General features: G+C 47.1%; 54 protein-coding genes (2 of these 54 running past the window's edge). 26 read left to right on the top strand and 28 right to left on the bottom strand.

The annotated features are described in order from the left end of the window. Positions 1 to 97, bottom strand: partial view of a DUF3450 domain-containing protein gene (locus CWI81_RS09935; RefSeq protein ID WP_126785167.1) — the start only. 674 nt of this gene lie to the left of the window's left edge; the window shows 97 of its 771 coding nt (coding positions 1–97); its start codon is at positions 95 to 97; the stop codon falls past the left edge of the window. A 198-nt stretch (positions 98 to 295) separates the two neighbouring features. Between CWI81_RS09935 and CWI81_RS09930 the strand changes: the two genes are divergently transcribed. Next, positions 296 to 2041 (top strand): sensor histidine kinase, encoded by a 1746-nt coding sequence (locus CWI81_RS09930; protein WP_126785166.1) that lies wholly within the window; start codon positions 296 to 298, stop codon positions 2039 to 2041. A gap of 30 nt (positions 2042 to 2071) precedes the next feature. Further along, positions 2072 to 2977: a recombination-associated protein RdgC gene (gene rdgC, locus CWI81_RS09925; protein WP_126785165.1), complete on the top strand. Its 906-nt coding sequence runs from the start codon at positions 2072 to 2074 to the stop codon at positions 2975 to 2977. On the opposite strand, the gene CWI81_RS09920 is transcribed toward rdgC, so the two are convergent. Further along, on the bottom strand, positions 2970 to 3821 hold the full coding sequence (locus CWI81_RS09920) for an HDOD domain-containing protein (RefSeq protein ID WP_126785164.1): 852 nt from the start codon (positions 3819 to 3821) through the stop codon (positions 2970 to 2972). The genes rdgC and CWI81_RS09920 overlap by 8 nt on opposite strands. A gap of 100 nt (positions 3822 to 3921) precedes the next feature. Between CWI81_RS09920 and CWI81_RS09915 the strand changes: the two genes are divergently transcribed. From CWI81_RS09915 to srmB, 3 genes are read left to right on the top strand one after another with little or no spacing between them, the layout of a single operon-like run. Next, positions 3922 to 5610: a dipeptidyl-peptidase 3 family protein gene (locus tag CWI81_RS09915; RefSeq protein ID WP_126785163.1), complete on the top strand. Its 1689-nt coding sequence runs from the start codon at positions 3922 to 3924 to the stop codon at positions 5608 to 5610. 56 nt (positions 5611 to 5666) lie between these two features. Next, on the top strand, positions 5667 to 6515 hold the full coding sequence (locus tag CWI81_RS09910) for a universal stress protein (protein WP_126785162.1): 849 nt from the start codon (positions 5667 to 5669) through the stop codon (positions 6513 to 6515). A gap of 22 nt (positions 6516 to 6537) precedes the next feature. Beyond that, positions 6538 to 7758 carry an ATP-dependent RNA helicase SrmB gene (gene srmB, locus CWI81_RS09905; RefSeq protein ID WP_126785161.1) on the top strand — a complete coding sequence of 407 codons (1221 nt, stop codon included), beginning with the start codon at positions 6538 to 6540 and terminating at the stop codon, positions 7756 to 7758. 5 nt (positions 7759 to 7763) lie between these two features. Here srmB and CWI81_RS09900 read toward each other — a convergent pair whose 3' ends face one another. The 4 genes from CWI81_RS09900 to pomA form a co-directional block, all read right to left on the bottom strand. Further along, positions 7764 to 8126, bottom strand: coding sequence for a VanZ family protein (locus CWI81_RS09900; protein ID WP_241970418.1), 363 nt, complete (start codon positions 8124 to 8126; stop codon positions 7764 to 7766). 11 nt (positions 8127 to 8137) lie between these two features. Beyond that, the gene (thiI, locus tag CWI81_RS09895; RefSeq protein WP_126785340.1) at positions 8138 to 9604 is read right to left on the bottom strand and encodes a tRNA uracil 4-sulfurtransferase ThiI; all 1467 of its coding nucleotides are present in this window, start codon (positions 9602 to 9604) and stop codon (positions 8138 to 8140) included. A 101-nt stretch (positions 9605 to 9705) separates the two neighbouring features. Further along, positions 9706 to 10638: a flagellar motor protein MotB gene (locus tag CWI81_RS09890; RefSeq protein ID WP_126785160.1), complete on the bottom strand. Its 933-nt coding sequence runs from the start codon at positions 10636 to 10638 to the stop codon at positions 9706 to 9708. A 5-nt stretch (positions 10639 to 10643) separates the two neighbouring features. Further along, complete coding sequence (gene pomA, locus CWI81_RS09885; protein ID WP_126785159.1) at positions 10644 to 11411, bottom strand: flagellar motor protein PomA; 768 nt, start codon at positions 11409 to 11411, stop codon at positions 10644 to 10646. A gap of 194 nt (positions 11412 to 11605) precedes the next feature. Between pomA and CWI81_RS09880 the strand changes: the two genes are divergently transcribed. The 3 genes from CWI81_RS09880 to dxs are packed head-to-tail and all read left to right on the top strand — an operon-like array spanning position 11606 to position 14593. Beyond that, complete coding sequence (locus tag CWI81_RS09880; RefSeq protein WP_126785158.1) at positions 11606 to 11845, top strand: exodeoxyribonuclease VII small subunit; 240 nt, start codon at positions 11606 to 11608, stop codon at positions 11843 to 11845. Further along, positions 11842 to 12729 carry a (2E,6E)-farnesyl diphosphate synthase gene (gene ispA / locus CWI81_RS09875; protein ID WP_126785157.1) on the top strand — a complete coding sequence of 296 codons (888 nt, stop codon included), beginning with the start codon at positions 11842 to 11844 and terminating at the stop codon, positions 12727 to 12729. Before CWI81_RS09880 ends, ispA begins: the two co-directional genes overlap by 4 nt. 13 nt (positions 12730 to 12742) lie before the next feature. Then, positions 12743 to 14593 (top strand): 1-deoxy-D-xylulose-5-phosphate synthase, encoded by a 1851-nt coding sequence (dxs, locus tag CWI81_RS09870; RefSeq protein WP_126785156.1) that lies wholly within the window; start codon positions 12743 to 12745, stop codon positions 14591 to 14593. On the opposite strand, the gene CWI81_RS09865 is transcribed toward dxs, so the two are convergent. The 12 genes from CWI81_RS09865 to CWI81_RS09810 form a co-directional block, all read right to left on the bottom strand. Next, positions 14579 to 15052 carry a phosphatidylglycerophosphatase A family protein gene (locus tag CWI81_RS09865; protein WP_126785155.1) on the bottom strand — a complete coding sequence of 158 codons (474 nt, stop codon included), beginning with the start codon at positions 15050 to 15052 and terminating at the stop codon, positions 14579 to 14581. The genes dxs and CWI81_RS09865 overlap by 15 nt on opposite strands. Before the next feature lie 2 nt (positions 15053 to 15054). Continuing rightward, the gene (gene thiL, locus CWI81_RS09860; RefSeq protein ID WP_126785154.1) at positions 15055 to 16050 is read right to left on the bottom strand and encodes a thiamine-phosphate kinase; all 996 of its coding nucleotides are present in this window, start codon (positions 16048 to 16050) and stop codon (positions 15055 to 15057) included. A gap of 40 nt (positions 16051 to 16090) precedes the next feature. Then, complete coding sequence (gene nusB / locus CWI81_RS09855) at positions 16091 to 16510, bottom strand: transcription antitermination factor NusB (RefSeq protein ID WP_126785153.1); 420 nt, start codon at positions 16508 to 16510, stop codon at positions 16091 to 16093. Positions 16511 to 16520: 10 nt separating this feature from the next. Continuing rightward, entirely contained in the window at positions 16521 to 16985 is a 465-nt protein-coding gene (gene ribH / locus CWI81_RS09850) for a 6,7-dimethyl-8-ribityllumazine synthase (RefSeq protein WP_126785152.1), read from the bottom strand. A 79-nt stretch (positions 16986 to 17064) separates the two neighbouring features. Beyond that, complete coding sequence (locus tag CWI81_RS09845) at positions 17065 to 17712, bottom strand: GNAT family N-acetyltransferase (protein WP_126785151.1); 648 nt, start codon at positions 17710 to 17712, stop codon at positions 17065 to 17067. After that, positions 17712 to 18320: a lysophospholipid acyltransferase family protein gene (locus CWI81_RS09840; RefSeq protein WP_126785150.1), complete on the bottom strand. Its 609-nt coding sequence runs from the start codon at positions 18318 to 18320 to the stop codon at positions 17712 to 17714. The genes CWI81_RS09845 and CWI81_RS09840 overlap by 1 nt, the downstream gene beginning before the upstream one ends. Further along, positions 18317 to 19207 (bottom strand): DUF3014 domain-containing protein, encoded by an 891-nt coding sequence (locus CWI81_RS09835; protein ID WP_126785149.1) that lies wholly within the window; start codon positions 19205 to 19207, stop codon positions 18317 to 18319. Before CWI81_RS09835 ends, CWI81_RS09840 begins: the two co-directional genes overlap by 4 nt. A gap of 39 nt (positions 19208 to 19246) precedes the next feature. Then, complete coding sequence (gene yaaA, locus CWI81_RS09830; protein WP_126785148.1) at positions 19247 to 20029, bottom strand: peroxide stress protein YaaA; 783 nt, start codon at positions 20027 to 20029, stop codon at positions 19247 to 19249. 37 nt (positions 20030 to 20066) lie between these two features. Next, complete coding sequence (gene secF, locus CWI81_RS09825; RefSeq protein WP_126785147.1) at positions 20067 to 21011, bottom strand: protein translocase subunit SecF; 945 nt, start codon at positions 21009 to 21011, stop codon at positions 20067 to 20069. Between the two features lie 8 nt (positions 21012 to 21019). Further along, positions 21020 to 22864, bottom strand: a complete 1845-nt coding sequence (gene secD, locus CWI81_RS09820; protein WP_126785146.1) for a protein translocase subunit SecD — start codon at positions 22862 to 22864, stop codon at positions 21020 to 21022. Between the two features lie 28 nt (positions 22865 to 22892). Continuing rightward, entirely contained in the window at positions 22893 to 23225 is a 333-nt protein-coding gene (yajC, locus tag CWI81_RS09815) for a preprotein translocase subunit YajC (RefSeq protein ID WP_126785145.1), read from the bottom strand. Positions 23226 to 23357: 132 nt separating this feature from the next. Beyond that, the gene (locus CWI81_RS09810; protein WP_241970417.1) at positions 23358 to 24860 is read right to left on the bottom strand and encodes a sigma-54-dependent transcriptional regulator; all 1503 of its coding nucleotides are present in this window, start codon (positions 24858 to 24860) and stop codon (positions 23358 to 23360) included. Positions 24861 to 25035: 175 nt separating this feature from the next. Between CWI81_RS09810 and CWI81_RS09805 the strand changes: the two genes are divergently transcribed. Both CWI81_RS09805 and CWI81_RS09800 read left to right on the top strand, forming a co-directional pair. Beyond that, positions 25036 to 25653, top strand: coding sequence for a trimeric intracellular cation channel family protein (locus tag CWI81_RS09805; RefSeq protein ID WP_126785144.1), 618 nt, complete (start codon positions 25036 to 25038; stop codon positions 25651 to 25653). Between the two features lie 2 nt (positions 25654 to 25655). Beyond that, positions 25656 to 29003 carry a PAS domain-containing hybrid sensor histidine kinase/response regulator gene (locus CWI81_RS09800; protein WP_126785143.1) on the top strand — a complete coding sequence of 1116 codons (3348 nt, stop codon included), beginning with the start codon at positions 25656 to 25658 and terminating at the stop codon, positions 29001 to 29003. Here the strand turns inward: CWI81_RS09800 and CWI81_RS09795 are convergent. Both CWI81_RS09795 and CWI81_RS09790 read right to left on the bottom strand, forming a co-directional pair. Then, a complete protein-coding gene (locus tag CWI81_RS09795; RefSeq protein WP_126785338.1) occupies positions 28977 to 29624 on the bottom strand; it encodes a response regulator transcription factor in 648 nt (215 codons plus the stop codon). The two genes, CWI81_RS09800 and CWI81_RS09795, sit on opposite strands and share 27 nt — an antisense overlap. Before the next feature lie 116 nt (positions 29625 to 29740). After that, positions 29741 to 31954 carry a TonB-dependent receptor gene (locus CWI81_RS09790; protein WP_126785142.1) on the bottom strand — a complete coding sequence of 738 codons (2214 nt, stop codon included), beginning with the start codon at positions 31952 to 31954 and terminating at the stop codon, positions 29741 to 29743. A gap of 222 nt (positions 31955 to 32176) precedes the next feature. Between CWI81_RS09790 and CWI81_RS09785 the strand changes: the two genes are divergently transcribed. From CWI81_RS09785 to CWI81_RS09775, 3 genes are read left to right on the top strand one after another with little or no spacing between them, the layout of a single operon-like run. After that, entirely contained in the window at positions 32177 to 33469 is a 1293-nt protein-coding gene (locus CWI81_RS09785; RefSeq protein WP_126785141.1) for a GntP family permease, read from the top strand. Between the two features lie 11 nt (positions 33470 to 33480). Further along, the gene (locus CWI81_RS09780; RefSeq protein WP_241970416.1) at positions 33481 to 35118 is read left to right on the top strand and encodes a long-chain fatty acid--CoA ligase; all 1638 of its coding nucleotides are present in this window, start codon (positions 33481 to 33483) and stop codon (positions 35116 to 35118) included. A gap of 1 nt (position 35119) precedes the next feature. Beyond that, positions 35120 to 36304 carry an E22 family MetX-like putative esterase gene (locus tag CWI81_RS09775; RefSeq protein ID WP_126785140.1) on the top strand — a complete coding sequence of 395 codons (1185 nt, stop codon included), beginning with the start codon at positions 35120 to 35122 and terminating at the stop codon, positions 36302 to 36304. Between the two features lie 10 nt (positions 36305 to 36314). Here the strand turns inward: CWI81_RS09775 and CWI81_RS09770 are convergent, their stop codons facing one another. Together CWI81_RS09770 and CWI81_RS09765 are read right to left on the bottom strand one after the other, a co-directional pair. After that, complete coding sequence (locus tag CWI81_RS09770) at positions 36315 to 38069, bottom strand: TIGR03545 family protein (RefSeq protein WP_126785139.1); 1755 nt, start codon at positions 38067 to 38069, stop codon at positions 36315 to 36317. Positions 38070 to 38071: 2 nt separating this feature from the next. Then, complete coding sequence (locus tag CWI81_RS09765) at positions 38072 to 38578, bottom strand: TIGR03546 family protein (protein ID WP_126785138.1); 507 nt, start codon at positions 38576 to 38578, stop codon at positions 38072 to 38074. A gap of 78 nt (positions 38579 to 38656) precedes the next feature. Here CWI81_RS09765 and CWI81_RS09760 point away from each other — a divergent pair, with 78 nt between their 5' ends. Both CWI81_RS09760 and CWI81_RS09755 read left to right on the top strand, forming a co-directional pair. Next, positions 38657 to 40117 carry a RimK family protein gene (locus tag CWI81_RS09760; protein ID WP_126785137.1) on the top strand — a complete coding sequence of 487 codons (1461 nt, stop codon included), beginning with the start codon at positions 38657 to 38659 and terminating at the stop codon, positions 40115 to 40117. Next, positions 40107 to 40574, top strand: coding sequence for a GNAT family N-acetyltransferase (locus tag CWI81_RS09755; RefSeq protein ID WP_126785136.1), 468 nt, complete (start codon positions 40107 to 40109; stop codon positions 40572 to 40574). Before CWI81_RS09760 ends, CWI81_RS09755 begins: the two co-directional genes overlap by 11 nt. Here the strand turns inward: CWI81_RS09755 and glpQ are convergent. Further along, a complete protein-coding gene (glpQ, locus tag CWI81_RS09750) occupies positions 40549 to 41574 on the bottom strand; it encodes a glycerophosphodiester phosphodiesterase (RefSeq protein ID WP_241970415.1) in 1026 nt (341 codons plus the stop codon). The two genes, CWI81_RS09755 and glpQ, sit on opposite strands and share 26 nt — an antisense overlap. 13 nt (positions 41575 to 41587) lie before the next feature. Further along, positions 41588 to 42640 (bottom strand): cysteine synthase A, encoded by a 1053-nt coding sequence (locus CWI81_RS09745; protein ID WP_126785135.1) that lies wholly within the window; start codon positions 42638 to 42640, stop codon positions 41588 to 41590. Positions 42641 to 42876: 236 nt separating this feature from the next. Here CWI81_RS09745 and CWI81_RS09740 point away from each other — a divergent pair, with 236 nt between their 5' ends. The 3 genes from CWI81_RS09740 (at position 42877) to cfa (ending at position 45606) form a co-directional block, all read left to right on the top strand. Then, entirely contained in the window at positions 42877 to 43215 is a 339-nt protein-coding gene (locus CWI81_RS09740; protein WP_126785134.1) for a P-II family nitrogen regulator, read from the top strand. A 13-nt stretch (positions 43216 to 43228) separates the two neighbouring features. Beyond that, positions 43229 to 44404, top strand: coding sequence for an ammonium transporter family protein (locus CWI81_RS09735; protein ID WP_126785133.1), 1176 nt, complete (start codon positions 43229 to 43231; stop codon positions 44402 to 44404). A gap of 86 nt (positions 44405 to 44490) precedes the next feature. Continuing rightward, on the top strand, positions 44491 to 45606 hold the full coding sequence (cfa, locus tag CWI81_RS09730) for a cyclopropane fatty acyl phospholipid synthase (RefSeq protein WP_126785132.1): 1116 nt from the start codon (positions 44491 to 44493) through the stop codon (positions 45604 to 45606). A 1-nt stretch (position 45607) separates the two neighbouring features. On the opposite strand, the gene CWI81_RS09725 is transcribed toward cfa, so the two are convergent. Then, positions 45608 to 46651: an AI-2E family transporter gene (locus CWI81_RS09725; protein WP_126785131.1), complete on the bottom strand. Its 1044-nt coding sequence runs from the start codon at positions 46649 to 46651 to the stop codon at positions 45608 to 45610. A gap of 109 nt (positions 46652 to 46760) precedes the next feature. Here CWI81_RS09725 and CWI81_RS09720 point away from each other — a divergent pair, with 109 nt between their 5' ends. The 3 genes from CWI81_RS09720 to CWI81_RS09710 are packed head-to-tail and all read left to right on the top strand — an operon-like array spanning position 46761 to position 51014. Continuing rightward, entirely contained in the window at positions 46761 to 48449 is a 1689-nt protein-coding gene (locus CWI81_RS09720) for an EAL domain-containing protein (RefSeq protein ID WP_126785130.1), read from the top strand. Further along, positions 48446 to 50659, top strand: coding sequence for a bifunctional diguanylate cyclase/phosphodiesterase (locus tag CWI81_RS09715; RefSeq protein ID WP_198678671.1), 2214 nt, complete (start codon positions 48446 to 48448; stop codon positions 50657 to 50659). The genes CWI81_RS09720 and CWI81_RS09715 overlap by 4 nt, the downstream gene beginning before the upstream one ends. Positions 50660 to 50717: 58 nt before the next feature. Continuing rightward, complete coding sequence (locus CWI81_RS09710) at positions 50718 to 51014, top strand: ArsR/SmtB family transcription factor (protein WP_126785128.1); 297 nt, start codon at positions 50718 to 50720, stop codon at positions 51012 to 51014. Positions 51015 to 51165: 151 nt separating this feature from the next. Here CWI81_RS09710 and CWI81_RS09700 read toward each other — a convergent pair whose 3' ends face one another. Further along, a complete protein-coding gene (locus CWI81_RS09700) occupies positions 51166 to 51744 on the bottom strand; it encodes a gamma-glutamylcyclotransferase (RefSeq protein WP_126785126.1) in 579 nt (192 codons plus the stop codon). 133 nt (positions 51745 to 51877) lie between these two features. Between CWI81_RS09700 and CWI81_RS09695 the strand changes: the two genes are divergently transcribed. The 4 genes from CWI81_RS09695 to yghU are packed head-to-tail and all read left to right on the top strand — an operon-like array spanning position 51878 to position 55302. After that, entirely contained in the window at positions 51878 to 52372 is a 495-nt protein-coding gene (locus tag CWI81_RS09695) for an Mpo1 family 2-hydroxy fatty acid dioxygenase (protein WP_126785125.1), read from the top strand. A 4-nt stretch (positions 52373 to 52376) separates the two neighbouring features. Continuing rightward, positions 52377 to 53213, top strand: coding sequence for an alpha/beta hydrolase (locus CWI81_RS09690; protein ID WP_126785124.1), 837 nt, complete (start codon positions 52377 to 52379; stop codon positions 53211 to 53213). Continuing rightward, complete coding sequence (gene kynU / locus CWI81_RS09685) at positions 53197 to 54441, top strand: kynureninase (protein WP_126785123.1); 1245 nt, start codon at positions 53197 to 53199, stop codon at positions 54439 to 54441. The genes CWI81_RS09690 and kynU overlap by 17 nt, the downstream gene beginning before the upstream one ends. A gap of 24 nt (positions 54442 to 54465) precedes the next feature. Next, positions 54466 to 55302, top strand: coding sequence for a glutathione-dependent disulfide-bond oxidoreductase (gene yghU, locus CWI81_RS09680; protein ID WP_126785122.1), 837 nt, complete (start codon positions 54466 to 54468; stop codon positions 55300 to 55302). Here the strand turns inward: yghU and CWI81_RS09675 are convergent. Both CWI81_RS09675 and CWI81_RS09670 read right to left on the bottom strand, forming a co-directional pair. Then, on the bottom strand, positions 55299 to 56051 hold the full coding sequence (locus CWI81_RS09675) for a sulfite exporter TauE/SafE family protein (RefSeq protein WP_241970414.1): 753 nt from the start codon (positions 56049 to 56051) through the stop codon (positions 55299 to 55301). The two genes, yghU and CWI81_RS09675, sit on opposite strands and share 4 nt — an antisense overlap. A gap of 105 nt (positions 56052 to 56156) precedes the next feature. Then, positions 56157 to 56789, bottom strand: coding sequence for a peroxiredoxin (locus tag CWI81_RS09670; protein ID WP_126785121.1), 633 nt, complete (start codon positions 56787 to 56789; stop codon positions 56157 to 56159). Between the two features lie 418 nt (positions 56790 to 57207). Here CWI81_RS09670 and CWI81_RS09665 point away from each other — a divergent pair, with 418 nt between their 5' ends. Next, positions 57208 to 57671: the 5' portion of an MBL fold metallo-hydrolase gene (locus CWI81_RS09665; protein ID WP_126785120.1), read on the top strand. It continues 415 nt past the right edge of the window; only the first 464 of its 879 coding nucleotides appear in the window; its start codon is at positions 57208 to 57210; the stop codon falls past the right edge of the window.

Genomic DNA, 57671 nt, shown 5'->3' with positions numbered 1-57671 from the left:
TTTCGACAACCGGATCCAGGCTTTTATCTTGTGCCTGAGCCGGCCATGATAAACACGACGCTAGTGCTAATGCGGTACCTGTTGCTAACAACCTCATGACGTAACCTTCTGGTCTGGGAGGGACAATTAACGTCCTCTAAATTAGAGATGCTGCAACTTTAGTGATTTTTCATGACAGCTTAATGACGGCTTTATGTCAGCTTTGTGACACGGGTTATTATTGCGTTGTGACACAGAATGAATTAGCTTAGAGCTATCGTTTTAACGCACCTTAGCTGGCAATTACTGCGCACTTATGGCCAATAAAAGTATTTCCACATCGCTGTTAACCCGCGTGCTTTCCGTCTACTTTTTGTTGACGTTAATGGTGACCGCGATCCAGATAGGCGCTGAATATTTCGACACCAAGCGCGCGCTCATCTCCGAGCTACAAAACCAACAAAGTACTTTTAGCGGGTCATTAACTCGTTCGCTGTGGGAGTTCAATAATCCACAGATAGATACTATTGCCGATGGCTTAATCAGTATTCCCGCTATCGCCGGTGTATTAATTCGCGACGACAGCGGTAACATTGTCGTGCAGTTAGGCGAAACACTGTCGGTAGAAGACCTGCCTGAACAAGCCGCCGATGGTTATATGCTGCCCGAGCAGAATGGTATATTTGGCTACTTTGACACACTGATTTTCGAATTTTCAGGGCATTCGACCCGCGTTGGCGATGTGACGTTATTTTCGACCCGGGATATAGCGATCGACCGGATCAAACTGAGCCTGGCCTTTATTGTCGGTAACGCCTTCATAAAAAGCACCTTTTTACTGATTCTGTTTTCTCTGGCGTTTAGTCGCATGCTTAATCGGCCACTTAACGATTTAACACGTCAGATTCGCAGTTTCCGACTGGATAATTTAGACGCTTCGCGGGTACGCCTGCATGATCAGCACAATAACGAGCTGGTACTCATTGAGCAGGCGTACAATCAGCTCATTGATAACATCGAAGAATATCAAGACGACCTGCAACGTACCCAACACAAGTTGAAACTGGCTAACCGCCAGCTGGATGAACAAAACGCCATCCTTGAACAGGAAGTAGCCCGTAAAACATCACGCTTAAGTCAGGTCATGCTGGATCTCGAGCAGCGCAAGAACGAACTGGAGTTAAGACAGGAGAAACTGGAGCGTGAAATAAGTCAGCGCCGTACTATGGAAAGCACTCTGCGGCAATCCAATCAGCGCTTAGAGGCATCGCTGCAGCACCTGAAAGAAACTCAACAGCAACTGGTTGAGTCGGAGAAAATGGCTTCGTTAGGGGGATTGGTTGCGGGTATTACTCATGACGTTAATACACCGATCGGCATTAGTGTTACTGCCAGTTCTTTTCTTATCGAAAAGCTTGATGAGCTGGATAACGCGCTAGAGAATAAACAGCTGACGCAGGCACAACTCAAAAAATTCATCAGCGAAGGCCGAGAAAGCCTGACATTATTAGACAGTAATCTGCAACGCGCTTCGGAATTAATTAGTAGCTTTAAGCAGGTTGCTGTCGATCAGGCCTCTGATGCGATCCGCGATATTAATCTCAAGCGTTACATTGAAGATCTGGTTCAATCGCTTCAACCGCAACTTAAAAAGACGCAGCACCAGGTTCATGTTGACTGCCCACAGGATCTTTATATTCGCTGTCCGGCCGGTGCTATTTCACAAATTTTTACGAATCTGATACTTAATTCTTTATTGCACGGTTTCGAGGGCATAACTGCTGGTAATATGTGGATTAGAGTATCAGTCAGTCACGATGGCGAGTCGGACCGGCTACATATCACTTACCGCGACGATGGCGTTGGCATCAGCCAGCAACAGTTAGATCGCTTATTCGACCCCTTCTTCACCACCAAACGAGATGAGGGCGGTAGCGGTTTAGGTACCCATATTGTACGAAACCTCGTCACTCAGACATTACAAGGCGACATTGACGCTCGCAGTGAACCCGGAGAAGGTTTAACCTACGAGTTTTCATTCCCGGTTATTATCCTAACCTAGTATTCCGAATAACAAGAGAGACCCCTAATTATGTGGTTTAGAAACCTGCGCTTCTATCGCTTTAGCGATGAATTTACTTTGCCTGAAGACTTTGAAGCCAAATTAAATGAACATTTATTTCGCGCCTGTGGTCGACAGGAGCAATCAACCTTTGGCTGGTACTCTCCTTTTGGGGCAGACAGCGAGGTACTTAGCCATCGCTTAAACGAATGCTACCTGATCTGTGCCCGCCGCGAAGAAAAAGTACTGCCTGCTGCAGTTATAAATGCCGAACTGGATGAAAAGGTACGGCAAATCCAGGATGCTGAAGGCCGTCCGGTTAACCGCAAAGAAAAACAAACGCTGAAAGAAGATTTAGTCCATCAATTATTGCCTCAGGCATTCAGTCGCTTTCGTTTAAGCTGGGGTTATCTCGACTTAAAGCGGCAGTTAATTGTGGTTAATGAATCGGCATCTAATAAAGCAGAGGACTTTTTAGGGTTGTTACGTTCTACATTAGGTTCATTACCGGTACAACCGGTTGGCACCGCAGAAGCGGCTGAGGTCTTTATGACCGACTGGTTAATTGGCAATTCGTTACCCGGTGCCTTTGAGCTCGGTGATGAGGCAGAGCTGCGCTCACCACAACAGGACGGTGGCATTTTACGTTGTAAAAATGAAGACCTTACCCGCGACGATATTCAAGCCCACGTGGATGGCGGCAAGCAGGTCACCCGGTTAGGATTAATTTGGCAAGAACAAATTGAGTTTGTGTTGGAAACTGACCTGGCGTTAAAGCGCGTTAAAGCAACAGACATGTTGATGGAACAACAAGACGACTTAGTCGACCCGACTCCTGACCAGAAGCTCGACGCAGATTTTATGCTCATCTCGGCTCAAGTCGGTGAGTTGTACGACGACTTAATTCGGGCTTTTAGCAGCGACTCTTCTAACTAAGTAATTCCAGCATTTCGCGATAAGCTTGCTGCGTGGATTCGTCCTGCCAGAAACCACTGGCCGGGATGATTTCACGTTGCTCATATTCGGCAATCGTCATCGCATTTTTGTTGGGTTGCGCATTACTTGTTAACAAACTAGCTAAATGCACAATGTCGCAATAGTTAACTACTATTGCGTCATCCAGCAGTTTTACACGACCACAGCCAAAATAATACGGTACCCGAATTAAGTTTGGGGTAAATTCCCAATGCTTGAGTACGTTGACACCAAGCTGACCACCAAACTGAGACATTGTCCCTTTAATAAAAGAGGGGTTAGCAAAACTATCGTCATGTTCATCGGCCATTTTTAGAATTGGGGCCAAACCAATTTGTGAGATCATGCCGGCAAGCAATGCCACGTCTTGATGCAATCGATTCCCCAGACCTCTATTTTGCAGGTGCCGTGTAATAACGACCGCAGCGGCGGCTATTTCACGAGTTTCTTTAATATAGCTTTCGGCAAATTGCTTAACAATATCGTTTTTTGGCCAAAATACCTGCTCGACTGCCATTGCCAGAGCCAATGTTCTTATTCGTCTTAAGCCAATTCGGGTCAATGCCTGCATCAAGCTTTCGGCTTTACTGCGGCTGCCTAAGTAGGCGCTGTTGGCTAGCCGAACAAGTCGCGCAGATAACGCCGCATCGTGCTGAATAATGCGCGCTAATTCTTGTAAGTTACAGTTGGGGTTTAGCGTTGCATCGCGCACTCGCTCCGCCGTCTCTGGCAATCCCGGCAGTTGTAACTCATCCCGTTTTAAACGGTCGTCAATTAACAGGTAAAGCGCGTTCGGCGCGGTCATGCAAGCATCCTTTTATTAGTCACTATCTCTTGCGCCTGCTTATGGTTAGCAGTATTTTATAGGTTATTATATTCGCTACTATAACCAAAAAAGCACCCTTATGTTAAAACAATTATTCACTTTGACCCCACTGATTTTTGCTATCGCTGCCTGCAGTGATAATAACGGTGACACCACTGCCGATAGCTCATCTTCAACTCAGGCCGATACGTCTGAACATTCCATAAACTACCAGTTAGTTGATGGCGCGGAAAGTCGTTTTGATATCTACACGGACTATGAGCTCACCAGCGACCTTAGCCACTTATCCGCCGATCAAAAACAAATGATTGGATTACTGATTGATGCCTCCAAAATTATGGACGAGTTGTTTTGGCAACAAGCGTTCCCTCGCGACCGCCAAGAGTTTTTAGCGGCCCTACCGAGCCAAGCAGTTAACTTTGGTAATATTAACTATGGCCCCTGGGACAGGTTAGATGGCAACAAACCCTTTGTGCAGGAGTTTAGCGAAAAACCGGCGGGCGCCAACTTCTATCCAGCGGATATGAGTAAACAAGAATTCGAACGCTTCGATAATGCGGATAAAACCAGTCTTTATACTTTGTTGCGCCGTGACAACAATGGCCAGCTGATAACAGTAAATTACTCGGATGCCTACCAGCAACAACTTACTGAAGCTGCTGATATTCTGCGGCAGGCAGCTGATCTGGCTGAGAGTCAGTCTTTTGCTAACTACCTAAGACTGCGCGCCGACGCATTTTTAAGTAATGAGTACCAACCTTCAGACCTTGCCTGGATGGACATGACCGATAACGACATTGATGTCGTGATTGGGCCAATAGAAAACTACGAAGATCAGCTATTTGGCTACAAAACGGCGTTCGAGTCTTACGTACTTATTAAGGATAAAGCGTGGAGCGAACGGTTAGCCAAATACGCGCAATTTTTACCCGAGTTACAACGCGGATTACCGGTCGAGGATAAGTATAAAGCGGAAATACCTGGGTCCAACGCGCAACTAAACGCGTACGATGCAATATATTACGCTGGACACTCTAATGCCGGCAGTAAAACAATTGCGATTAACCTGCCCAATGATGAGCAAGTGCAACTGGAAAAAGGCACCCGCCGGTTACAGTTAAAAAATGCGATGCGGGCAAAGTTTGACAAAATTCTGCGCCCTATCGCCGAAGAGCTGATTGTGCCGGAGCAACGAGATAATATTACCTTTGATGCATTCTTTGCCAATACCATGTTTCATGAAGTTGCTCACGGGCTGGGTATAAAAAATACCATCAACGATAAGGGAACCGTGCGCTCGGCGCTAAAAGAACACGCTTCAGCGCTGGAAGAAGGCAAGGCTGACATTCTCGGCCTGTACATGATCACGCAGTTGTTCGAAAAACAACAAATTAATAGAGGTGAGCTAGAAGACTATTACACGACCTTTATGGCAAGTATTTTTCGTTCCGTACGGTTTGGTGCCTCCAGCGCCCATGGCAAAGCTAACATGATCCGTTTCAATTATTTTGCCAACCAGGGCGCGTTTACCCGCAACGCCGAGGGACAATATGCCATCAGCATGGGCAGAATGCGGCAGGCGATGAACAGTCTCTCTGAACAAATTTTAACCTTGCAGGGCGACGGCGACTACCAGGCAGTTAACGAGTTAGTTGCTCGTTTAGGCGTGGTAAATGAACAGTTGCAAGCCGACCTGGATCGACTCAGTGACAAAGGAATACCGGTTGACGTCGACTTTATTCAAGGAAAAAAGGTTTTAGGTCTTTAATAGCTCTGACTGCCGGGCCGTGATAAACTCGGCTCGGCAACAGAGGATAGACAAAAATGAAGCACGTATTAGCCTGCATCGATGGTTCGAAGTCGACCACCGCCGTTTGTGATTACGCAAGTTGGGCGGCTTTGCGGTTAGAAACGCCGCTAACATTGTTCCATGTTCTGGATGAAAGTCGCTACCCCACCCAACCGGATATGACCGGCAATATTGGGCTTGGTAGTCAGGAAACTCTGTTGTCGCAGCTTGCTAAGCTCGACGAAGAACGTAATAAACTCGCCCTGAAGCATGGGCAAAATATGTTGGAAGCGGCAAAACGTCGTGCCAAACAACAAGGTTTAAGTGAGGTGTTATTGCGCCAACGCCATGGCGATCTGGCCACCTCATTGCTGGATATCGAAAGTGACATGCGCTTGTTGGTGATGGGCTTGCATGGTGTTGATAGTAATGACACAAAACACATCGGTAGTCAGTTAGAAACGGTTATTCGTACCGTGCAACGACCGATTCTTGTAACACCCCCTCAGTTTCAACGGCCAAAAAGCGTAATGCTGGCGTTTGATGGCAGCGACACTTCCAGAAAAGGGGTTAAATTGCTTGCTGAAAGCCCTATTTTTAAAGGTATGCCGATTGACCTGGTGATGATTGGTAACGATACACCCGAAGCTCAGGCATCGATAGAAGCGGCAGCCAACCACCTGCGCGAGTTCCGTCATAATGTCCGGTTTGAAATTCGCCCGGGCGAGATTGAACCGACGTTGCATACCTATCAGCAAGAAAAAAACATCGATTTAGTGGTTATGGGAGCTTATGGCCACTCACGCATACGACGCTTTTTAATCGGCAGCACCACGACAAAAATGCTACAAAATACGCAGACCCCTTTATTACTGCTCAGATAAAATTCTCACAATAGGCATACCTATGGCACTTGACTGGCAACAGCTAGAACTCGACGACAGTTTAATATTCACTCTTAAAGAGCAGCAGTTAAACAAACCCGCAAAAGTACAACAGCAGGCGATTCCGGTCGCTCTGGACGGCAAGGATCTATTGCTGAGTGCACCAACCGGAACCGGCAAGACTTTGGCGTTTCTGTTGCCAGCACTGCAACATTTGCTGGATTTTCCACGGCAAAGTCCTGGTCCTGCACGCATTTTGGTATTGGCTCCAACGCGTGAGCTAGCCGAGCAAATACACCAACAAGCACAAATGTTTAGCCCGCTGACAGAACTCAGCTCCGTGGTCGTCACCGGCGGTATTAATTATGGTACTCAACTTAGTCAGCTAGAAAAATCACATGACTTGTTAGTCGCTACCCCCGGTCGCTTAATGGATTTAATCGAAGCAGAGCAGTATCAGTTAGAAAGCGTAGAGTGGTTAATTATTGACGAAGCTGATCGCATGCTGGATATGGGCTTTACCAAAACCGTTGAAGAGATAGCCCGCCATGCGCGTCACCGCCAACAGAGCATTTTATCGTCAGCGACTTTAGAAAGCGCCGGCGTGGTTACCTTTTCCAAACGCTTGCTTAACGAGCCTGAGCTGATTGAAGTTAAGCCACCTAAGCGTGAACGCGGTAAAATTCTGCAATACGCTTATCAGGCGGATACGGCAGAGCATAAACAAAAGTTGTTATTAAAAGTTCTGGCAGAATACCCTGGCCGACAAATTGTATTCGTTAAAACCCGCGAGCGCGTGGATCAGCTAACTGGCTATTTACAGGCTAATTTTGACCAGCAAGTGATGCATTTGCGCGGCGACCTGCCACAATCCGAGCGTCAACGAATCATTGAACAATTTAAACAGTCCAAAAGCTCGGTCTTGGTCGCGACCGACGTCGCTGCACGCGGACTCGATATTGATACTGTCAGTGTGGTCGTGAACTACGATTTACCGCGCCAGGCAGATACTTATGTGCACCGCATTGGTCGTACCGCAAGGGCCGGAGCCAAAGGCACTGCAGTTTCTTTAGTGGAGGCTCACGATGCGCTGCTGTTGGGTCGCATTGAACGCTATACCGGGGAACGTTTAGAGCGTCGCGTTTTCGAAGACTTGCGACCGCAGTATAAGTTCCCGTCAACCGAGAAGAAACGGCCGAAAAAGACAGCCAAAAAGAAGTCTAAGAAGAACAAAAAGCGCTGATTAATTCAGCGTTTTTTTTTGCGTTGCTGCAATAAATACACGAGTCCGAAATAGGCGAGGACGCCAAGGCTGTCTGCCATCCAGTCGTATAAATCTGAACCGCGACCAGGGATATAGTTTTGCACCACTTCAATCAGAAGACCGTACATCGCTAATAATAAAAAGGAAATGCGGCCACTCAAGGCGAACGCTTTATGAAGTGTTAAACTTAATAAAAAGAATATCGCAAAATGGACCCATTTATCAGCGTACGGAATGCTGCTTGCCTTTGAGGCGGGAACTTGCCAAACAAACGCCAAGGTTACTGCAATCAGTAAACTAACAAAAACGATTCGCGCAACGACGACTGACAACTTTGATTGTTTCAAGCGGTATTCCCTTACTGGTCACTATACACCGATACATTATTATAGCCTGCTTCTTGCAGCAGCAATGCCTGCATCTTGCTCATAACGCCTTGAGCACAATACAGCAGGTAGTGTTTATCCGCATCTAAATTTACAAATTCTGACTGTAATTTAAAAAACGGTATTTCCAGCACATGCAGATCAGTTTGCAGCGGTTTTTCTTCAATTTCGTCACTATTGCGGATATCAATCACGACCCGGTCTAAATCAGCAGACGTAACTTCTGGTTCAAGCCTGGCTTGCTGCTCGGCGGCAGCACCGATCTCCGTCATAGTCAGTACTTGTGCATCGTTCACTACTTGCTTGAGAAGCTCCATATCCAACTTGCTTTCCTCAGCCTCTACCTCATCTGGAATAGCACGCACAGTTGGTTTATTGGAGATAACACCGCAATACTCTGGAATCGATTTAGCCAATGGCTCGGTACCAATTTTCTTCGCGACATCCACAATTTCTTGTTTATCCCGAGTTATTAATGGCCTTAAAACTAAAGCATCAGTAGCGCTGTCAATCACCTTCAAGTTAGATAACGTTTGGCTAGACACCTGACCAATCGCTTCGCCAGTAACCAATGCCTGCGCTTTTAAGTAACGCGCCACACGAGCCGCGGCTCGCAACATTTGACGCTTAAGCACAACCCCCATCAAGCCATTATCACAATGTTTCAGTATATCCTCTACCACCGGTGCAAAGTCGACGCTGACAAATTTTATCGGATGAGAGGCACTAAAGCGCTGCCATAAATAATGGCTAATCTGGCGTACCGCAACTTCATGCGCATCGCCGCCAAGATTAAAAAAACAAAAATGGGTGCGAGCGCCACGACGAATAAATTCATAACTAGCAACACTTGAGTCAAAACCGCCACTCATTAAGCTGACGACGGTTTCCTGAGTAGGAATCGGGAACCCTCCCAGACCTTCCTGGCGGCTGCCAACTAGCTGAATGTTCTTGTCGATGATCTGCAGATTTATTTCAACATCAGCGTGCTTAAGTTTAACCCGCGCGTTGTCGCTATGCTCCAGCAAATAGCCACCAATATACCGTTCGAGTTGCTGCGAGTTAAAATCATGGTGGCCTTTACGTTTTACCCGAACTACAAAGCTGCGTTGCTCAATACTTTGTAGCCAGCGGTCACCCACCCATTGGGCTAATGTTTCGAAATCACTGAGCGGACGTTCTTCAACTTCGGCAAACCATGAAATGCCGGGGGTATTTTGCAAACCTTGGGTTATATGGCGACGAACCTGTTCGCGATCTGCATCCGTTACCGGTTCCGCAGTTACTTCGATACGGTCCCACAGCCATTTGACCAAAGTGTCTGCTTGCGGATGAGCCAAGACTTTACGTAGATTATTGGTCAGAACTTTGCCGTGGCGCTTACGCACCGAACGACTTTTAATTGTGATTTCTGCGTGTAAGCGAACAACAAACTTCATATGAGGAACCATCGTAACAACATCAACACCACTACCCGGCGGGCAGCCAAAACGCAGCATTATACGATGTTTTAACCGGTCCTGCTAGCAGCGACCGGTGCCTAGTCGACTACGTTAACCGGATCTGACTCTTTGGCCTTGCCTTGCATAATAGCAATATCGACCCGTCGATTTTGTGCGCGATTTTCTGCCGAGTTATTCGGAACAATGGGTTTTGTGTCAGCAAATCCCATTGTAACTAACCGATCTTCGGAGAAGCCCTCAACCGTTACCATTTCTTCAGCAACCGCGACCGCTCGTTTTGATGACAGATCCCATTTCGAGGTATAAATTTCAGACACCAGATTCTGGTTATCCGTGTGCCCGGAAACTGTAATCTCACCTGGAATATCCTTTAATGCCTCAGCCACTTCGCGCAATACCGGTTTAAATTGTGGCTGAATAAATGCAGACCCTTCAGGAAAAGAGCCTCGTTCGCGGATACGGATTAAGATCTGCTGTCCAAACTGCTCAACTTCCAATAAGCCCGATTGCATTTGCTCCTGCAGCTGACGCTGAATACGCTCAAGCAGTTCTTTAGTTTTTTCACTTTGAGCTTCGCTATTGGATTCTGAATCGGCGCTTTTTTGATCTTCTTCACTCTCCGCCTGTTCACCGCCCCGCTCCGTTTGCTCACCTCCGGCAAAGTCAGATTCGCCTTCCTGGAACTCAAGCATTTGCTGGGTCATTTCAACGGTTTGCTGCTGGATTGTTTCAATTGGGGTTGGTTCCGGGCGACCCGGCCGGAACTCTTGCGCAATGACACTGGTTCCTTTAGGAATGTCCTTTACCTCAATTTTATTTTGCACACCTAAGGCAAATTTCATTGAGCCCGCAATTTGCTTAAATTTAAGCACATCCATTTCGGAAAACGACAACAGCAATACGAAAAACGCCATCAACAATGTCATCAGATCGGCGAATGTTGCCATCCATCCGGGGAGCCCGGGGGGAGGACATTTACAATCCTGTTTCTCTTCCGTAGTGGACGCCATGACTTTTAGTCTTCCCCTTCATCCCCGCTTACGCGTTGAGATTCTGCCAGGTAATTACGCAACATGCCTTCGATTACACGTGGGTTCTGACCATCTTGGATACCTAAAATGGCATCCAACACAAGTTGCTGATTCAGTTTTTCTTGTTCAGCCCGCAACATCAGTTTATTTTTAATCGGAATGGCGATGACGTTCGCTAAGAAAGCGCCGTAAAGGGTCGTTAATAGCGCAACAGCCATGGCCGGACCAATTGCTTTAGGGTCATCCATGTTAGCCAGCATGCCGACCAAGCCGATGAGCGTACCGATCATACCCATCGCCGGGGCGATATCTGCCAACACAGTGAAAAAACGAGCCCCTTCCTCATGTCGGGAAAAGCTCATTTGGATATCTTTCGACAAAGTTTGCTTAACCACTTCGGCATCGTGCCCGTCGACCAGCATATCGATGCCTTTACGGAAAAAACGATTCGAAATTTCTGCTTCTTCCAGCGCTAAAAAGCCACCTTTACGCGCTGAATCAGCCATTTCTACTGACGTGTCTATCAATTCTTGTGGGTGTTCTATTTTAAAAAAGAACGCTTTTACCAGTACCCGCCCAGTGGCGAAAAATTGGCCCAGTGGGAAATTAGCCAATGTAATAAACAGCGAGCCACCAACTACAATGAATAAAGACTGCACGTTAATGAACAGAGTTACGTCTCCACTCATTATGATTGCCCCGACGACAAAGCCGATAGCGCCAATTATTCCTATCAGTGTTGCGATATCCACTCAGCTTCCCCCTGGATAAATATGGTCTTATTTCGACTCGAACCGAACATACGGCAGAGTTCATTTTCAAACATCGCGGCGTCGCTGACAAGCGATTCAGTAAAACTCTAGCTGCTAGTTAGGTTATCATCGGCTGACATTGGTAAATCTTTATTAGATAATGGCAGTTACTAACAGCCTAGGTGAGCAACTTTATGTCTGAACAACCCGAACAGCAACTGTCTTTTGAGCAAGCGTTGCAACAACTGGAACAGCTCGTTAACGAATTAGAGCAAGGCGATCTGCCGCTAGAACAATCACTAAAAAAATTCGAGCAGGCAATAGCGCTGTCGCGAACCAGTCAAACCCAGTTGCAACAGGCAGAACATAAGGTCAAACTTTTGATAGAACAGAATGGTGAGCAAAAACTAGAACCGCAAGAGGACAATGAGTGACCATTCAGCAAATAACGGCGAGCGTGCGGCAGCAAGTCGACCAAGCTTTACAACGACATTTAAGCGAAGCTGGCGCAGAACAGCGGCTAGCCGACGCGATGCGTTATGGCGTGTTACTCGGTGGCAAACGGGTACGCCCTTATTTAACCATGACTATTGCGGATATATGTGGAGCCAATGTCTCCCTTGCTTTAAATGCCGCCTGTGCCGTTGAGTGTATACATGCCTATTCACTCATTCACGACGATTTGCCGGCCATGGACGATGACAACCTGCGGCGCGGTCAACCAACCTGTCACCGGGCATTTGACGAGGCAACGGCAATACTTGCCGGTGACGCTTTGCAGTCACTTGCTTTTAGCCTGCTAAGCACCCCAGTCGCTGACTCAGTGCCGTCACAGCGCCAGTTGCAGATGGTTTCGGTATTAGCTCAGGCCAGCGGTGGTATGGGCATGTGTGGTGGTCAATCACTGGATCTGGCTGCCACCGAAAAACAGCTGACCGAAGCTCAGCTGGAGCGGGTACATCGCCACAAAACCGGTGCATTAATTACCGCCAGCGCTGATTTAGGCGTACTTTGCGGCATTCAGCAAGCGCAGCAGTACCGCTCACTATTTCGAGATTTTGCAGAAAATCTTGGGCTAGCCTTTCAAATCCAAGATGATATTATTGATGTCACATCAAGTACCGAGGTTCTTGGTAAACCCCAAGGCTCCGATCAGCAAGCCCAAAAATCAACCTATGTTCAACTTTTAGGGCTTGACGGAGCACGGCAAAAACTGCTGTCATTGCACCAACAAGCACTACAGTCGCTCGCCGATATACCGTACAATACCGAATCGCTAGAAAACTTCTCGACCGTTCTGCTAACGCGGGACCACTGACAAAAAGAGTACTATGAAAACACTTCTCGACAGCATTGATCTGCCACAAGATCTGCGCCGCGTACCAGCAAAGCAGTTAAAACAAGTATGCGATGACGTTCGACAGTTCTTATTAAGTTCAGTCAGTAAAAGCAGTGGTCACCTGGCATCAGGCCTGGGGACTGTCGAGTTAACGGTAGCATTGCATTACGTCTACAACACTCCCGAAGACAAGTTAGTATGGGATGTTGGTCATCAGGCATATCCTCATAAGATTTTAACCGGCCGTAAGAACCAACTGCACTCCATACGGCAAAAAGATGGCCTTCACCCATTCCCCTGGCGCGACGAAAGTCCTTACGATGTTTTATCAGTAGGCCACTCGAGCACCTCGATATCGGCGGCATTAGGCATGGCCGTGGCAGCAGAGCGGCGTGGCTTGCGGGAAAAAGTGGTCGCTATTATCGGTGACGGAGCGATGACCGCAGGTATGGCATTTGAAGCGATGAACCACGCCGGTGACATAAAACCCAATATGCTGGTCATTCTTAACGACAATGATATGTCTATTTCGGAGAATGTCGGTGCACTTAATCGACACTTTGCCCGGCTGTTATCCGGTAAGGTTTACACATCAATTCGTGAGCAAGGGAAAAAACTACTTAAGCCGCTGCCACAAATTCAACACCTTGCCAGTCGCGCCGAAGAACACATGAAAGGCATGATGGCTCCAGGTACCATTTTCGAAGAGCTGGGGTTTAATTATATCGGTCCTATCGATGGCCACGATATTGACGAGCTGGTTGAAACCTTAACTAACATGCGGGACCTGAAAGGTCCGCAACTATTGCACATTGCGACCCAAAAAGGCAAAGGCTATCAGCCTGCAGAAAAAGACCCGATCGGCTACCATGGCGTGCCTAAATTTGACCCGACGCTATCGCAACTGCCGGTGAAAGCACCGGGGATACCAGCCTATTCAGATATTTTTGGCCAATGGTTGTGCGATCAAGCCAGCCAGGACAGTAGTCTAATGGCTATTACACCGGCAATGCGCGAAGGCTCGGGGATGGTAGAGTTTTCTAAGCGCTTTCCTAAGCAGTACTTTGACGTAGCCATTGCCGAACAACACAGTGTTACTTATGCCGCAGGTTTAGCCATTGCCGGTTTAAAGCCGGTCGTTGCTATATACTCAACGTTCTTACAACGCGCATACGATCAGTTAATACATGATGTTGCGCTACAGAATTTAGATGTACTGTTTGCTATTGACCGGGCGGGTATTGTTGGCGCCGATGGACCGACTCACCAAGGAGCGTTTGATCTTAGCTACTTGCGCTGTATTCCTAATATGGTGGTCATGGCACCGAGTGACGAGCAGGAATGCCGTGACCTGCTACAAACCGGGTATCAATACCAAGGGCCGGCGGCGGTACGCTACCCTCGAGGCAGTGCGACAGGAATTGAATTAAGAGATTCTGATCAGTGTATCCCAATTGGCGAATCACGTTTGATCCAAACTGGAGAAAGCGTCGCAATACTGAGCTTTGGTACATTATTAGCCGAGTCCCGCCAAGTTGCAGAACAGCTTAATGCCACCCTGATTGACATGCGCTTTATAAAGCCACTGGATATCGACGCTATCGTCAAAGCAGCTGGTTCTCATGAACTACTAGTAACAGTCGAAGAAAACTCAGTACAAGGCGGTGCAGGAAGCGCTGTACTCGAAGTTTTAGCGGAACGTCAACTTAATATAAACACGCTAACCATTGGCCTACCGGATCAGTTTGTTAAGCATGGCAGTCAAGCCGAAGTACGCGCGGAATTGGGGCTGGATAGTAACGGTTTATTGCAAAGTATCAAACGCCGTTTAAATAAACTGTAAGACGCCCAGAATGATGACGTTGCTGACAACCCCTGCCAGCACGTCATCCATCATAATCCCGCTACCGCCAGTGAGTCTTTTATCAAGCCAACCAATTGGGCCCGGTTTACTAATATCAAATAAGCGAAACAGCAGAAATGCTGCAATGATATACGGCCACTCAAACGGCAATGCAAACATAGCAATGGCATAGCCGACGATCTCATCCCAGACAATCGCCGGATGATCATGCACCCCAATTTTATCGGCCGTACGGCGGCATAAATAAATACCAAATACTGTCCCTAAGACGGTAAACAGCAGATAAAACCACAGTGGCGTTAATGTTAATAACCCCACCACAGGGATCGCTGCCAGGGTTCCAAAGGTACCCGGAGCCTTCGGCACTAAACCGCTACCAAAACCAAATGCTAAAAAGTGTAGAGGGTTAAAGAAGTTAATGCCGGGCCAACGTTTCATGTCTAGTCCTTAGCAGTAACGGAGTTATTGAAGTGGTTATAACCTTGGTATTCCAGCGGCAGCTCATAAACTTCGCCGTGCAATTTAAATTGAATCGCTGGCTCCCTCAGCTGGGTAATTCGACCAATACATATCGGTTTGTTCTTTAAGTGAGCGGTAAGAGTTTCCAGCCGACCACGATTATGCTCTTCGACCGTAAAGCACAGCTCATAATCATCGCCCGCCGTCAGCGCTTTTTTGTAAGCCGCATCCTGGGACAAGGTTTCGGTCATCGCCAGCGATAGAGGAATTTTGTCCAACTCGATATCTGCCGCGACCCCTGAGCTGGAGAGCAAATGCTGCAGATCTGCTAGCAAACCGTCCGAAATATCGATACATGCCCCGGCAACGTTGCGTAAGGTTTGCCCTAAAGCAACTCTTGGATGCGGGTAGTACAGACGTTCCACCAACCTTTGCAAATGCGGTCCTGTCGCCATATCAGCTTGTTGTGTCATGTCCAGACCCAGTCCTGCATCGCCCAAAGGACCGCTAACATAAAGCCAGTCGCCTGGCTTAGCGCCAGAACGGGTAATGGCTTCGCCAGCGGGTACTTGCCCCTGAGCAGTGACGGTCACAGTCAGCGGCCCACGGGTGGTATCACCACCAATTAAAGTACAATCGTAGTACTGACAAATTTCATGGAGCCCAGCGGCGAATTCACTCAACCATGTTTCGTCGGCATCGGGCAACGTTAAAGCCAGCGATATCCAACAGGGTTCCGCGCCCATTGCGGCGAGATCACTTAAGTTGACTGCGACTATCTTATGTCCAATAGCACGTGGCGGGGTACTCTCATCAAAATGAACGCCGTTGACCATAGTATCGGTAACAGTCACCAAGTCATGGTTGGGCTGCACTCGCGTAACAGCGCCATCATCGCCGATACCAACAATGGAATCGGGCCGCTGTTTTTTATTGTTTAGGAAATATTGTTCGATCAGGCTAAATTCGTTAAGCATGAGGTTATAATGGCCAACGGCTTAACCGTTGGCTTTATATTTATTGGCGAACGGGGCGCAATGTGTCGACGGCTTTATCAAGCACGCCATTAACGAAGCGGTGGCTGTCATCAGCACCAAACGACTTAGCTAATTCAATAGCCTCATTAATCGCTACTTTATAAGGCACATCTAACCGCTCTTTCAGTTCGAATGCAGCTATCCTTAGTACCGCTAACTCTACCGGGTCCAGCTCTTTTATCGGTCGGTCTAAAAACGGTGCAATAGCTTCATCAAGACTTTTGTAATAGCTGCCAACACCTCTTAACAACTCCAGAAAGTAATCAACATCTACTTTACTGGTGTCGCTATCAGTAAGGTATTGCGCCTCGATATCGGTAAATGTGTTTTGCGTTAACTGCCAGGAGTAAACCGCCTGAACGGCAAGTTTCCTTGCTTTTCTGCGTGCTGCAGGTTTCATCTTTTACTCCTTACAGCTTATCTAATACGTTGACCATCTCTAACGCACTTAAGGCTGCTTCGGAGCCTTTGTTACCGGCTTTAGAGCCGCTGCGTTCAATGGCTTGCTCTAGGCTATCTGTGGTAATGACACCAAACGCAACCGGTAAACCAAAGTCACTGGCAACGCGGCCGAGGCCACTGTTACATTCACCAGCTACAAATTCAAAATGAGGCGTACCGCCGCGAATGACAGCGCCGACCGCAATAATCGCATCATACTGACCAGAGGCCGCCAACTTTTTTGCCGTAACCGGCATTTCGTAAGCACCTGGCACTCTCACCACGGTAATGTCATCTTGATTCACTTGTCCGTATTGTTGCAACGTCTGGACTGCGCCATCTAACAAACTTTCTACAACAAAATGATTAAAGCGGGCGACAATGATGGCAAATTTCTTGCCTGTTGCGGCGATACCGCCTTCTATAACTTGCATAGGATTTCCTTTCTTCAATTCGCTGGCTGCGCTACTTGATCTGGCGCGAATAATAGCATAATTCGGAATAGTTTGCGGTTTATTTGCGTGCCAAAGTATAGGAGTAAAACAGCTCTTCAGTGTCACGGTTTCTTCCAATTAACCGCGCTGAGCTGTTATCCAGCAGCGCCCGTGCAGGCTCGTTCGATTCAGCTACCGGGAATAACACTTGCGACCATGGCCAGCCATTTCTGAGCCAGCCGGTCAGCAACTCGAATAAATCGTTATGTAAACTCGCGTTAACCGCAGGTTGTGTTAACCACCAAGTGACTTCCGCGTTAAAATTTTGCGAAGTTATAATACCTGACTCGCCACGTTGCTGTATAACCGGCACGAAATAAACAACACCAACAACCATATCGCGCTCTCGATCAATCACGATATAGGTGTAAGCATCGTTGTTTTGCTGCTGTTTCAAATGCAACTGTACCATCGAGTGATTTTGTTCGAGCGAGCTTTTTTCTGATGGCCAGCTCCAGCCCAAGCGATCGAAAAGCCACTCTTGCGAGCCCATATAACTATGAAATAACCGATCTGAATCTGCCGCTTTTAACGGCCTTATGAGTAAGCTTTTTGATTCAGTGCGCTCAGGAACTACCCAGTCATTTTGCCAAAAGTCGGCCGCTAAAGTTGACTTAACGGCCAGTAAACTGAGCACAATAAGCAGCCCGCGCAGCGCACTAACCATTAACTAAACTCCGCCCGTTTGCCCTGGGCGTGTGCAAAAAATGACTTAACACGCTCCAACTCTTTTTCTATTTCTCCGGTAATCATTAAGGCCGGACCTATATCAATAGCTTTACGAGCGTAATCAAAAGCAACAGGAATAATCGGCACATTGGCTTGCTTGGCCATATGTAAAAAACCTTTCTTCCAATCTTTTACTTTCTTTCGGGTTCCTTCAGGGGTTATCACCAGAATCAGTTCATCGCTGTCGCTGAACTCGGAAACCATTTTTCCGACCACGCCATTCGGGGCGCTTCGATCAATTGGAATACCGCCTAGCTTTGTCATTAACCCTTTCAGCGGGAATCGAAATAAACTGGCTTTACCCAAATAGTTTAATTTTAGCCCCATCGCCAACATCACAAAAACCCCCACGGGAAAATCCCAGTTGGAGGTGTGTGGCGCTACCGGCAAAATAGCCTTATTCACGTCAGGCATTTCACCGTTAATTTTCCAGCCGCCGAACAAACGCAAACCTAAGCGGCCTAGCCATCTTAAAAAACGCCCGTCACGGGTCGGAAATTCGCCTTGCACGTGTGTCGGAATAGTGTCTACCGTTTCTTTGCTCATAGATTTGCTTTTAAGACCTTCCTAATTTCTCGTAACTTACTTTTTATACGTTTAATGTTATCCGGTCCCATTCTAAGCAGTTGTTTTTGCGCCGGCGGTAGAGACTCGTAGGCAGGATCTGCGTAGGTATACATCACTTCGTCGTCTTTAACCTGCACCAATGACTCTGGTACTGGCGTGTCTAACAATACGTCAATAGCCTCATAAACGGCGTTGGTCATATCAGAGTCCGGATAGCCAATATCGGCGAAAGCTTCATTCATCAGTGGCTTAAATAGCTCATAGTTTTCAACTAAGGCTTGTTCGTCGAGACTGACAAACCAGTCCACTAAAGCATCGTAGCGCTTATAAGTTTGTTCATCGATATACAACTCGCCGTCGATTTCTAACACCCTAAAACGCCCATCGGGACGTTGAACGACAGTTCGCTCACGTACCAAGGTGCCATTTCGCAGGTTTTCAATAATAACCACCGCATCACGAACCAACTGCGAGCTTTTCAGGGGCTGAATGGATAGGCCACTGGTATCTAAAGTTTGCAGAATCGTAGGCGTGCTTTCATCCAGCTCGGGTAATTCAGGAGCAGGAGTAGGTTCGGGTTCTGGCTCTCGTTCTGGCTCGATAACCGGTTCAGCTTGAACCTTAGACTCAGGCTCTTGTTGTACCGGCTCTTCTACCTTTTCGGACTTTTCAGACTCAACCGTTTGAGTTACCGGCTCTGGCTGAGCTGGCTCTGTTTGGACTTTACTCTGTTCGTTTGCTCCCGCAGAAATCCACCACCAAACAAGCGCTGCAATAATTATCAGTACAATAACACCCACGGCAATCCAGGTTACCGAACTGTTGGGTTGCTGATCGCTTTGTTGATTCATGTTGTCGTCAGTCATAATTCACTTCCTGCGTTACTTAAACGGGAGCGTTATCAATTATCCACGAGCGGCTTCGGACCTAAGGAAAACCAGTTGCTTTTCATCAGATTCCGCTGCATTAAATTGATAACCAGCTAAGTCGAACTGTTTTAACTCAGACACAGAAGCTGGCGTTTGGTTCACCATAAAGCGAGCCATTAGCCCTCGAGCCTTTTTGGCATAAAAACTAATTACTTTATATTGACCATTCTTTTCATCTTTAAAAATTGGAGTAACAACTTTTGCTGCTAATTTTTTTGTATTGACCGACGAGAAGTACTCGTTTGATGCAAGATTAACTAATACATCACTTCCTTGTTCCTGCAAATCCTGATTAAGCAACTCAGTTATGGTGTCACCCCAAAAGTGATAAAGACTTTTGCCTCGCGGGTTATCCAGCTTAGTTCCCATTTCTAAACGGTAAGGCTGCATCAGATCCAACGGTTTTAGTAAACCGTAAAGGCCCGACAAAATACGCAGTTGCTGCTGTGCTGAATCAACCTGAGCAGTAGACAGGTTATAAGCATCTAACCCGGCATAAACATCACCATTAAAGGCGTACATTGCTGGCCGGGCATTCTGCTCGGTAAACGGCCGCGACCATTCGCTAAAACGCGCTGCATTAAGCCCCGCCAATTTGTCACTAATTTTCATTAGTGAGCCTAACTGTTGCGGGCTTAGCTGACGACACACGTCTACCAACTCAGCCGCGTCATCCAGTAAACGCGGCTGGGTCGGCTTTACTGCCGGAATGTCGCTTTCGTAATCCAGGTTTTTAGCCGGTGATAATACAGCGAGCATAAGTTTCTCCAGAACTTTAAGTAGTTCGTTTTAACGCTTAAAGCGGATCTTGATCCGCACCCTCTTTTTCCACTTCTGTTGGCATCAGGTCGTCACGGCTAACACCGAACGAAATCGCAACCGAGCTAGCAACAAATATAGACGAGTACGTACCAATAATAACACCGAACAATAGCGCCGTAGAAAAGCCATGAATTAACGGGCCACCCAGGAAGAACAGCGTTAGTAACACTAAAATAGTTGTTACTGAAGTAACGATAGTACGGCTCAGTGTATCGGTTAGTGCTCGGTTTACCGTTTGTAGCGGTGTCAACTTAGCAAACTTCCGGAACGTTTCCCTGATACGGTCACAGACCACCACGGTATCGTTTATTGAATAACCGATAACTGCCAGCAATGCAGCCAGCACGGTTAAATCAAACTCCAGACCTAAAATCGAAAATAGACCCAGGGTAATAATTACATCGTGCGCCAACGCAGCAACCGCGCCCACAGCCAGTCGCCACTCGAATCGCAATGCAACGTATATAAGGATACAGATGAGTGCAGTTAGCATCGCCAAACCGCCCTGTTCGATAAATTCGTCGCCTACGTTAGGGCCGACAAACTCAATCCGACGCATTTCAATATTTTGATCAATATTACTGCGCAGAGATTCCAGGATAGTAGTCCCGAGCTGTTCAGCTTTGACGTCTGTACGAGGTTCTAAGCGGATTAATAGATCTTTCTGAGTACCGTAGTTTTGCACCACAGCATCCTCAAAACCTGTATCGCTCAAGACGTTACGCACTTGCGGTAAGTCGGCAGGCTGTTGAAAGCCTACCTCAATGAGCGTACCGCCGGTAAAGTCCAAGCCTAAATTAAGCTTGTTGACGGACAGCGAAATAATAGATGCCACAATCAGCAAACCACTAATTATCGCAAACACGCCGCGAAAGCGCATAAAAGGAATTCGTTCGTCTGTATTTATAAGTTCACGCATAACTTCGCCTAAATAGATAACTTGCTAAGGCGTTTTCCGCCCCAGACTGAATTCACAAGGGCACGGGTACCAATGATCGCGGTAAACATTGAAGTAATAATCCCGATAGCCAGAGTAATCGCGAACCCTTTAATCGGTCCGTTACCGATAGCGAACAAAATTAATGCCGCAATCAATGTTGTTACGTTGGCATCGGCGATGGTCGATAATGCGCTGTCGTACCCATGGTGAATCGCTTGCTGTGGGCTACGCTTGGCTTTTATCTCTTCGCGTATTCGTTCGAATATCAACACATTGGCGTCAACCGCCATACCCACCGTTAAAACGATACCCGCCATTCCTGGCAAAGTTAAAGTTGCGCCTGGAATCATCGACATAACACCAATGATTAAAACCAAGTTTGCCGCCAATGCACAGTTTGCAACCAAGCCAAACTTTCGATAGTACGCGACCATAAAGACCAGCACTAACACAAAGCCCCAAAAGATTGCCTGAGTACCTGCATCAATATTTTGTTGACCAAGGCTTGGGCCAACGGTGCGCTCTTCAACGATTTGAATCGGCGCGATCAAAGCACCTGCGCGTAATAATAGCGCTAAGTTTTTAGCTTCTTGTGCACCAACACCGGTAATACGGAAGCTGCTGCCTAAACGCGACTGAATGGTAGCAACGTTAATAACTTCGGCACTCTTGGTAAACTGCAGATTGCCTTCATCATCCCGCTCATCGGTTGCTTTATATTCGATAAAGACGGTAGCCATTGGATCGCCAACATTATCTTTGGTCGCCATCGACATCTTATTACCACCAGCACCATCCAGGGTAATATTGACCTGTGGACGATTGTACTCGTCATAACCAACGCCGGCGTTAACAATATGATCACCGGTTAAGATAACGTCTTCTTTAAGTAGCTGATCCTGACCATCTCGCATCGGCAACAATTCGCTGCCAAAAGGAACCCGACCATTGATTGCATCACGCACATCGTTGTCAGTGTCAACCATACGGAACTCAAGTGTTGCCGTAGCGCCTAGAATTTCTTTAGCTCGCGCAGTGTCCTGAACGCCTGGCAGCTCAACCACTATACGGTTTGACCCCTGGCGTTGAATCAGCGGTTCAGCCACACCTAACTCATTGACCCGGTTACGCATAATGGTAATGTTTTGCGACACCGCATAATCACGCGTCTCTGCCAGCTTCTCTTCGGTCATTTGCAGAACTAGCGTGCGCTGTTCTGGTTCTTCAACCAACTGGTAGCCTTGATAACGATCCGAAAGATAGCTTTCCGCCGCCTGGTAAGCTTCGTCGTTACGTAGCTCGACAGTGACACCGTCATCGCCGGCATCGACTGCCGTGTAACGGATTCTTTCTTCGCGCAACTCATTACGCACGGTATCTTTCATGCCATCGACAATTTTACGAATCGCTTCGTCCATATCGATTTCCATTAAGAAATGAACACCGCCACGCAAGTCCAGGCCAAGCTTCATTGGTTCTGCACCAATGCTTTTTAGCCACTCAGGTGTCGCCGGGGCTAAGTTTAAAGCTACGATATAATTATCGCCAAGGCTGTCGACAAGCGTTTCCCGAGCCTTCAGCTGTTGGTCATCAGAGGTTAATCGAACGAGTATCTGTTGCTCTTCTAACGCAATGGACTTTGGCGAGATGTCAGCACTCGTCAAAACGCTACGAACCCGGTCAAGGGTGCTGGTATCAATCGTTGCTTGTCGGTCTGCGGAAATTTGCACTGCCGGGTCTTCGCCATAAATATTTGGCAGCGCGTACAGCGCTGCCAATAATATAACGAAAACAACCAGCAAGTTTTTCCACAACGGGTATTTATTTAACACGTCGTGCCTACCTTTGTTTTTACTGCTATTACAGCGATTTCATAGTGCCTTTTGGAAGAACTGAGGTTACCGCTGCTTTCTGCACAGTAACTTCGATCTCTTCTGATAAAGCAATAACGATAAAGTCTTTGTCATCACTCACTTTAGTAATGCGACCGACCATACCACCTTGAGTCAGTACTTCGTCGCCTTTACTTAGCGATGAAACTAATTCTTTATGCTGCTTAACACGTTTCGCTTGTGGGCGATAAATCAGAAAGTAAAAAATCAGGCCAAACATGACCAGCATGAAGATAAGTTCCATGCCGCCACCCGAGGCTGCACCGTCTTGAGCGTACGCAGGACTAATAAAGAAATTCATAACATTCCCCAGTTATATTTAAGTTTTTCGAACGTTTTATGTCACCTTGTCCTACATGAGGACAAGGTAAAAGAATTACAAGTCGTTAAGGAGGGATAGTCTAGCAAAAATTCACCAATAAAAGATACTGATTCAAATATCGTAGCCCATGGCTTTTAAGCGTCGGCGCATACCCACTTGCGAAACCCGAAGTTCCCACATCATTTGTTCAGTATCGCCACGATATTTTTGGTAGCAATTACGAAGCTCGGCCTCATCCAGATCCTGGGCAGTACTTAATCCCTCAAAGCGTTGAATTAACTGATAAACCGAAGCACGTGAAATAGCTAACTCACGTGCTGTAGCTTGCAATTCAAAGCGATTGTTTTCTAATGCTTCGGATAATTCCTCGCGGCTAATACTGTTCGGTTTTCTAGCGTTGCCGTTGGCGCCTATTCTTTCGGTTCTTTGTCTCGACTGCGGTTTTAAAATAGATAACAACTGCGGATCGAGCTGTAGCGTCGATGCCTCACGGCTATCAATAACAACCTGTCGGGCAACATTGCGTAATTGGCGAACATTACCGGGCCAGTGAAACGCCATCAGCTGCCCCATCAGGTCGGTTGGAATGTTCAAGTTAAAAGCTCGGTCAGGATACAATCGGTGCCACTGTTCTTCGACAAAATGTATAAATAACAAGCTTAAATCTTCGACTCGCTCGGCCAAAGGCGGCAAGAAAACCTGATACGCTGACAAAGCATTGGTAAGCTGCCATAAACGGGAGTCCACAGCGCACGGACAGCTATCATAAACACTAGTCAGCACTAGCCGGCAATTAATTGGTTTTGGCACATCACTTTGTAAGGGCAGGTAATAACCATTTTTAATGGCACTAAACAACAGTTCTATGACCTGTTCAGACGCATCTTCTATGTCTTCTAACACCAGCGTGCCGCCATCTGCCTGACTAAAGTAGCCGGGATTTTGGGCTTGCTTATGTAAGCTACCGAACAGTTCTTCCGCGGCGACAACATCATGAATAGCAGCCAGATTAACATTGACAAAAGGCTTATCTGCACGTGGGCTGTCGGAATGAACTTTATAAGCCGCTTGTTCTTTGCCTGAGCCAGCCAAACCGCGAATCATTACCGGTATATCCATCCGCGCAACATTTTCAAGTTTGCTATTCAGAGCTCTAATATCCGGACTAATGCCCTTAAGTAAACTTTCTTTATGAATTCGGACGTCTTGTAGCGGCAATAGCTTAAGCAGCAGAACAACTGTTTTGTTGAGCGTCATCACAACGCCGCTACCAATGTCCGCGCGGCTTAGCAAATACTCACTTTGCTCCGCACGACCGGCTATTTCGACGGTTGTGCTAGTAGTATGAGCCCGAACCCGAAAGGTATCCTGACTATCTTGTTGGATAATAATAGGTGAACGACTAATTCGCGGCTCGCATAAAGAACGACCTGCGCGGCCATTTTTGGAAAAATCAGGGCGATTGCGGCTGAGATAGTCGCGGCCGTCCTGCGACAAGCTTAGCAGCGGCGCGGTTTCTCCAATCCGTGAGATATCTGGGTGTAAGGCAACAACCAAAGTTGGTACATACTGGATATGACTTTCAATGTCATCTCCAGCATGTTTTGTTTTCATGTCGGCCACATTCATCATTTTACGCTGGTCCTTAGCACAACTACATCAACTTGAAACTCAAAGTGCGTTTCTGATGATAAAGTAACCAGTCAAAATAGTCGAGCAATCAGCTACCATTCTATCTTTTATAATGACAAACTAACCGCATTCAGGCGCACAAAAGGGCGAGTTACTTATGGAGGTGTTGTTTTACTGGGCTGACCAGGCAGGTGTTGCAGTATTCGCTGTTGCAGGAACCTTACTGGCGTTTCGTAAACACATGGATGGGTTTGGAGTTATCGTGTTGGCTTCTGCGACTGCAATTGGTGGCGGCACGATCCGTGACCTTATTCTTGGGTTGCCGGTTTTCTGGACCGAGGATCAAACCTACATCTATACCATTCTTGGCTCGGCACTGGTGACCATTATCTGGTTGCGCTACAAAGCCTACATTCCAATGACGACATTGCAGGTTGCAGATGCTATTGGATTAGCATTTTTTGCGACCATGGGTGCCGAGAAAGCTCTGTCTGCTGGTTTCTCACCGTTTATAGCCGTTATTATGGGAACTATATCGGCGTGTTTCGGGGGTATGATTCGCGATGTTCTGGCGCGCGACGTCCCCATGGTGCTTAAAAGTGAGCTTTACGCTACTACCTGCATCGTCGGCGCTATTGTTTACACCCTGTTAGTGCCGTTTTATCCGATAGTAGCATTAGTAGCAGGCATGTTATCGACGCTAATTATCAGGCTGGGAGCTATTCGTTACCAGTGGTCACTACCGGTCTTCCGCGATAACCCTGAGCACTATTAAGCATGTTATCCGTCAGCCTTACCTTAGCAACGGCCATCATTTATTTGTTGATCCTGTTTGCTATTGCTTACAGGGGTGACAGCGCATCAAAACAACCGGCAAAGCCATATCGCTACGCCCTTGCTCAAGGGGTTCACTGCACATCCTGGGCATTCTTCGGCACAGTAACCCAATCGGCCTATTATGGTTGGGCATTCGCACCAACTTATATTGGTGCAATCCTGGTTTTTTTGTTTTTACACGTTTTACAGCTAAAGCTGCTCAATTACTGCAAACAACAAAACATTACCTCCATAGCTGACTTAATCGGAACTCGCTATGGCAAATCGCCGTTGCTGGCAGGGGTTGTCGCATTTACGGCACTGATTGCCGTCATTCCATATATCTCTTTACAGCTAAGAGCCGTGACTGCGAGCTTTTCGGCCGTCACCGGCTTTGCTCAAAGCCCATTTTGGTTATTCGATCTGTCGGCTTTAGTGGCATTGGTGATGATTGGCTTTGGTTTTCTATTTGGTACCCGTCGGTTGAGTCTGGCTGAACAACACAGCGGCTTAATGGACGCCGTCGCGTTTGAGTCGTTAGTCAAGCTAGTCGCTTTTATTATCGTTGGTCTATTCGCTACCTACGGTCTGTTCGATGGGTTCAGCGATCTCTTAGAAACCAGTTATAATGCTCCTGTTACCCGCGATGTGCTAAGTGGTACAGCTGATGGCAGCTACGTGTACCTGGTGCATATTTTACTTGGCGCATTATCGATGTTCTGCCTGCCGCGGCAATTCCATGTTAGCTACGTAGAAAACACTCACAGCGATGAGTTAAAAGTAGCACGTTGGGCATTCCCGCTATACCTATTCGCTATCAACTTTTTTATACTACCAATCGCTCTGGCAGCTCTGCTTATTGCTCCCGACCAAGCGGCAACCGACACTTTTATGCTGGTTATTCCACTTTCCAGCGACCGACCGGATATTGCATTGGTGGCTTTTATCGGTGGTTTAGCAGCAGCAACCAGCATGGTTATCATCGCTTTGCTGGCACTCAGCATCATGATTTCTAACGATGTGGTAATGCCACTGTGGCTTAGATTGACCCGTCAGCGTTTAAGACAATTGCAATTTACTCCTGCCAGAATTCTATTGATTCGCCGCATGACCATTGTATTGGTGATGCTAATGGCATACATCTATTACCAGCTAACTATTGATACCCTACCGTTGGTTAATTCAGGACTGATTTCGTTAGCGCTACTGTCGCAGCTGGGTCCATCAATTATTGGCAGCGTGTTATGGCAACGCAGTAACCAACTTGCAGTACTATCCGGACTGGTCAGCGGAACCATAGTCTGGTTCGTTTTATTACTGGTTCCAGCTCTTAACACCTCGAAGCCAATGACTGACACTCAAGTCGCCGATGGTGTGCTGATTAGTCTTGGAATTAACCTGTTAATTTTTATTGTCGTCTCGCTGGTGTCTCCTCATAAAAGAAACGAACGGCTAACGGTTGGTAGCGACGACTTTATCCGTCAGCCTAGCCTTAGCTGGGCTCGGTTACATGCTTTACTCGAGCGTTTTTACAACCACCAGCAACTGACCGACTTACAACAAAAGCTAGGGGTTAACTTGCTCTTTCAGGACCCCCAAACTCTGGTTCCTGCACCAACATTAATGCGTATTGAGCGGGAGTTATCGAGTATTGTTGGTACCTCTGCGACCCGGCTACTATTTGACACCGTTTCGGAGCAACAAGAGGTGCCTGTAGCGAAAGTCGTCGATTGGGCCACCGAGGCATCGAAGCTATATCAGTTTAATCGGGAATTGCTGCAGTCGTCGGTAGAAAACATTCCGCAAGGTATTAGTGTCATCGACCAAGATCTGCGGTTGGTTGCCTGGAATCGTCGCTATCTGGAAGTCTTTGAATACCCCGATGGCCTGGTCAGAGCCGGAATGCCAGTTGAAGAGCTGTTAAGGTATAACGCTGACCGCGGTCTCTTAAGCCACTCAGGCAATAGTAATGTTGATGACGAAATCGAGAAACGATTAAATTTTTTACGCGCAGGCAGCGCCTATAAGTATCAACGGGCTCAGGGTGACTTGATCATTGAGTTACAAGGAAATCCAATGCCCGGTGGCGGCTTTGTCACCACCTACAGCGACATCACCGAACGGGTTAAAGCCCAGCAGGCACTGCAACAAATTAATCAGGAGCTGGAAAAGCGCGTTGATGAACGCACCCAGCAGCTGCTGTTAGCAAAGCAGGCGGAAGAAAAAGCACATTTGAGCAAGTCTCGCTTTTTCGCTGCCGTCAGTCATGATTTGATGCAGCCCTTTAATGCCGCCAGCCTATTTTGCGAAATGCTGCAGGCCAAAGTTGAAACGGCACAACTGCCTCTTGCCCTAAATATCCGTCGCTCACTAGACCACGCTGAAGAACTATTGACGATGTTGTTAGACATGACCAAGCTGGATGCCGGTAACCTCAAGCCGGATCGGCAAACATTTCGATTAGACAGCGTGTTGCAGCCAATGGTTGAGCGCTATCAAGCGATGGCGTCAGAGAAAGCCTTACAATTTGACTATATCCCATCATCAGCTGTCATCAACAGTGACAGAAAACTACTAACCCGTATCATCCAAAACTTATTGTCCAATGCGCTCCGTTATACACATCAGGGCCGAATAATACTCGGCACTCGGCGCAGCGGGCAACAGGTTACGGTATGGGTTATCGATAGTGGCCAGGGGATCCCGGTCCATAAACAAGAAGAGATTTTTAAAGAGTTTCATCAGTTGCAGTCTGATGGTGACAACCCTGGCCTTGGTCTTGGTTTATCGATTGTTGAACGGATTTGCCGATTAATGGATATTCCGTTGCAGCTAAAATCAGTAGAAGGCGTGGGAACCGCCTTTGGGATTACATTACCGGTCAAATCCTGGCAAAAGGTCGAGCTGGTGAAAAATAATGATATACAACCTGAAACGCTCGAAAAGCTATTAGCCGGACGTTCGGTGCTGGTCATAGACAACGACAGTCGAGTATTAGCGGCTACAGCCTCGCTGTTAGAGCAATGGGGAGCATCCGTCGCCCCGGTTAGTAATTTATCAGAAGCGCTGCAGATAGCTCGATGCGATCTTATCTTTGCCGACTATCACCTGGACAATCATGTAACCGGTATTGACGTAGTGAAGGCCCTTAGACAACAGTGGGGTCACCAAACAACAGCGATTATTAACTCGGCTGATCCCGATGAAATATTGCGCGAACAAGCATTAGAAGTTAACGCTCACTTTATACCAAAACCATTGAAAAGCGGCGCACTAAAACGATTAATCAAGCGACTCAGAAGTATCTAGCATTTGCCGGAACAAGATTCCTGCCTGGGTCCGGTTAACGCAACTTAATTTACGCAAGATCGCCGACGCGTGTTGCTTAATGGTTGTTTCCTGAACCCCGAGTTCATACGCTATCTGCTTATTTAACAAGCCATCCGCAATGCACTGTAAAACTTTAAATTGCTGCGGTGTTAACTGTTCCAGCTTATTAGCAAAGGCTGACATCTCAGGATCAGTTTCCTCAGTAAGGTTCTGCATTGATGCCGGTAACCAGTTATCCCCGGCGAGTACGGTAGTCACCGCGGTATTCCACTCTGGTAAAGGCACCGACTTAGGAATATAACCGCTAGCCCCTAACGCCATTGCCTGTCGCACCACACGAGTATCTTCGGTAGCAGAAACAATCACCACTAAGATATCTGGGTATTGGCTACGTAACGTGGACAGTCCGGTTAAGCCTCGATTGCCGGGCATAGAAAGGTCAAGAAATACCAGCTCAATTTGGGGCTGCTCAATAAGAGCTTCTTCAAGCTGTTGAAAGCTAGAGACTTCTACGATGTCGGATTTTAATGTCTCGGCAAGGGCTTGTTTCATTGCCGCCCGAAACAGGGGGTGATCGTCAGCAATAATTGCTCTGGCCATACAGCGGGTATCGGTTGATGCTTGAATAATGACCATGCTAGCTACTTTTAAAAAAATTACCAGCACCTAAGCCCTTTACCACTAAAAAAGAGCTTAGACGCTGATATCACAGGGAGTTAGAATTGATAACCGACAGACAGAGCGACAGTACGTGGGTCGCCATAATAACCGGTCACGATATTCTCACCGAAGGTTGAACCAAAGTTGTAACCTGATACACGATATTCTTCGTCAAGTATGTTTTTGGCATGCAAGCCAACCGTCCACTGACCAGAGTTCGAGTACCATACCAAGCTGGTGTTTGTAAGGCTGTAGGCTTCCTCGTCTAATGGCGAAGGCACCTCGAACATTTGCATATCATCGCGATAGGCCACACTGCCCGACCACACTAACGAACCACTCTCTAATGCAAACTCTTTAGTAAAGCCTAAGTTAGCAGTTAATTTTGGCGTGTTCTGGAACGACCATAGGTCTGACACGTCTTCGATTTCTTGCAGTTCTGGATTAAAGAACTCAACAGAGTCAAATTCAGCATCGATATAACCTAATGACCCGGTAAAGCTTAAGCTTTGAGTCGCTGAAAACGTTGACTCAAACTCAAGCCCCTGAACGGTTGAGTCCGCTGCGTTAAGAACCTGTGAGGCAACACCGCCACCTTCAATCGCCCGTTGAACAGTAACCTGCATATCCTGATAATCAGAGAAGAATGCCGCTGCGTTCAGACGTAGACGACCGTCTAACATCTCACTCTTAACACCAAACTCGAACGTATCGACAGTCTCAGGATCGTACGGGTTTGACGCATCAGGGTTTAATGATACATCAGCACGCATATCCACACCGCCCGACTTAAAGCCATTACTGTAGCTACCGTACATCATCAGTTCAGGAGCAACCTGGTAGCTAACACTTGCATGTGGAGAGAACTTGCTCCAGTCGGCTTGTTGATTAAAGTCTGAATTAATCACAATGGGGTCCTGATCGTAGTCGCCCCGATCCAGGAACTTAACGCCCGCATAGGTATAGCGGAATACATCGGCTTCTTTATCATCGCGCGTATAACGACCGCCTAATGTGACCGACCATTTGTCATCTAACTGATAAGTTGCCTGACCGAATAGCGCTTCACTGGAGGTGTCAACGCAGCCGCCAGTATCAATTGACAGCGATAACAGACCCAACACGGTACCAAATTCACCGCAAGCCTGACCTTCATAAAGATACAAGCCACCGACAAAGTCCAGTCGATCGTCGCGATACATAAACTGGAACTCTTGCGTGGTCTGGTCGTCTTCGTAAATAGCTGGAACCAGTAAAACCGGGTTAACGGTCGAATCAAAATCGATATTGGTGTTGGTAGAGCCTTCACGATAAGCGGTTACTGACTTAAACATCCACTCGTTGTTAATCGCCCAGTCAACGGTCATCGAGTAACCTTCGTTCTCAACTTCATTCCAGGTGGGCATTGCAGTGTAAGCGTCGTACACATCTTCTTGACGCGGTTCATCACTCAACAATGACGGTAGCAAACGATGACCACCACGAGCATTGGAGTCGTCCTGGGTCCAGTCGGCGGCAAACTTGACGTTAATGTCGCGGTTTACAATCCACTTAGCATTTAGACGTCCTGTCATCAGTTCTTTGTTGTAGTTCTCGTCACCGGTATTAGCGAACTCACCAAAACCATCACGGTTTAGCGTGGCAAACGCGCCACCAACATAAAAGTTATCCGCCAGTGCGGTCTGTCCAGAGACTTTCAAATCTGCTTGGTTGTAAGAACCGACCGTGCCTTTTATTTCAAATTCGTCGTAGCCTGTCAGGTCGCGAGTTACGTACTTCATTGCACCGCCAATGGTGTTTTTACCATAGAGTGTGCCCTGCGGACCACGCAGTACTTCCACCCGCTGTACATCCAGCACCTCGAGTACGGCACCTTGTGGCCGAGCAACGTAAACGTCATCGATATAGATACCAACGCCCGGTTCAAAGCCCCATAGCGGATCTTGCTGGCCCACTCCCCGAATATAAGCGGTTAGAGTAGAGTTGGTACCACGGCTGACCTGAAAGGTGGTATTCGGCATTTTGTACTGCAGTTCGGTAATATCCTCAATACCGTCGCGCTCTAATTCCATCTCGCCAAACGCAGAAACTGCGACCGGAACTTCTTGCAAGCTTTCACTAGTGCGGCGGGCCGTTACTTCAATACGTTCCAGCTTCGCATCTTCAGCTTCCGTGGATTGTTCTTGCTCTTGAGCTAACGCAAGTGGACTCGCCAACATGGTGCTGACCGCCACTGCAACTAACGATTGTTTAAAATTGGGTGTATTCATTATTATTCCCCTGACGATTAAGTCGTTGTCATTCTTTTTTATCGGTTCCGTTTTCACTTCTGAACGGTCCAGAGTCATGGCTGAATACTAAACTAGCGCAAAATGTTAAAAAAGTGATCTGTACCATAGTACTATGGGGCAACTTTACCGGATAGCGCACAATACAGTTGATGCAACGAACCGGGGCATGGCTGTTTCTATTGACTCGTTGCGAGGTAACTCATGTTAAGTATGATTGGACTTATCGGCGGCCTGGTTCTGCTGATCATTCTCACCCTAAGGGGTATGAATTTATTTATTAGCGCGCCTTTGTGTGCCGTCGTCGTTGCTCTATGTAGCGGTATACCGCTGTTTTCTGGCGACGTTAATTTTGTCAGTGCCTACATGGATGGCTTTGCCAGCTTTGTTGCAGCCTGGTTTTTTATGTTCTTGCTCGGCTCTATGTTCGGTAAGTTTATGGAAGATACCGGAGCCGCTGACAGTGTTGCACGATGGATTATCAACAAGTTAGGGCGTAAACAGGCTGTTTTGGCGGTCGTGCTTGCCTGTGCTATTTTAACTTACGGTGGCGTTAGCGTATTTGTTGTGGCCTTCTCAGTTTATCCAATGGCGCTATCATTATTTAAAGACGCTAACCTGCCGCGGCGCTTTATTCCAGCTGCTCTGGCGTTTGGTTCGGTGACTTTTACCATGACCTCGGCCGGCTCACCAGAAATTCAAAACTGGATCCCAATAAAATACTTAGGCACTTCACCTTATGCAGCTTGGGAAGTTAGCCTAGTGGTCGCGGTATTGATGGCTACCTTTGGCTACTGGTGGTTAAGAAAAATAATCAACCGCGCGTTGGCCAACGGTGAGTGCTTCGAGGCTCGTGAAGGCGACCCGGTGTTGCTCGATAGAAAGCTCCCCCACCCTGTGGCAAGTTTGATTCCGCTATTGGTGGTACTTGGACTGTCGTTTAGTTTTCACAGCAGTTATGCACAAAACGCCCTGATTATCGCGCTGCTCGGCGGCGTGCTCTCCATTGCAATTATTAACTTTAAACATTTCCACCGGCCTCAGCAGGCCATCTCAGAGGCAACTACCGGTGCTTTAGTGGCCATTGGCAATACCTCGGCAGTCGTCGGTTTTGGTAGTATCGCCAAAATTACGCCAGCCTTTGACACCGCCGTTACCGCTATGACCAGCCTGCCGGGCAACCCGTTAGTAGGCGCTGCCGTTGCAGTCAGTGTCATTGCCGGACTTACCGGTTCTGCCTCCGGTGGTCAGGCTATCGCACTACCCGAAGTCGGTCCGCATTACCTGCAAGCGGGTGTTAACCCCGATCAACTGCACCGGATCGTTTCCATTTCTTCGGGCGCGCTCGACTCGCTGCCACACAACGGTTATGTGGTTACCACTATTCGGGCTATCTGTAACGAAACTCATAGTGCTGCTTACTGGGCCGTTGCTGCAGTAACGGTCGTAGTTCCGCTGATGGGACTTGCCGTAGCCATTGGTTTATTCATGCTGTAAGGAATAACGACATGCTAATTTCTCCCATTTCCGGCAACATGATGCAGCGACCTTTGCAAATCATTGATTTGCTAAAGTTTGCTGCGCAGCGTCATGCCAAACAAGAAATTGTCACTCGTCGACTAGAAGGCGATATTCACCGTTACACCTACGCCGAATGTTACCAACGTTCGGCACAATTAGCCCATGCCTTGAACAAACTCGGGGTCGAGCCAGGCGATCGCGTTGCCAGTTTAGCCTGGAACACCTACCGGCATATGGAATTATATTATGCGGTCAGTGGTATTGGTGCTGTCATGCATACGGTAAACCCCCGACTATTCGCAGACCAGGTCAGCTATATCATTAACCATGCAGAAAGCGGTTGGGTGTTTGTTGATTTAAGCTTTGTCAGTTTGCTCGAGGAAATTCAGGAGCAGCTGCCCAATGTTAAAGGGTTTGTGATCATGACTGACGGTCAACACATGCCGGCAACCTCATTAAAAAACGTGTACTGCTATGACGAATTATTGGCGACTGAGTCTACTGACTATCAATGGCCGGATGTTGATGAAAACAGTGCCGCTTTACTGTGTTATACCTCCGGCACCACCGGCAACCCGAAAGGCGTACTAGCGTCTCATCGAGCGATGGTGTTACACGCACAGGCCACTATTGGTGCCGACATGTTAGACCTACGCAGCGACACCGTACTAATGCCAATGGTTACCATGTACCATGTAGCCGCCTGGGGAGCGCCCTACGCAGGACCTATTTCCGGCTGCAAGTTAGTCTTTACCGGCGATGGCACTTCCGGTGAAGCAATGGCCGAAATGATACGTAGCGAAAAGGTAACGGTTGGTTTAGGGGTACCCACTATCTGGCTAACCCTGCACAATTACTTAACCGAAGAAAGCCTTGATATTCCGAGCCTTAAACGTGTTTGTGTTGGTGGCGCAGCCTCGCCGCTGGGATTGGTCAAAACTTACGATGAGACCTACAACATATATTGGCAGCCGATTTGGGGAATGACTGAAACGGGTCCACTGGTTCATTCAGCTCCCCCTCAGCCCGATATTTTACAGCGGCCCAAAGAGCAACAGTACCGTATACAAACCACCGCTGGGCGACCAGTATTTGGGGTTGAGGCCCGTATTGTCGACGCCGATAACAGTCCGCTGCCGCATGATGGAGAAACCAGTGGCGAACTGCAGGTCAGAGGCCACTGGATCGCCAGCCAGTACTTTAGAAATGATGATTTAAGTAGTTTCCCGGACGGCTGGTTAGCAACCGGCGATATCGCGGTAATCGACGCCGAAGGCTTTATGAAGGTGGTCGATCGTAAAAAAGATGTCATCAAAAGTGGCGGCGAATGGATCAGCTCGCTAGACATCGAAAACATCACCAGCCAACACCCAGCGGTCAATGAATCTTGCGTTATAGGCGTAAAGCATCCTAAATGGGACGAAAGACCACTATTATTTGTGGTTTTGAATAAAAGCCAACAAGTTGATAAAGAAGGTATTAAGCAGTTTTTAACCGGCAAGATCGCCCGTTGGTGGATGCCCGACGACATTCTCTTTGTTGATGAATTACCACACACAGGCACTGGCAAACTGGTTAAAAACCAGTTGCGGGACAAGTATCAAAATTACCTACAGGAGAAGTAAAATGACACGGTTATGGAAAAACCTTAGCGGCCTGGTGCTGGCCTTTGCCAGCTCTATCGCGCTCGCTCAGCAGCCAATGATTGTCGAGAAGCAATCGTTTACGCTGGAAAACTACACCACCCATGGCGGTGAAGCTATCGAGGAAGTCACCGTTGGCTGGGAAGCCTACGGAGAACTCAATGAAGCCAAAGACAACGTTATTTTGGTGACTCATTTCTTTTCAGGTAACAGCCACGCAGCTGGTAAGTATACCGAGAACGATCCTCAAGCGGGATACTGGGATGCCATTATCGGTCCTGGTAAAGCCATCGATACTAATAAATACTACGTAGTGAGCGTGGACTCTTTAGTTAATGCCTATCCTAACCTGCCTTCAGTGATCACCACCGGCCCGGCCAGCATTAACCCGGCCACCGGCGAACCGTACGGGTTAGATTTTCCGGTTGTTACCATTCGCGATTTCGTCAATGTTCAAAAAGCCGTATTAGAATCCCTCGGGGTCTCAAAATTACATGCGGTAATTGGTGCCTCAATGGGCTCTTTGCAAGCAATCGAGTGGGCTGCTACTTATCCTGACTGGGTAGAACGAATGGTTTCCGTCATCGGTGCGGCCTCATTGGACGCCTGGACAATTGCCGGGCTCGAAGCCTGGGCGCAAGCCATAAAGCTGGACCCTAACTGGAACAAGGGCAATTACTATGGCGCTCAAGCACCACTGGATGGCGTTACTATGGCACAGGCGTTGATTACTCATGGCGCGATGCATCCAAGCATCTTTAACCAGTTAGCGCCGTCTCAAGAAACCCTCCCCGCGGAAGGTCTTAAATCCGTCGATAACCAGCTACCGGCGGCAGAATGGCTGTACAGTAGCAGTCGCGAGCGCGCTCCATTAGCAGACGCTAATCACATACTGTATTTAGTTCGCGCCAACCAACTGTTTGTTGCTGGTCATCAGGAAACGCTTAAAGAGGGACTGAACAATATATCGGCAAAAAGCCTTTTCTTACCCGCCAGTAACGATTTACTGCTAATGCCCTATCTGGCAGACAACGCAGCAGCGCATTTAGAATCTATGGGCAAAGACGTGCAACTGGAAACCATCGACGGCCCGTGGGGACACCTCGACGGTATCTATTCAATTCAGCAAAAAGCTGAGCGAATTAGCCAGTTTTTATCTCAGCACTAACTAAGCCCTGTTAAAGGCCGCCGAATAAGCGGCCTTTCAATTTATCTTTCAGGTTGTCCTCGATTTTCGCCTTCAATAAATCTTCAAGCTGGTTATCGAACGACTGAGCATCGCTATTGAGCGAGCTGATATTTTCAAGTAACGCTGTTTTCGAACCAAGCTGTCCTTCTACTTTGCTCATTAAATCAGCTTTTATCTCGCCTAGCTTACCTTCAGCTTCCGCCATAGCCGTTTGACTTAAGAGCTTACCGAGCTGCTGATCAAGGTCTGAGTTAAGACCAAGTTTCGGGTTCAGAATACTGCCAGAGAAGTTAGTATTGATGTCTAACCGGTTCAGCTGTTTTAACGCAGTTGCAACTGCGTCGGTAATTTTACTACTACCAGTCGCATCCATTGTTAAATCGAGCATACGAATAACCGCGTCACCGTCTAGCTGGTTCTCCCGCACCAGAACCGTACCATCGCTATCAAGCAGGGCCGAAGCGATAGAAGCAGTTAATTGCTCGCTGTTACTTAACCCTAAACTATTTAAGTTAGCGCCTTTTAACTGCCATTGTTGTTTGGCATCAATACCCGATGCCAATAATGAAAGCTCGCCGTTAAGGTTAAATGCCTGCCATAGTTTGCTATTATCGAGCCGTGCCTGATAAGTGGTTGGTTGACCCAGCAAATTATGCTGGTGGGTTATATTCTGCCAGTTAATATCAACTTGACTGTCGGCGACTATCACCTCTGTTCGCGCATTTTTAATCCAGAATTCTGGCGGTGCATCTTCTTCAGCAAACGACAGACTCTCGCCCGCTCCACGGACTTTCTTCACTGTTTCCGTATCAGAAGAACGAGCTAGCATAGGCGCTAACTGCTCATAGGCAAGTAGTAAATACTCACTCCATTGCTTTGCCTTTTCTCCTAATAACAGCCCGGTTATATTCTGCAGTCCCGACTGATTTAACTGAAAAAAGTCACGGATCCGGTCAATGTCATTGCCCGGTGCTTGTTTTACCTGCTCTATCTGTTGTTTAACAACCTCAGCAGATTCACTCAATTGCTCGCGGAACTGCTTGATGGCTTGCTTATCCTCGCGAATTGACTGCTTTAGCTGATCCAGTTTTTCCTTCCGCGCAGCGACATCACCAAGCCCTTTTATGTCGCTCTCGGTAAGCTCTTTTATCCGTTGTTGGTACTCTGCTATCTTTTGCTTGTCTGGCAGACCATCTTTAGCCTGTTCAAACTGCTGCCGCTGCTGCTCAATTTTTGTTTCTGCCTGGTCCAGAACCTGGTCAGTTTGCAAACCAACCTGAGCTATAATTTCATCTTTTTCGGGTAAGGAGACTTTTAACTTCTCCCAATTAGTTGACGCCCAGTTTTTAACATCATCCTTATCAGGCATTACATAGACATCGCCCTCGCCGCTGCTACGCTCCTGGTCTACCCGTACACCGACCACATCAAGCTGATCGATATGAATGCGTCCAAGCAATAACTGGGCAACTGAAACATCGGCACTTAAGCGCGCAAGTTGCACTTGATTATGAGTTGGTTTTGCCGGGTCGGTGGCTTCTACCCCATGAGCCGTCAAGGTAAGCGGTGACCATCTATGCTCAACTTTTTCAATATTAACTTCAGCACCATTTAGGCGGCCGAGGCTATATTCCATAGAAATTTTTAAAATAGAATCTAAAAACAGCCATGAAATAATAACCAGTAAGCCAATAATGATTCCAAAAGCCGCCAGTCCTGGCCAACGTATTATGCTTCGCTTCATGACTACCCCCGTAAATCCATGTACAACTGCCAGAAACGGCTACCTTTAACCATTTGCACAATTTTGAACTTCATTAGCGCTTTCTGAATCCGTTTTCGATAGTTAACCACAATAAAGTAGGTCGCTAGCGCAATAACTGGGCTGATGATCAGGCTAAACACGAAGCTACCCATGGTCAGGGTATGGTAAAACTGCGACACTCGACCCACCGAAGTTGCGTACATCGCTTCATAAATACCTTGCCAACTCTGCGCCTGTAAGATCGCCAAGCCAAGCTCATGGAACATCGGATCCAGCAAGTATGCAATGCCTGAGAAAATGGCAAAGGACAATAGAAAAAGTGTTAGGTTGACGCGGAAAATCAATGCCGCAAATAATATAATTAGGTTATGCACACGCCATAATGGCGTTAAGCCTAAAAACATTCCTAATACCATAGCCATGGCCAAAGCCCAGGGACTGGTTTCTGAATTCAGGGCCTTTAATAACTTGGCCAACAGCGTCAACATAGATAAAGCTCCTTGTCTTTCTTGCTACTTCTAATATAGTGTCTGATAAGTATTCCACGCAAATGACATTTTTTCTCTATGCAACAGCATGTGCACGTTGTCGTAAACGACATGGCGGCCTGGCAGCCTTACTACCCCAGCCAGACTCTGGTTACTGCTAATGATTATTTAAACTCTGGTAGCGACGGTGATCGTCATCACATTGTTAATCTGTGCCACGATTTAAGTTATCTTTCCACCGGTTACTACGTCAGTCTGTTGGCGGAAGCCCGCGGTCAGCGTGTATTGCCATCGGTTACCACCATTAATGATTTAAATAACTTTAAGCATTATCAGTTGCTTACTAATGTATTAGATAAGCCATCAAGTCGGTATCTAGATCACTATACCGACTCTTCACTAGAATTGGTGATTTGTTTTGGACAAAGCTCCATCGATGAGTTTAGTGGGTTTGCGCGCCAATTATTTGAGCGCTATCCCTGTCCAATTATTCGGGTCAGCCTGCGTTGGGACGGCCGTTGGTATATTGACTCGTTAGCGGCTGGCTCGCTTAATCAATTAACCGACGATGAACAAACCGTGTTTGGTAATGCGCTGGATCAGTTTAATAAGAAAGTTTGGCGAAAAGGGCGGACTAAAAAGGAGTATCGCTATGATTTAGCCATTCTTTATAATCCGAACGAAGCTATTCCCACTAGCGATAAGAAAGCGCTGCAACAATTTATCAAAGCCGCCAAAGAAGCTGATATCGAAGCCGAGTTAATTACTGCTGACGATTTTAATCGATTGCTGGAGTTCGATGCTCTGTTTATTCGAGAAACCACGCGGATTAGTCACTACACCTATCATTTTGCAAAAAAGGCCGAGGCTAACGGCTTAGTCGTTATTGACCACCCCGAATCCATTGTTAAGTGCGCGAATAAAGTATTTCTAAAAGAGTTGCTTGAGAAACACAATGTCGGCATGCCAAAAAGCGAGTTGTTATTCGCTGACAACACGACTGACTATCAACAACTAGGCCAACAACTCGGTTATCCGGTGGTGTTGAAAATTCCTGATGGTTCTTTTTCTATCGGTGTCGAAAAAGCCGATAATGCCGAGCAATTTAAAGCCGTTGCTGAGCAGCTGTTTAAACAGTCAACCATACTGCTCGCGCAAGAATTTTTAAAAACAGACTATGACTGGCGTATTGGTGTACTCAATAATCGCCCGATTTATGCCTGCCAGTACTTTATGGCTCGTAACCATTGGCAGATATACAACCATAAAGAGTCATCAGCTAAAGGCAAAAGTGGTTCATTTACCACACTGGGTGTCCATCAGGCGCCAAAAGACGTGGTCAAAATTGCACTGCAGGCAACCCGCCTGATCGGTGACGGTCTATACGGAGTTGACGTGAAAGTCACCGACCAGGGGCCAGTGATCATCGAAATTAATGACAACCCGTCGATAGAGTGGGGCGTGGAAGATCTGCATCTGGGTTACGAGCTCTACCGACTAATTATGGCAGACTTTGGACGTCGATTGGATGAGCAGTAGTTTAAAAGTTCGTTTGGCCGAACGGCAGGATCTTGAGGACTTAACCGAATTAGAACAGCGAACTTTTGATTACAGCCGCATCAGCCGCCGCAATTTCCTGCGGCTAATACAGTCTCCTTCGGTACATTTTTGGGTAGTTACTGAAAGCACCAAAGTTATCGCTTATGCTATTGCCTTAACTCGCAAAAATAGCCGCTACTGGCGGATTTATTCGATTGCCGTGGATGCTCAGCACCGCGGCCGAGGTATTGCTCGCGCACTGCTCGAACATATCATTACAGAAGCGAAAAAAGGCCACCTTAGTGGCCTTACACTAGAGGTTAAATCGGACAATATTACTGCGATAAAGCTCTATCAACTTTATCATTTTGAAACCATCGACGTTTTACCTAACTATTACGATGACGGTACCGATGGCTTTAAAATGCGCCTCACTTTTTATCAGGGAAGTCACTGAAGGCGCCAGCCACACCAGCACTCTTTAACCAGCTGCGTAACTGTTTATGAGACTCTACGCCCTCCGGTAAGTCATCAGCACGCAGGGTGTAGACAAACACTTCGATATTGCAACGCTGTGCATTATCCAACACTTCTCCCCACTGTGGCTTTCCGTCTTTTACCCCGACTAGCACATGCTGTAACCATAGCCCGACACTATCCGCGTATGACGACAGCGACTCCATTCCGGCGTACGTGCGCAATGAATCATAATCGACATCACTCTCATTCCAGCTATTATCAGCGATCAACTGCACCAGCGGGTAGTCAATATGAAATTCACGTTTTAACCGGCGCAAGGTCTCAGGATCAAAAGACTGCAGATAGATAGGTGTAGGTAATGCCCCGTCCTGATAGCCATGTTGTTCGATAACCTTAACCACCGCAGCCGTTGGATCGTAGTCCTGGTGTTGGTACCAGCGTGGGGCTTTTACTTCGATATAAACACCCGTTGCAGTGTTGCGCACATGATTAAGCTCTTTAATAAGAGTTAACGTTTCTGCCAATGTTTGTACTCTAAACGGAACCGCTTGCGCTGAGAACCGTTTTGGATAGCGCAACTCGCCTTCTTTATTCTTCCGCGGTGTTAGCGTCAGCTGTTTTAGATGATTAAGCGTAAAGTCAACAACATAGTATTTGCCGTCGGGCCTGTGGCGTTTCGGGAATACCTCGGCGACATTAGAAATGTTATCTAAATAGATGTCGTGCAATACGACCGGCACCCCGTCCCGACTGAGCTGGATATCTTGCTCAATATAGTCAGCTCCCAGTGCATGAGCCATTACTGTGCTGGCACGAGTGTGTTCCGGTAAATAGCCGGATGCACCGCGGTGAGCCACATCAATAAAGGTGGGTACTTCAATCGCTTTTAGGTTCTCCACCGCCGTCGAACTCTGCCCGCTCACCGCCCCGGAACAGATTAGCCCTGCTGCCATCAGTGTACACTTTACCACCCGCATACTGTTGTCTCCGTTAATCGCCTCGCCAGGACGTTTTTATCACTTTTTCGCCCAACTGACGATACCGTTCAAGCAGTTGATCAATCGGCTCAGGTTCTGGCGACAACTCTTTACCCTTCAAGTATGACTCGTTATACAGCTTGCTGGCGGAACGCTCCCCCAGGTCACAAGCAAAAGTCACAATCCGTTGACCGGGCCCTTTTTGCGCAGCGGCAGCGACCGCGCCAGCTACATTAAGAGCCGAGCTACTACCCAATACAATACCGTCATGTTCACGCACATAACGGGATAACGTGACTAAATCCTGATCGGGTAAATTAACCGCATGATCAATTTTTGCCTGTTTAAAATTGTCGACCAAACGCATAATACCAATGCCCTCAGTCATAGAGCTACCGTGCGACACATACTCGCCAGCTTTTAAAAACTCAAAAATGCCTGACCCGTCAGGATCTGCTAGCCAGACATCGATAGCTTGATCTTGTTCTTTAAAGTACTTTGAGGCGCCACCTATCGTGCCACCCGTGCCGGCAACTGAAACAAAAGTATCAATTTTGCCGCCCATTTGCTGCCATATCTCCGGTCCTGTATGCAGATAATGAGCTCGGGCATTGCTGGTGTTTTCAAACTGATTCGCCCACCAGCAGTCAGAGCGCTGTTCAGCATAGCGACGAGCGGTATGGTAAAAATGGTTTTCGTTTTTAAAAGGCACCGGATCGACGGTCATTAGTTCGCCACCATGCAACGCAATCATCCGTTCTTTTTCCGGCGCCTGATCGTTGGGCATAACCGCCAACATTTTTAGCCCGTAGGATTTTGCGACTAACGAAAGCCCGATGCCAGTGTTACCTGCGGTACCTTCTACTACGGTCATGCCAGGTTCTAATTCACCGCGCGCGAAAGCATCTTCGATCAGTTGCTTCGCTGCGCGATCTTTAATGGAGCCGCCAGGATTTTGGAACTCACACTTCAAAAAAATTTCTGAGCCGGTTAACCGCGAAAGTGATGGAATAAGCACCATATCGGTCTGACCTATCAAATCACTCATTCTTTGCCCAGTAATCATTGGCTTCCCCTGTTTAACTGAATTAGGTCGCCCTAGTATCTCGTCACTCTGTAATAGGTGCAACTGACTTCGCGGCATAAGTTATAAGCACTGATTAGGTGCAGCTGCACCATAAGCGCACAAATTTTATACAAAAAACCGAGGTAAAAATAAATTTATACCGTTATTTCAGTTAGTTATTTATTGGCACACATCTTGTTATAGCTATTACCAATATCTTCACAGGAGTAACAATAATGAAAATGGTGATAGCCCTGATAAAACCTTTCAAACTTGATGACGTGCGGCGTTCCTTAGCCGAAATCGGCTGTGCCGGGATGACCGTTTCCGAAGTACGCGGTTTTGGTCGACAAAAAGGTCACACCGAGCTGTATCGAGGTGCCGAGTATAAAGTCGACTTTTTACCCAAGATTAGAATTGAGTTAGCAGTTGCTGATGACATGCTCGAAAGAGTGTTGGAAACAATTACCGACAACGCCCACACCGGCAATATCGGCGATGGCAAAGTATTTGTCTGGGAGCTCGCTCATTGCATTCGTATCCGTACCGGAGAAACCAACCAACAAGCCCTTTAAGGAGTAAAATGTCATGTCTGACGAAACTATTTTAGCGTATGCATTAGATACCTTCTATTTACTGATCTCCGGGGCGCTGGTTATGTGGATGGCTGCCGGATTTGCCATGTTAGAAGCTGGCCTGGTCCGCAGTAAAAACACCACCGAAATTTTGACTAAAAATATCGCTTTGTATGCGATTGCTTGTCTTTGTTATCTGTTGATTGGCTATTACCTGATGTATGGCAGCGGCGGCGCTGAACACTACGCCGATGCGGCTGACTTTTTCTTTCAAAGTGTTTTTGTGGCCACTGCGTTATCCATTGTGTCCGGTGCCGTTGCAGAACGCATGAAGTTAATTAGTTTTTTATTATTTAGCGTGGTTTTATCCGCCGTTATTTACCCAATTCAAGGTCAATGGAGCTGGGGTGGTGGTTTTCTCAGTGACTGGGGATTTATCGACTTTGCAGGTTCCGGGGTTGTTCATCTAGCCGGTGCGGCCGCGGCACTCGCAGGCGTTTTGCTACTTGGGCCACGGCATGGAAAGTATAAAAATGGCAAAGCACAGGCAATTCCCGGCGCCAATATGCCACTGGCGACGTTAGGCACCTTTGTCCTATGGTTTGGCTGGTTTGGATTTAACGGTGGCTCGCAGCTAAAACTGAGCTCGGTGGAGGACGCAGAAGCTATTGCTAACGTTTTCGTTAATACCAATATCGCCGCCGCAGCCGGCACCATTGGCGCACTAATCATTTCTAAAGTACTGTCGAAAAAAGCAGATTTAACCATGATTTTAAATGGTGCATTAGCCGGATTAGTTGCTATTACCGCTGAACCAGCGTCACCAACGCATTTATTAGCCACCACTATCGGTCTGTGCGCCGGCGTATTGGTGGTATTGTCGATACTAGCTATTGACCGAATTAAAATTGATGACCCTGTCGGCGCCCTATCCGTGCATGGTGTTTGCGGTTGCTTTGGCTTACTGGTTGTGCCAATGAGCGTTTCCGATGCCTCGCTATTAACCCAGTTAACCAGTCTTGCCGTTATTTTTGGCTGGATGTTCGTCACCAGTTTTATCGTCTGGTGGTTGCTCAAAGTGAGCATTGGTATCCGCGTCACGAAAGAACAAGAATACCAGGGCGGAGACGCGGTCGACTGCGGCGTCGAGGCCTACCCTGAATTTGTCCGGGGATCCGGCGCTGGCTAATAGTACATAGTTTGCGCACATTGCCTAGAAATCTGCTTCCTGTTAGGTTATTAGAATAATAATAACTGCTAACTATTGGTGCACTCATGGCAACGTCAAAAGCGTATGTAGAGGAGCTGCTGTCCCGAGCCGATATCCGCCTTAATGGTGATCGCGCCTGGGACATGCAGGTTCATGATGACAGTGTATTTGATCAGGCACTATCGCGAGGCAATTTAGGGCTTGGCGAGGCTTATATGGCAGGTCTTTGGGACTCGCCTGCTCTGGATCAATTTTTCCACCGATTATTGCGTTCTGGTATACAAAACGAAGTTAATCCGGCACGGCTTATCTTTCATTCCCTCAAAGCCCGCATGTTTAACCTACAGGACAGCAAGCGCGCCTGGGAGGTCGGTCAACACCATTATGATATTGGCAATGAATTATACCAGCGCATGCTTGATGAACGTATGGTATATACCTGCGGCTACTGGCGCGATGCTAACGATTTAAACCAAGCACAACGCGACAAGCTAGAACTGAGCTGTCAAAAGCTCGGTTTAAAGCCCGGTATGCGAATACTCGATATTGGCTGCGGCTGGGGCAGCTTTATGCAATATGCCGCCGAGAACTACGATGTCGAGTGTGTCGGCGTTACTATCTCGAAAGAACAAGTGGCGATGGGCAAAGAGCGTTGTAAGGGTCTTCCGGTCGAATTTCGGCTGCAAGACTATCGAGAACTCGATGAGAAGTTTGATCGAATAATTAGCTTGGGTATGTTTGAGCATGTCGGTCAGAAAAACTACGACGACTATATGGATGTTGCCCGTCGTTGCCTGAAAGACAATGGTTTATTCCTGTTACATACCATCGGCAAAAATGTCACAGACACAGCTGCCGACCCGTGGATCAGTCGTTATATTTTCCCCAATGGCGAAGTTCCCTCGATTCCGCAAATTGGTCAATCTCTAGAGGAACGTTTTGTCTGCGAAGATATGCATAACTTCGGCGCCGATTACGATAAAACACTAATGGCCTGGTTCGCCAATTTCGACGAAGCCTGGCCAGAATTAAAGTCGCAATTCGACACTCAGTTTTATCGTATGTGGAAGTACTACCTACTCTCTTGTGCAGGCGCTTTCCGCGCTCGCGACATTCAACTCTGGCAGTGGGTGTTATCGCGCGAAGGTATTGAAGGCGGTTACCAACGCCCCTTTATGTGATTTACTCAACGTTAAATTCACGCATAAAGATAGCCCAGAACGCCATAAACAGGGCCGCTACCAGCGGCCCTATTACAAACCCCGTAATCCCAAATAACGCCAATCCACCAAGCGTGGAAAAGAGCACAACATAGTCCGGCAGTTTGGTGTCTCGCCCTACCAATAACGGCCGTAATATATTATCTGCCAAACCAATAACAACCGCACCATAGATAATTAATGTGGTTCCTTGCCATAAGCTTCCTGTTGCCAACAAGTAGACGGCTACCGGTAGCCACACAATACCTGCGCCGACAGCCGGAATCAGCGATAGAAACGCCATTACCACACCCCACAGCAATGCACCTGGTATGCCCAAAATGGCAAATATAATACCGCCCAAAGCACCTTGCACTATCGCCACCACGATATTGCCCTTAACGGTGGCCCGGGTAACCTCGGCAAATTTACCAAACAGTTCTCTTTCTCTTTGGTCGCCCAGAGGTAATGCTCGCACCAATAAATTGACCAGCAAATGACCGTCTCTGAGCAAGAAAAATGTCAGATAGATCATTAACGCGACACTAATCACAAAGCTAAAGGTGTTTTGACCGACGGCTAAAGCTTGTTGTGCCAAAGTGCGGCTTGCCGTTACCGCAAATTCCGACAGTTTGCTGCGCAAATTTTCGGTTTCAATGCCAAAGCGCTCCAGCAACTCTGGAATAAATGGGAATGCCGTTTCGATTCTCTCTAAAAATTGTCCAGGCCTTATTTCACCGGAATCGACCCTTTGATAGAACAAAACCCCTTCCTGCACAAAAGAATAAGCAATGCCAAGTACTGGAATAACCACAATGACAACTGCTATTAACAGGGTCAACAACGCCGTTCGGTTCGGCTTGTCCCCTAACAAACTCTGCAGTTTGCGTTGCAACGGATAAAAAATAACGGCTACCGCACAGGCCCAAAAAATTGACATCCAAAAGGGCTTTAAAACCAACGCAAAAGCGACACTTACGGCCAGCAGCATGACGATAAAGGAGCGCGTTTCTAATTTATCTTTCATTAATGTTCCTTTAGAAGGTATCTTTTTATGCTAAATGCTTGACATCAGACAACTTTATTCACAATCTTGAAACAATACAGAGCAACACTTACCAATACAAGCGGAGCCTATGGCAGCGCCCGATGATCCATACAGTTTTGCGGCATGGTGCCGTGAAAGTCTAGTTGACTTTACCAAGCTAAACGCCGAAAAGCAGGTGTTTATTGGCTTTTTGTTGGCGATTTTCATCGCCGCTATGGTTAGGGTTATAGAAGTTACCGGCGGAATCCCAAGTGTTTATGAGCACCTGATTTATCTACCGCTATTCTTTTCTGGTCTACTTCTTGGACCACGTATTGGTGCTTTAGGCGGCTTTGTCTGCGGTTTGGCGCTCAGCCCGCTATCTTTCTCCAGCCAGTTAATTGCTGAAAACGAGATAGCCGTTGGCTGGTTAATCAGGTTGTTGATACTAATTTTGGTGCCGACGATTGCCGGACTGATTACTAACTCCGTTCGCGAGTTAGTCGCGCTTGAGAAAAAAGCAAAACACACCTATCACGGTACCGAGTTACCTAATATTGAAGCCTTAAAAGAGCAGTTACGCACTATTGGCGAGGAAGAAGACAGTAGTACCGACGATCTGGTCGATATATTTAACTTTAAACTGCAGAACCTGGAGCGTATTCAACACCAAATAGGTACCGAACGAACCGAAAAATTAATGCGGCAGTTGGCTGAAAAATTACGCAAAGCCATCGGTGACTCAGCTCACATCGGCCAGACATCACAGAATGAATTAGTCGGGGTTAGTACCGACGCAAAGCAATCGCATAAAGAATTAGAGAAAAAAATCAGCAGCTTATTAGAGCGCCCAATCGTTATAGATGGGGTTCCTTATCAGCTTGATAGTGCAACGGGAGTGCTACGAGTTAAGAAAGGCGCACTAAAAGAACAGGAAGATCAAATCGTCGAACAGGCTCAACAACATGCCTTTGAAGCTCGCGAGAAGAAACAAAACTTCGCCTTCCTGGAACCTGACGATGCAATCGCTAATCTTGCAGAAGCCAGCTTTTCACGACAGTTAACCGAAGCGCTCGAACGCAACGATATAAAGCTTTATTATCAACCAAGGTTAAATGCAAACAGTGGCTATTTTTCCGTTCTAGAAGGCATCGTCAAATGGACGGACCCCAAACGGGGAGATATGGATCCGGATGAGTTCAGACCGCTAATCGAAGAGGCCGACTTAACCAAGCAGTTTACTTCGTGGATGGTTAAAAAAGCCTTTGAGGATATTAAAAACTGGCACCAAAATAACTTTGTCGTAAGAGTATCGCTTCACATCACTTTAAATGACGTTATTGAACCTAGCGTATTGAATGCAGTTGCGCACGAGCTACATGAGAGTAAATTCCCACCCCGCAACTTTAGTTTGGAAGTTTCCGAAAGATCATTGATGCGGATATCGGATAAAGCAAAACGTTATCTGGAAAAATTACGTAGTATTGGTGTAAACATAATTGCCGACCATTTTGGTGACGGTGCTGCAACTATACAGTCGTTGTTTGTACTGCCCGTTGATGCCGTTAAATTATCTGAGGAGCTGGTGAAAAAAGCAACTTCCAACAGTGACAAAAAACGGGCTTTGACCTCTATGGTTAAAATGGCACGCTCCCGTGGCCTCAAGACCATTGCTACCGGAATAGATGATCGCAGCAAACTCTTACTGTTGAAACAGATTGGTTGCGAAGAGCTGCAGGGATCAATTTTAAGTAAGCCACAACCTAAAGATGATATTCCATGGGCAAGAATACGATGAGTACAAACACTAAAGGTCGCAAACGCTGGTATCAAAAAGCCGATGTTCGCAGCGTTGCTTTGTATGTCCTGTTGTTAGTGTTAATGGAAATAGTCTTACTTATTTCTACAGGCTTTTTTCAACTGTCCGAAGACACTAGGCGAGTACTGGAAACGGTTCAACCCTGGATCGTCATTGCTGCGTCCGGGATCTTCTTATTCTTTTACTCTCGCTTTTGGATAAAGCAATACAAAAAGCCCACGGATCTGCTGAACGACTACCTGGAAAGCAGCCCAACCATTCACTACGAACTGCGCAAAGACGGTAAAAATTATCAAGTTCATTGGGCCAGCCGAAACGCAGAACAAATTTTAGGTTATAGCTTAGACGAAATTACAGCGACGAACTGGTGGTTTGATAACTTACACCCGGAAGACCGTTCTTCGGTGGTCAAAAAGGCACTGCGGGCAGTGGATGAACCCGAATTTGTGCAAGAGTATCGATTTCGCCATAAACAGGGGCATTACATCTGGGTGCGCGACGAGATCCGCCAGGTCGACTCCTCGGGAAACCGGCTTAAAGGCTCCTGGGTCAACATCTCCAGCGATTTTAATTTTGCTCAGGATAATGGGCTCGACGTCAAAGGCGCCGCTGTCACTATCGGTCTGGCAGATATTGATAAAGCCCACAAAATCGTTACCCTCGATAGCACGTTTGCCAAAATCGTCGGGCTAGCTACTGAGCAAGCCACTGGATTGCAGCTGGAAGACTTGTTAACCCGAACTGACCACTCCCCGCAACAGACCAAGTTCCCTCTCGACACCAGTATTAAAGTCGTTGGCCGTCGGCCGGATCAGTCACGGTTTGTAGCTTACCTTAGTTTAAAGCGCTCTCACGACGCTCAAGATCAGTTGATTGCCTGTTTGACTGATTTAACAGAACTAAATCAGCAAAGACAGTCTTTATACAAAGTCGCGTTCTTTGATGAGCTGACCGGGCTGCCTAACCTGAACAGTCTGCGTAAAGACTTTCACTCTCTACTCGACCAACTACCCGACGACCGTCTGGCAGCCGTATTATCATTGAATGTTGACGACTTCCATCGGATTAATGACTCTTTCGGTTATCATGTGGGTGACAAAACCATTCAACGTATTGCCAAGCGTTTGAAAGAAGCTTTACCGTTCGGTAATAAACTGTACGCGGCCGGCGGCGATGAGTTTGTCATTCTGATCAACAACATTACCGAGTATATTGACGTACAAACCATTACTGAAAATATACTCGATGTTTTTAAACACAAATTTATTATCGATGCCCACGCTCAGTTCAGCTTATCCTGCAGCGCCGGTGCCAGTATTTACCCATTAGACGGCTACGACGGTGAACGCTTACTTGCGCAGGCCAACTCAGCGATGAATAACGCGAAATATACCCACGCAAAAGAACTGGTACTGTTTCAGCAGGATATAGCACAAGCCTCCATTCAACATCTACAACTTGAGGCGGATATTCCAGAGGCAATGAACAAACGCCAGCTCGAATTATTTTATCAGCCTATTCTTAACTTTAATAAAGAGATCATCGGTGCCGAAGCGCTGTTGCGCTGGAATCATCCAGAACACGGTTTATTGAGTCCACATCAGTTTTTGCAGGATGCTGACAAGGCAGGTCAATTAGACACTATTGGTGTTTGGGCACTAGAAAGTGTTGCCCAACAAGTAAAACGCTGGCGTGCTAATGACCACGACGTTAAATGTGTCTGTATTAATGCATCGACCTCACAGCTCACCTATAGCTTTATCGAAAAGCTCGATCAGCTATGCGAGGAGGACCCGTCGCTGAATGACATCCTGGAAATTGAAATTACCGAATCGGTATTAAATGAGCCTGAATCTAGTGTGGTCGGAATCCTTGAACGCATAGCAGCACTCGGTGTTAAAATTACTATTGATGACTTTGGTACCGGTTTTGCGAGCCTCAGTTTTTTAAACGACTACCCTATTCACAAAATAAAAATTGACCGCAGTTTTGTCGACGAAATAACGCTCAACAACAAAACCAGACGCATGGTGGAATCGATCGTTAAACTGGCAGCAGAAATCGGCGTTGAAGTACAAGCTGAGGGAATTGAGACAGAAGCTCAGTTTGAACTATTAGCCGAAACCGGCTGTCACAGTTGGCAGGGAAACCTGATTCATCCAGCAAAACCAGTTAATGAGCTATTCTAGCTAGTATCTATTTTGTTATCATTAACGATTATTATTCCAATAAAGAGAAGACAATAGTATGAACCCTGAAGTAATGAGGGCCTCTTCAGCTCAAGCAGCCCGCGTGATGCAGCTACTTTCACACCCTGACCGACTGCTGATATTGTGTTTACTGAGTCAAGGCGAGTTTTCTGTGGGCGAGATTGAGCAGCGGCTGGATTTACATCAACCGATGCTATCGCAACATTTAAACCGATTGCGCCAGCAGCAGCTTGTTACAACCCGGCGCGCCGGCAAGTACATTCACTATCAACTAGCAGACGCTAAGACAGAAGAAATTCTAAAGCTTCTGTATTCGCTCTACTGTAAGCAATAATAACGGAGTGCTATGACCGACAACAACAGCAACAACGAATCGCGCCAGACGGTATATCAAATATCAAGCAACCGCGGTCACTCTCGCCATAAACTGAGATACGTCGAGGCATCTGCCCCGGCCGCTGATGATTGTCGCTTATGTGTTGGCTCTATTGCCGACTCTCCGGAAGCAAAGTCAGCAAATGCTGACGAATACCCTCCACGTGAGGATCAGTAACACCCAACTGCTCTAACCCCTCGGCTAGTTTTAAAAGGTACTCTGAGTTTTTGCCACTAGGCCCTTCCGACTGGGCAATGTGTTTTGCTATCTCGGCATCTGTCGCTGGCCCCATAAAAGCCGCATTATCTTCGGTCGCGATATAGACCAATCCTTGTTGTTTATCACCATCACTAAATGTCATTGGCGTAAAAAAGCGCAGGTAGCCATTCTTTTCCCTATGATCCAAGTGCTCGAATACATCGGGACTAACTCGATATGCCATGCCGGTACAAATCTCACCAGGCGTTTCTATTAAAGTGAGTACCCGCCCTGGCTTTTCCGGAGTGCCACGATGATCATGTGAGCCCTGCCAAAAACGCCGGCTCCAGCCCTCGATATAAGCGGGTTGACACTGCAAATACGGAAAATCGACTTTATAAATTAATGACCCATAACCGAATAACCAGACAGAATCGTGCTGACTTAAGTCCTGACGTTGTTTATTGATTGCGGTGGTATCGTGCGGCACAGCTAGCAGTCCCCTACGTTACGGCAGAAAACACTAGCCTAACCTAAAATACGTTCAATGTTTACCGTTGACACCGGGCCAGCGGCATAGCAATCTTATTCGATAAATTAAATAAGACTAATGGCAATAATTAATGCGCTTTAAAACGATTACCGAACATTTAGCCCAGTATGCTGACTATCATCGCGATCGCCGTAATGTGATGACCCACTTAATTGGCATTCCGATGATTGTTATTGCCTTGGTGGCACTGCTCAGCCGCCCTGAGTTCTCGCTTGGCTATCTATTACTAACACCCGCTAATTTAGTTGTGTTCGTGGCGGTAATATTTTATATCCGGTTGGATATAAGGCTCGGCTTGCTAATGACCGTGCTGTTATGGCTGTGTTTAAGCTTAGGTCAGAACATCGCCGCGCTTAGCACTATCGGCTGGTTAAGTTGGGGAATCGGGTTATTCGTAGTAGGTTGGCTGTTCCAGTTTGTTGGGCATTATTTTGAAGGCAAAAAACCGGCCTTTGTCGACGATATTATGGGGCTTGCTATTGGACCTCTGTTCGTTGTTGCCGAAGTGGTATTTATGCTAGGACTGCGCAAAGATTTAAAACACGCCATTGAGCAAAAGTTGTAACCTGATGAGAGGCTTAACATTTGTTTTTGTCGTTGCCACCGTAATGCTCGCAGGTGGTTCGCCGCAAGCTAACGCGCAAAGCGGCTTTTCATACACTCAGGTCGTTGAGCAACCACGACGGGCCCCGACTGATATTTTGCATTATGGAAAAAACCAATATCAGACGTTGCATTTTTGGCAGGCGGAAAGCGCCCAACCCGCTGTCTTTTTTATTCACGGCGGTTGTTGGCTGTCTGCCTACGACATCAAGCACACCTATCCCCTGACAACCGCACTGAATAACGAAGGCTACTCCGTTTATTCAGCAGAGTACCGCCGCACCGGAGAATCCGGAGGCGGCTGGCCAACGACTTATAACGACATTAAACAGGCATTTCGATTGTTTTTAAAACAACAGTCGGAGCAGTCTGATAAGCCAGTGGTTGTTAGCGGACATTCTGCAGGCGGACATCTGGCTTTGCTACTTGCCGCCGATGCTGAGTTCCGCAACACCATTGATAAGGTAATTGGCCTGGCGGCTATCACCGACATCAAGCACTATGCTCGGGGCGAGAATAGTTGTCAGCAGGCCACTCCTGCATTTATGGGTGGGATGCCCACCGAAAAACCGGAGCAATATACCGTAGCCAACCCCGCTGAGCAGCATAACCACACAGCTATTTCGTTACTACAGGGTAGCGCTGATAAGCTGGTCGACCCCGGCTACACCAAATTCATTGAGACAGCAACGGTAAAAATGATCACCGGAGCTACCCACTTTGATCTCATCCATCCACAAAGCGAAGGCTATCAAGTCTTATTAAGCGAGTTAAAAGAAGTCCGCCATGATAACCAGAACTGACGCCGAACAACTTGACCAACGTGACCCGCTAGCCAACTACCGGCAGCAGTTTGCACTACCGGAACAAACCATCTATTTAGACGGCAACTCGCTAGGAGCTTTACCCAAACGGGTTAAGCAGCGGGTTTCAGAAACCGTAAACCAGCAATGGGGCAACGATCTAATTGGTAGCTGGAATACTCATCAGTGGGTTAACCTGCCACAAATAGTTGGCGAGAAAATTGCGCCAGTTATCGGCGCCGCAAAAAAACAGGTGATTTGCTGTGACTCTATTTCGGTTAATTTATTTAAATTATTATCGGTCGCCATTCAGTTAAACGGAAGCGAGCGACGACCCTATATTTTATCCAGTCACGACAACTTCCCGACGGATCTTTATATTGCTCAAGGCCTACAGCAACAAATAGGTTCAACCACTTGTCGTTTTAAAGATGTCGCTGAAGAGCAATTATATGATGCTATTAACGATGAGGTCGCGGTGGTTATGGTCACCGAAGTTAATTTTCGCAGTGGTAAGCGGCTCGACATCAAAGCATTGACGGAAAAAGCCCATCAGCACGGTGCTCTGATTATTGTTGACTTAGCTCACAGCGCGGGAGTTATGCCCATTGAGCTAGACACGTGGAACGTTGACTTTGCCGTTGGCTGTACCTATAAATACCTAAACGCCGGTCCCGGTGCACCTGCCTTTATATACGTGAATAAGCGCTGGCATAATAAAGCACAGCAACCTATTGCCGGTTGGTTTGGGCATAAATCGCCATTTGACTTCGACCCGACTTACGCACCTGACTCTGGTATTAAACAATATCTTGCCGGAACGCCCGCTATCATATCAATGGCCGCGGTCGATAGTGCGCTTGATCTGTTTGCCGATCTGGATTTGCAACATGTGCGTACTAAATCAATACAACTAACAACGCTGTTCCACCAACTGATAGAGCAGCATGAATTAACTGAGCAACTGACGCTATTGTCGCCGACGGACGCATCTCAACGAGGCAGTCAGCTCAGTTATCAACATCCGCAAGCTTATGGCTTATGCCAGGCTCTAATAAAGCGGGGCGTTATCGCAGATTTTCGAGCGCCAAGTTATATTCGGTTCGGTTTTGCACCTTTATACAATCGCCATACGGATGTTTACGATGCAGTAAATACACTATGCGAAGTGCTCGACAACGGCGAGCACCTGGCGATTGAATGGCAAACCAGGCAATCAGTAACCTAGCACCCAAAATAGGAGAGTTTGACTATGGCAGAGAATAGCTACCAACCACCTAAGGTTTGGCACTGGGAGCCAGGTAATGGCGGTAAGTTTGCAAATATCAACCGTCCAATAGCAGGCGCCACTCACGACCAGGCATTACCTATCGGAAAGCATCCGCTGCAGCTTTACTCGGTGGCAACGCCCAACGGACAAAAGACAACTATTCTGCTCGAAGAGCTACTGGAAAAGGGTATCAATGACGCTGAGTATGACGCTTTTTTCATCGATATTATGGAAGGCGATCAGTTCAGCAGTGGCTTTGTTGAGGTAAATCCAAACTCTAAGATCCCAGCCCTGCTGGATACCACAACCGATCCGGCTACCCGTGTTTTTGAATCCGGCTCGATACTACTTTATCTGGCCGAGAAGTTTGATGCGTTCATACCGCAACAACCAGCAGCCCGGACTGAATGCCTTAACTGGTTATTCTGGCAAATGGGGAGTGCCCCCATGCTCGGTGGCGGCTTTGGTCATTTCTACGCTTACGCACCGGAAAAGTATGAATACCCTATTAACCGCTACACCATGGAAATAAAGCGCCAGCTTGATGTGTTAGATAAGCAACTTGCGGAGAATCCGTACATTGCCGGTGACCAATATACCATTGCCGATATTGCTATCTTCCCTTGGTACGGTGCATTAGTCAGAAACGAAGTCTATGAAGCCGCTGAGTTTTTACAGGCTCATACCTATAAAAACGTGGTGGCGTGGGCCGAGCGGATATCTCACCGACCGGCAGTAAAGCGCGGTCAGCGAGTCAACAAAACCTGGGGTGAAGAGAGTCTGCAGTTGCGCGAGCGACACAGTAAAGATGACTTTTAAATAACGGATTTGGTAATCACAAAAACACCCATTAGCACCAGAAAAACTGCAAAGCCTTTTTGCAGTTTTTCTTTAGGTAAGCTGCGTCCAATCTTTGAGCCAAACGCGCTACCAAGCACCCCACCAGCAATCATGATGGTGATGACCAGCCAGTTAAATTGCACATCGTCGGCCGACATTACCGCGTAATATTTAGCGAAGCCAGCGATTGATTTTATCACTATAATTAGCAAACTAGTGCCAATAGCAACGGGCATGGATAAGCCTGCCAGCAATACCAATGCGGGCACAATTAAGAATCCGCCCCCAACGCCAACAAAACCGGTGATAATACCGACGACGAGCCCCTCTAACATGACTTTTCCGTAATTAATGGAAGGCACTTTTGCAGGTGGCTGCGGCTTGCTCCGCCACATTAGAAATGCAGCAACGATCATTAGTAATGCAAAGGTAAGGAGCTGCCAGCGACTATCAACTAAAGTACCGAACCAAGCTCCACCGTAGGTGCCGATCATTCCCGGAATACCGAACACCCAGAAATGACGCCAGCTGACAGTTTGGCGTCTGATGTAAGCTATCGAGCCAAATAAGCTGATACCCGCAACAATTAACAACGACGATGCGATCGACTCTGCTGCGGGCATGTCCACTAAGTACATCAACACTGGCACTGTTAAAATCGAACCGCCTGAGCCAAACAGCCCCAGACTCAAGCCAATGATCACAGCACCAATTATTGCCAGCAGCATGTTGCCACCTCATATGCATTAAATGAATATAGTTATTCTATTTTACACTATAAAAAAAGGCCGCGCTAGATGCACGGCCTCTTATTCACAATGTAACGTCAGGAGTTACTTATCCAGATCGGTTAATCGCAGGTATGGGCGAAGAGTTTCCCAGCCTTGCGGGAATTTTACCTTCGCATCTTCGTCGGATACGCTTGGGCGAATAATCACTGACTGGCCTGGCTGCCAATCGGCAGGACAAGCCACTTCATCTTTATCGGTGGTCTGAAGCGCATCGATAACCCGTAAAATTTCAGAGAAGTTACGGCCTACGGTCATTGGATAGGTCATGGTCAAACGAATTTTCATGTCCGGGTCGATGATATAGACCGAACGAATGGCTGCGTTACTATCTTCATCAGGATGGATCATGTCGTACAGTTCAGAGACTTTCTTCTCTTTGTCCGCAACAATCGGAAACTCAAGTACCGTATTCTGCGTTTCGTTAACGTCTTTGATCCAGCCCATATGCTCTTCGACAGTGTCTGTCGATAGGCCTAAAGGCTTAACGTTACGCTTTGCAAATTCTGGCGCTAACTGAGCCGTACGCCCCATTTCAGTCGTGCAAACGGGCGTGTAGTCAGCAGGATGGCTGAAGAAAAATGTCCACGAACCCTTTGCCCACTCATGAAAGTCGATAGTGCCGTTAGTGGTTTCAATTTTAAAATTTGGTGCGATAGTACCAATGCGTAAACTCATAATCGTTTCCTCTTTCGTTTTAGCTAAAATTTTATTTAAAATTTATTCGCTGGAATTTTGAAGTAATGTTCTCCGTCATCCTCAGCGGGTGGTAATTGCCCGGTTCATAAACTCCCCAAACGTCGGGCGATTGATTGCCTGTCGATGGGCTTTTACGAATAATATTTGTCATATACACCTCCAAAATCAACTTGGTTATAAGCATATAACAGAATGTTAGATTAACAAGTAAAGTCGTCCTATTTACTAGCGATTACTGTAATCGACTTTATCGATAATATGTTTTGTTCTAATAGAGCGATTAGTTATACCGTATTACTATTTGAACATTGCTTTTGATCAGCGTATCTTAAACCTCAGTTATATACTTATTTCTTTTAGATATATAAAAGAATTGCATAATATGAGGTTCGAGAATATGTCGCACACTAAACAACAACCGTTGGTTAACCACTTTTTTGATGAGCCAACCAATACATACAGTTACGTCGTGCAGGATCCTGAATCTAGTCATTGCGCGATTATAGATTCGGTTCTGGATTTCGACTACGCAGCCGGCCGCACAGCTAACCAGTCAGCGCAGGCGATCATTGATTTTATTGAACAGCATAAATTAACAGTGGACTGGATTTTAGAAACTCATGTTCATGCCGACCATTTATCAGCGGCTCCTTACCTACAAGACAAAACAAAAGCTAAACTGGGTATTGGCGAACACATCAAAACCGTGCAAGAGACTTTTGGCAAAGCCTTTAACGCCGGTACTGAGTTTGCCCGTGATGGTAGTCAGTTCGATCGTCTATTCGCGGACGGTGACCAATTTAAAATCGGCGAGTTACAGGCCACAGTACTGCATACCCCCGGTCACACTCCCGCTTGCCT

Origin of the sequence: Idiomarina seosinensis, assembly GCF_003987275.1 — a bacterium.
Taxonomy (GTDB): Bacteria; Pseudomonadota; Gammaproteobacteria; order Enterobacterales; family Alteromonadaceae; genus Idiomarina; species Idiomarina seosinensis.
The sequence above is the reverse complement of the archived record's forward strand: the minus strand, read 5'-3'. Positions and strand labels throughout refer to the sequence as shown.

Excerpts from the sequence above, each read along its gene's own strand:
- CWI81_RS09930 (WP_126785166.1), top strand. The coding sequence starts at position 296 with ATGGCCAATAAAAGTATTTCCACATCGCTGTTAACCCGCGTGCTTTCC.
- rdgC (WP_126785165.1), top strand. The coding sequence starts at position 2,072 with ATGTGGTTTAGAAACCTGCGCTTCTATCGCTTTAGCGATGAATTTACT.
- CWI81_RS09920 (WP_126785164.1), bottom strand. The coding sequence starts at position 3,821 with ATGACCGCGCCGAACGCGCTTTACCTGTTAATTGACGACCGTTTAAAA.
- CWI81_RS09915 (WP_126785163.1), top strand. The coding sequence starts at position 3,922 with ATGTTAAAACAATTATTCACTTTGACCCCACTGATTTTTGCTATCGCT.
- CWI81_RS09910 (WP_126785162.1), top strand. The coding sequence starts at position 5,667 with ATGAAGCACGTATTAGCCTGCATCGATGGTTCGAAGTCGACCACCGCC.
- srmB (WP_126785161.1), top strand. The coding sequence starts at position 6,538 with ATGGCACTTGACTGGCAACAGCTAGAACTCGACGACAGTTTAATATTC.
- thiI (WP_126785340.1), bottom strand. The coding sequence starts at position 9,604 with ATGAAGTTTGTTGTTCGCTTACACGCAGAAATCACAATTAAAAGTCGT.
- CWI81_RS09890 (WP_126785160.1), bottom strand. The coding sequence starts at position 10,638 with ATGGCGTCCACTACGGAAGAGAAACAGGATTGTAAATGTCCTCCCCCC.
- CWI81_RS09880 (WP_126785158.1), top strand. The coding sequence starts at position 11,606 with ATGTCTGAACAACCCGAACAGCAACTGTCTTTTGAGCAAGCGTTGCAA.
- dxs (WP_126785156.1), top strand. The coding sequence starts at position 12,743 with ATGAAAACACTTCTCGACAGCATTGATCTGCCACAAGATCTGCGCCGC.
- CWI81_RS09865 (WP_126785155.1), bottom strand. The coding sequence starts at position 15,052 with ATGAAACGTTGGCCCGGCATTAACTTCTTTAACCCTCTACACTTTTTA.
- thiL (WP_126785154.1), bottom strand. The coding sequence starts at position 16,050 with ATGCTTAACGAATTTAGCCTGATCGAACAATATTTCCTAAACAATAAA.
- nusB (WP_126785153.1), bottom strand. The coding sequence starts at position 16,510 with ATGAAACCTGCAGCACGCAGAAAAGCAAGGAAACTTGCCGTTCAGGCG.
- ribH (WP_126785152.1), bottom strand. The coding sequence starts at position 16,985 with ATGCAAGTTATAGAAGGCGGTATCGCCGCAACAGGCAAGAAATTTGCC.
- CWI81_RS09845 (WP_126785151.1), bottom strand. The coding sequence starts at position 17,712 with ATGGTTAGTGCGCTGCGCGGGCTGCTTATTGTGCTCAGTTTACTGGCC.
- CWI81_RS09840 (WP_126785150.1), bottom strand. The coding sequence starts at position 18,320 with ATGAGCAAAGAAACGGTAGACACTATTCCGACACACGTGCAAGGCGAA.
- CWI81_RS09835 (WP_126785149.1), bottom strand. The coding sequence starts at position 19,207 with ATGACTGACGACAACATGAATCAACAAAGCGATCAGCAACCCAACAGT.
- yaaA (WP_126785148.1), bottom strand. The coding sequence starts at position 20,029 with ATGCTCGCTGTATTATCACCGGCTAAAAACCTGGATTACGAAAGCGAC.
- secF (WP_126785147.1), bottom strand. The coding sequence starts at position 21,011 with ATGCGTGAACTTATAAATACAGACGAACGAATTCCTTTTATGCGCTTT.
- yajC (WP_126785145.1), bottom strand. The coding sequence starts at position 23,225 with ATGAATTTCTTTATTAGTCCTGCGTACGCTCAAGACGGTGCAGCCTCG.
- CWI81_RS09810 (WP_241970417.1), bottom strand. The coding sequence starts at position 24,860 with ATGAAAACAAAACATGCTGGAGATGACATTGAAAGTCATATCCAGTAT.
- CWI81_RS09805 (WP_126785144.1), top strand. The coding sequence starts at position 25,036 with ATGGAGGTGTTGTTTTACTGGGCTGACCAGGCAGGTGTTGCAGTATTC.
- CWI81_RS09800 (WP_126785143.1), top strand. The coding sequence starts at position 25,656 with ATGTTATCCGTCAGCCTTACCTTAGCAACGGCCATCATTTATTTGTTG.
- CWI81_RS09795 (WP_126785338.1), bottom strand. The coding sequence starts at position 29,624 with ATGGCCAGAGCAATTATTGCTGACGATCACCCCCTGTTTCGGGCGGCA.
- CWI81_RS09790 (WP_126785142.1), bottom strand. The coding sequence starts at position 31,954 with ATGAATACACCCAATTTTAAACAATCGTTAGTTGCAGTGGCGGTCAGC.
- CWI81_RS09785 (WP_126785141.1), top strand. The coding sequence starts at position 32,177 with ATGTTAAGTATGATTGGACTTATCGGCGGCCTGGTTCTGCTGATCATT.
- CWI81_RS09780 (WP_241970416.1), top strand. The coding sequence starts at position 33,481 with ATGCTAATTTCTCCCATTTCCGGCAACATGATGCAGCGACCTTTGCAA.
- CWI81_RS09775 (WP_126785140.1), top strand. The coding sequence starts at position 35,120 with ATGACACGGTTATGGAAAAACCTTAGCGGCCTGGTGCTGGCCTTTGCC.
- CWI81_RS09770 (WP_126785139.1), bottom strand. The coding sequence starts at position 38,069 with ATGAAGCGAAGCATAATACGTTGGCCAGGACTGGCGGCTTTTGGAATC.
- CWI81_RS09765 (WP_126785138.1), bottom strand. The coding sequence starts at position 38,578 with ATGTTGACGCTGTTGGCCAAGTTATTAAAGGCCCTGAATTCAGAAACC.
- CWI81_RS09760 (WP_126785137.1), top strand. The coding sequence starts at position 38,657 with ATGCAACAGCATGTGCACGTTGTCGTAAACGACATGGCGGCCTGGCAG.
- CWI81_RS09755 (WP_126785136.1), top strand. The coding sequence starts at position 40,107 with ATGAGCAGTAGTTTAAAAGTTCGTTTGGCCGAACGGCAGGATCTTGAG.
- glpQ (WP_241970415.1), bottom strand. The coding sequence starts at position 41,574 with ATGCGGGTGGTAAAGTGTACACTGATGGCAGCAGGGCTAATCTGTTCC.
- CWI81_RS09745 (WP_126785135.1), bottom strand. The coding sequence starts at position 42,640 with ATGATTACTGGGCAAAGAATGAGTGATTTGATAGGTCAGACCGATATG.
- CWI81_RS09740 (WP_126785134.1), top strand. The coding sequence starts at position 42,877 with ATGAAAATGGTGATAGCCCTGATAAAACCTTTCAAACTTGATGACGTG.
- CWI81_RS09735 (WP_126785133.1), top strand. The coding sequence starts at position 43,229 with ATGTCTGACGAAACTATTTTAGCGTATGCATTAGATACCTTCTATTTA.
- cfa (WP_126785132.1), top strand. The coding sequence starts at position 44,491 with ATGGCAACGTCAAAAGCGTATGTAGAGGAGCTGCTGTCCCGAGCCGAT.
- CWI81_RS09725 (WP_126785131.1), bottom strand. The coding sequence starts at position 46,651 with ATGAAAGATAAATTAGAAACGCGCTCCTTTATCGTCATGCTGCTGGCC.
- CWI81_RS09720 (WP_126785130.1), top strand. The coding sequence starts at position 46,761 with ATGGCAGCGCCCGATGATCCATACAGTTTTGCGGCATGGTGCCGTGAA.
- CWI81_RS09715 (WP_198678671.1), top strand. The coding sequence starts at position 48,446 with ATGAGTACAAACACTAAAGGTCGCAAACGCTGGTATCAAAAAGCCGAT.
- CWI81_RS09710 (WP_126785128.1), top strand. The coding sequence starts at position 50,718 with ATGAACCCTGAAGTAATGAGGGCCTCTTCAGCTCAAGCAGCCCGCGTG.
- CWI81_RS09695 (WP_126785125.1), top strand. The coding sequence starts at position 51,878 with ATGCGCTTTAAAACGATTACCGAACATTTAGCCCAGTATGCTGACTAT.
- CWI81_RS09690 (WP_126785124.1), top strand. The coding sequence starts at position 52,377 with ATGAGAGGCTTAACATTTGTTTTTGTCGTTGCCACCGTAATGCTCGCA.
- kynU (WP_126785123.1), top strand. The coding sequence starts at position 53,197 with ATGATAACCAGAACTGACGCCGAACAACTTGACCAACGTGACCCGCTA.
- yghU (WP_126785122.1), top strand. The coding sequence starts at position 54,466 with ATGGCAGAGAATAGCTACCAACCACCTAAGGTTTGGCACTGGGAGCCA.
- CWI81_RS09675 (WP_241970414.1), bottom strand. The coding sequence starts at position 56,051 with ATGCTGCTGGCAATAATTGGTGCTGTGATCATTGGCTTGAGTCTGGGG.
- CWI81_RS09670 (WP_126785121.1), bottom strand. The coding sequence starts at position 56,789 with ATGAGTTTACGCATTGGTACTATCGCACCAAATTTTAAAATTGAAACC.